Source organism: Luteimonas salinisoli (assembly GCF_013425525.1).
Taxonomy (GTDB): Bacteria; Pseudomonadota; Gammaproteobacteria; order Xanthomonadales; family Xanthomonadaceae; genus Luteimonas; species Luteimonas salinisoli.
This window is the reverse complement of sequence record NZ_JACCKA010000040.1, coordinates 1-43374: the sequence shown is the minus strand read 5'-3', so window position 1 is coordinate 43374 and position 43374 is coordinate 1. Positions and strand designations below refer to the sequence as shown.

General features: G+C 70.6%; 29 protein-coding genes and 2 pseudogenes. 21 read left to right on the top strand and 10 right to left on the bottom strand.

What is annotated here, in order from left to right; all coding sequences use genetic code 11:
* The 4 genes and pseudogenes from H0E84_RS05650 to H0E84_RS05635 form a co-directional block, all read right to left on the bottom strand.
* Positions 1 to 527: pseudogene (locus tag H0E84_RS05650) on the bottom strand (protease); the annotation flags it as partial.
* Between the two features lie 187 nt (positions 528 to 714).
* Positions 715 to 7659 carry a YadA-like family protein gene (locus tag H0E84_RS05645; protein WP_180677662.1) on the bottom strand — a complete coding sequence of 2315 codons (6945 nt, stop codon included), beginning with the start codon at positions 7657 to 7659 and terminating at the stop codon, positions 715 to 717.
* A 347-nt stretch (positions 7660 to 8006) separates the two neighbouring features.
* Complete coding sequence (locus tag H0E84_RS05640) at positions 8007 to 10349, bottom strand: winged helix-turn-helix domain-containing protein (RefSeq protein WP_180677661.1); 2343 nt, start codon at positions 10347 to 10349, stop codon at positions 8007 to 8009.
* Positions 10350 to 10470: 121 nt separating this feature from the next.
* Positions 10471 to 10983 carry a hypothetical protein gene (locus tag H0E84_RS05635; RefSeq protein ID WP_180677660.1) on the bottom strand — a complete coding sequence of 171 codons (513 nt, stop codon included), beginning with the start codon at positions 10981 to 10983 and terminating at the stop codon, positions 10471 to 10473.
* A 728-nt stretch (positions 10984 to 11711) separates the two neighbouring features.
* Here H0E84_RS05635 and H0E84_RS05630 point away from each other — a divergent pair.
* Entirely contained in the window at positions 11712 to 13766 is a 2055-nt protein-coding gene (locus H0E84_RS05630; RefSeq protein WP_180677659.1) for a sodium-translocating pyrophosphatase, read from the top strand.
* A gap of 502 nt (positions 13767 to 14268) precedes the next feature.
* Here H0E84_RS05630 and H0E84_RS05625 read toward each other — a convergent pair.
* Together H0E84_RS05625 and H0E84_RS05620 are read right to left on the bottom strand one after the other, a co-directional pair.
* Positions 14269 to 14811, bottom strand: a complete 543-nt coding sequence (locus H0E84_RS05625; protein WP_180677658.1) for a hypothetical protein — start codon at positions 14809 to 14811, stop codon at positions 14269 to 14271.
* A 244-nt stretch (positions 14812 to 15055) separates the two neighbouring features.
* Positions 15056 to 16588, bottom strand: coding sequence for a M91 family zinc metallopeptidase (locus tag H0E84_RS05620; RefSeq protein ID WP_180677657.1), 1533 nt, complete (start codon positions 16586 to 16588; stop codon positions 15056 to 15058).
* A 260-nt stretch (positions 16589 to 16848) separates the two neighbouring features.
* Between H0E84_RS05620 and ppa the strand changes: the two genes are divergently transcribed.
* The 4 genes from ppa to H0E84_RS05600 all read left to right on the top strand — a co-directional run bounded on the left by ppa (position 16849) and on the right by H0E84_RS05600 (position 19735).
* On the top strand, positions 16849 to 17379 hold the full coding sequence (gene ppa, locus H0E84_RS05615) for an inorganic diphosphatase (RefSeq protein ID WP_180677656.1): 531 nt from the start codon (positions 16849 to 16851) through the stop codon (positions 17377 to 17379).
* Between the two features lie 135 nt (positions 17380 to 17514).
* Entirely contained in the window at positions 17515 to 18621 is a 1107-nt protein-coding gene (locus H0E84_RS05610; protein WP_257644087.1) for an HDOD domain-containing protein, read from the top strand.
* A gap of 134 nt (positions 18622 to 18755) precedes the next feature.
* Positions 18756 to 19235: a DDE-type integrase/transposase/recombinase gene (locus tag H0E84_RS05605; protein ID WP_180677655.1), complete on the top strand. Its 480-nt coding sequence runs from the start codon at positions 18756 to 18758 to the stop codon at positions 19233 to 19235.
* 290 nt (positions 19236 to 19525) lie between these two features.
* Positions 19526 to 19735 (top strand): hypothetical protein, encoded by a 210-nt coding sequence (locus tag H0E84_RS05600; protein ID WP_180677654.1) that lies wholly within the window; start codon positions 19526 to 19528, stop codon positions 19733 to 19735.
* A gap of 72 nt (positions 19736 to 19807) precedes the next feature.
* Here H0E84_RS05600 and H0E84_RS05595 read toward each other — a convergent pair whose 3' ends face one another.
* From H0E84_RS05595 to H0E84_RS05585, 3 genes are all read right to left on the bottom strand, one after another.
* Positions 19808 to 22687, bottom strand: coding sequence for a TonB-dependent receptor plug domain-containing protein (locus H0E84_RS05595; RefSeq protein WP_180677653.1), 2880 nt, complete (start codon positions 22685 to 22687; stop codon positions 19808 to 19810).
* Between the two features lie 134 nt (positions 22688 to 22821).
* Positions 22822 to 23718, bottom strand: a complete 897-nt coding sequence (locus H0E84_RS05590; RefSeq protein ID WP_180677652.1) for a helix-turn-helix transcriptional regulator — start codon at positions 23716 to 23718, stop codon at positions 22822 to 22824.
* A 113-nt stretch (positions 23719 to 23831) separates the two neighbouring features.
* A complete protein-coding gene (locus H0E84_RS05585) occupies positions 23832 to 26105 on the bottom strand; it encodes a winged helix-turn-helix domain-containing protein (protein ID WP_257644086.1) in 2274 nt (757 codons plus the stop codon).
* A gap of 237 nt (positions 26106 to 26342) precedes the next feature.
* Here H0E84_RS05585 and H0E84_RS20740 point away from each other — a divergent pair, with 237 nt between their 5' ends.
* The 4 genes from H0E84_RS20740 (at position 26343) to H0E84_RS05565 (ending at position 29138) form a co-directional block, all read left to right on the top strand.
* On the top strand, positions 26343 to 27089 hold the full coding sequence (locus H0E84_RS20740) for an RNase A-like domain-containing protein (protein WP_180677650.1): 747 nt from the start codon (positions 26343 to 26345) through the stop codon (positions 27087 to 27089).
* 75 nt (positions 27090 to 27164) lie between these two features.
* A complete protein-coding gene (locus tag H0E84_RS05575; protein WP_180677649.1) occupies positions 27165 to 27452 on the top strand; it encodes a contact-dependent growth inhibition system immunity protein in 288 nt (95 codons plus the stop codon).
* A 103-nt stretch (positions 27453 to 27555) separates the two neighbouring features.
* Complete coding sequence (locus H0E84_RS20425; RefSeq protein WP_180677648.1) at positions 27556 to 28800, top strand: DNA/RNA non-specific endonuclease; 1245 nt, start codon at positions 27556 to 27558, stop codon at positions 28798 to 28800.
* Positions 28801 to 28802: 2 nt separating this feature from the next.
* The gene (locus H0E84_RS05565) at positions 28803 to 29138 is read left to right on the top strand and encodes an immunity protein YezG family protein (RefSeq protein WP_180677647.1); all 336 of its coding nucleotides are present in this window, start codon (positions 28803 to 28805) and stop codon (positions 29136 to 29138) included.
* A 138-nt stretch (positions 29139 to 29276) separates the two neighbouring features.
* Here the strand turns inward: H0E84_RS05565 and H0E84_RS05560 are convergent, their stop codons facing one another.
* Positions 29277 to 29870, bottom strand: a complete 594-nt coding sequence (locus H0E84_RS05560) for a DUF4136 domain-containing protein (protein WP_180677646.1) — start codon at positions 29868 to 29870, stop codon at positions 29277 to 29279.
* A gap of 472 nt (positions 29871 to 30342) precedes the next feature.
* On the opposite strand from H0E84_RS05560, the gene H0E84_RS05555 reads away from it, so the two are divergent.
* The 12 genes and pseudogenes from H0E84_RS05555 to H0E84_RS05505 all read left to right on the top strand — a co-directional run.
* Positions 30343 to 30786 carry an arsenate reductase/protein-tyrosine-phosphatase family protein gene (locus tag H0E84_RS05555; RefSeq protein ID WP_180677645.1) on the top strand — a complete coding sequence of 148 codons (444 nt, stop codon included), beginning with the start codon at positions 30343 to 30345 and terminating at the stop codon, positions 30784 to 30786.
* 16 nt (positions 30787 to 30802) lie between these two features.
* On the top strand, positions 30803 to 33019 hold the full coding sequence (locus tag H0E84_RS05550; RefSeq protein WP_219339609.1) for a polysaccharide biosynthesis tyrosine autokinase: 2217 nt from the start codon (positions 30803 to 30805) through the stop codon (positions 33017 to 33019).
* Between the two features lie 114 nt (positions 33020 to 33133).
* Complete coding sequence (locus H0E84_RS05545; protein ID WP_180677643.1) at positions 33134 to 33484, top strand: hypothetical protein; 351 nt, start codon at positions 33134 to 33136, stop codon at positions 33482 to 33484.
* A 135-nt stretch (positions 33485 to 33619) separates the two neighbouring features.
* Positions 33620 to 34300: pseudogene (locus H0E84_RS20805) on the top strand (MraY family glycosyltransferase); the annotation flags it as partial.
* A gap of 519 nt (positions 34301 to 34819) precedes the next feature.
* On the top strand, positions 34820 to 35926 hold the full coding sequence (wecB, locus tag H0E84_RS20800; protein WP_425600465.1) for a non-hydrolyzing UDP-N-acetylglucosamine 2-epimerase: 1107 nt from the start codon (positions 34820 to 34822) through the stop codon (positions 35924 to 35926).
* A gap of 74 nt (positions 35927 to 36000) precedes the next feature.
* The gene (gene wecC, locus H0E84_RS05535; RefSeq protein ID WP_180677641.1) at positions 36001 to 37302 is read left to right on the top strand and encodes a UDP-N-acetyl-D-mannosamine dehydrogenase; all 1302 of its coding nucleotides are present in this window, start codon (positions 36001 to 36003) and stop codon (positions 37300 to 37302) included.
* Positions 37303 to 37330: 28 nt separating this feature from the next.
* A complete protein-coding gene (locus tag H0E84_RS05530; protein WP_180677640.1) occupies positions 37331 to 38623 on the top strand; it encodes an oligosaccharide flippase family protein in 1293 nt (430 codons plus the stop codon).
* The gene (locus H0E84_RS05525; protein WP_180677639.1) at positions 38620 to 39147 is read left to right on the top strand and encodes an acyltransferase; all 528 of its coding nucleotides are present in this window, start codon (positions 38620 to 38622) and stop codon (positions 39145 to 39147) included. Before H0E84_RS05530 ends, H0E84_RS05525 begins: the two co-directional genes overlap by 4 nt.
* Complete coding sequence (locus tag H0E84_RS05520) at positions 39144 to 39692, top strand: acyltransferase (protein ID WP_219339608.1); 549 nt, start codon at positions 39144 to 39146, stop codon at positions 39690 to 39692. Before H0E84_RS05525 ends, H0E84_RS05520 begins: the two co-directional genes overlap by 4 nt.
* 10 nt (positions 39693 to 39702) lie before the next feature.
* On the top strand, positions 39703 to 41049 hold the full coding sequence (locus H0E84_RS05515; protein ID WP_180677638.1) for an oligosaccharide repeat unit polymerase: 1347 nt from the start codon (positions 39703 to 39705) through the stop codon (positions 41047 to 41049).
* Positions 41046 to 42155, top strand: a complete 1110-nt coding sequence (locus tag H0E84_RS05510; protein WP_180677637.1) for a glycosyltransferase family protein — start codon at positions 41046 to 41048, stop codon at positions 42153 to 42155. The genes H0E84_RS05515 and H0E84_RS05510 overlap by 4 nt, the downstream gene beginning before the upstream one ends.
* A gap of 56 nt (positions 42156 to 42211) precedes the next feature.
* On the top strand, positions 42212 to 43374 hold a 1163-nt coding region (locus H0E84_RS05505; RefSeq protein ID WP_180677636.1), incomplete at its 3' end, for a zinc-dependent alcohol dehydrogenase.

Below are 43374 nucleotides of genomic sequence, written 5' to 3'. Positions count from 1 at the left end.
TCGATCCCGCCGGGGTTGTCGGTGCGGAAGTTCCACTGGTACTGGGCGAAGAACGGATCGTCCGGAGTGAACTGCGGCTGCGCGTCCGTGGCCCGGCGCACCGGGCCGAGGGCGTAGTCGCGCTCGTCAATCACCGCGTACTCCACCGCCGGATCCGCGGAGATCTCCCGCACCAGGGTCTCCAGCGCGCTGCGCTCGAGCTTCTGCGACAGGCGCAACAGGTCGGCGCCGACGCCGAGGCGGCGCATGTGGGTGGCCGAGACGGCACCGCCGCGGGCGGACCTGACGCCGGCGCCCGCGCGCGCAGCGGCCGACTCGACCGCGCGGGCCTTGGCCATGTTGCTGGTGCTCTCCAGCGTACCGCTGCGGTACTTGACGATCACGCGGGCGCCGGCCTGGGCCTCGGCCGCGGGCTGCGCGATACGCGACTGGCCGATCCTGGCTTCCTGGCCGGCGGCATGCACCGCCGGGATTCCGATCGCCGCTGCAATCGCGGCACACAACAGGGTCTTACGCTTCATCGACATCCAAGCTTCTCCTCACGATACGAAGAATAAAAAGAACCGCCTGCCGCCGCCCGGGAACGAGCCCGGGCCAGCGGCAGACGGCCGGGAAAGTGGTTCTCGACATCCGACGCGCCCCGCAGGGTCCCGCAACGACCCGCAGCGTCACGCGGGACGCTGCGGATCCCGGCTCGGCGAGGGCCTGCCGTCGTCACCAGCTGAAGCCGGCGCCGGCGGAGACGCTGCTCTCGCCACCGGCCACCGCGCCGCCGAACGAGATGCTGGCGCGGTTGCCGAGCGCGCGCTGGTAACCGATCGCGATCGCCTGCTCGCCGCCCTGGGCGCCGACGCCGACGCCGACGCGGTTCTGCCCGGCCAGTCCGGCGGTATTGAGCGCCATGCCGGCGTAGGCGCCGCTCATGGCGCCCATGCGGTCGATGCGGCGATCCTGGTGGCGGAGGCGCTCGTCGACCTCACCGCGCAGCGAGGTGAAGTTGTCCTCCCAGGCGGCGAACTGCTCGTCGGTGTAGGCCTTGGCCTGGTTCAGGGTGCGCGCATCGCCGGCTTCGACCTGCGCCACGTTGGCCGCATCGTGGTCGTCGACGCCTTCGGCGACGTTGGTGACGCGACGCTGGTTGTCGGCGCTGCCGACCGAGACCGTATTGGCCTGGTCCGCGACCGAGCCCTGCCCCAGCGCCACCGAACCTTCGGCGGTAACGCTGGCGCCCTGGCCGACCGCCGTGCCCGACGCCGCCTCGACATTCGCGTCGGCGCCGACCGCCACCGCGTTGGTCGCCTCCACCGAGACCGACGCCGCGCTGCCAACCGCGGTGCTGTTGTCGGCATCCACGGACGCACCATTGCCGATCGCGGTGTCGTTGCCGTCGGCAGCGACGCTGTCGTTGCCGACCGCGAGACCGTCGCCGCGACCGCTCGGGGCACCATTGCCGTTCCCGTTCCCGTTCCCGTTCCCGTTCCCGTTCCCGGTGCCGTTGCCGTTGCCGTTGCCGTTGCGACCTTGCTCTAGCGCTCCGACCCGGCTGTCGAGACCCGACAGCGCACCATCGAGCGCACCAAGGGCGTCGCCGACGTTGCCGTAGTAGCTGCCCTGGACGGAGAACACCGACCCGATCAGCTTGCCGTTGGCGTCCACCACCGTGCCGCCGCCGAAGGCGGTAGCGACGGAATCCATCGAGGCATGCACCTGGGCACCGTTCACCGCGTCGCGGCTGGAAGCGTTGATCGCACCTGCGGCGACGTTGCTCAGCCGGGTGCCGCCTGCGCCATCCAGGCTGATGCGATCATGACTGTCGTCGTCGTAAGTCACCGCGTTCACGGCCACACCTTCGATGTCGCCAATGCGATCCTCCATGCCGTCCACGCGGCCCTCGACCACACCGATGCGCTCGTTGGTCTCGAACAGCTGGCTGCCGTTGACCGCGTCGGTGCTGTCCTCCGACACCTCACCCGCGGCGACATTGGCCAGGACGGTGCCCTGCGCGCCGTCGAAGGTCACACGATCGTGGCTGTCGTCGTCGTAGGTGATCGCGTTTTCGCTGATATGCCCGATCTCGTCGGCGACGGCGCTCAGCTGATCGAGGTTCACCGCATCGGTGCCCTTGGTGCCGGGGGCGACGTTGACGATCTGGCGCTCGGCGCCTTCGCTGCCGACCGAGACCGTGTTCTCGCGGTCGGCGATGGCGCCACGCCCCAGCGCGACGCTGTTGCCCGCCATCGCCCAGGCGTCCACGCCCAGCGCCATGCTGGACAGGCTGTCGGCCTGGCTGCGGAAACCGAGCGCGACGCTTTCCTCGCCGTAGGCGCGCGCCACCTGCCCGACCGCAGTCGAGCTCTCGCCGAACGCGCCGCTGCCGCTGCCGACGGCGAGCGTGCGGATCGCGGCGGCGGTCGAGCCTTCGCCGAACGCGGTGGCGAACTCCCCTGCCGCCACCGACATCACGCCGACCGCCGTGCTGCGATCGGCGCGCGCGCTGCCGCCGATCGCAACCGCCATCTCGCCGCCGGCGTAGGCGCCGGCGCCGACCGCGGTCGAGGCATACTCCAGCGCGCGGGCACCGGCGCCGACCGCGGTGCTTTCGCGGCCGGAGGCGATGGTGGCGAACTCTTCCATCTCCCAGGTCTCGCCGTTCATCACGTACAGGTGCCCGCCGATCGCGGTCGCGGAATCCGCCGTGGCCTCGCTGCCTGCGCCGTAGGCGCTGGCATAGTCGGCCGAGGCGGTGCTGTTGAAGCCGGTGGCGGTGGTGTGCTTCTCGAACGCGAACGCGCCGCTGCCGTAGGCCGAGGCGCCCAGCTCGCCGGCATAGGCGCCGGAGCCGGCCGCGGTGGCGAAATCGCCATCGACCGTGGCTTCCTGATCGTTGTCCTCGTCGCCGCGGGCGGCGAAGTAGCGGTTGATGGAGGTCGCGTCGCGCAGCTGATCGAGATTCACGGCATCCGTGCCCTCGGTCCCCGCCGCCACGTTGGCGATCTGCCTCTGGACCGGATCGAATCCCATCGGGTTGTCCGCCGAAATGCCCACCGAGATCGTGTTGGCGCGGTCGGCAATCGACCCCGTCCCCAACGCCACGCTGTTGTCGGCGAAGTTCATGCTGAACGCGCCCAAGGCCATGCTGTCGGCCGCCTCGACATGGCTGCCGAAGCCGAGCGCGACGCTATGGTCTCCGCTGGCGTACGCGGCCGTTCCCACGGCGGTGCCGCTGTCCCCAAGCACCGTGCTCGCCGAGCCGAGCGCGAGCCCGCGATCGGCGCCCACACCGGCTCCGGTGCCGAATGCCGACGACCCGAATCCGTGCGCGACGGAGTTGTTGCCAACCACCACGGTCTGCTCGCCGATTGCGCTCCCGCCCACCGAGACCGACATGGCCGAGCCTGCATACGCGCCGGCTCCGACGGCGACGGCCATGTAGTCCAGCGCGCGCGCGCCCGCGCCGACCGCCGTGCTTTCGCGCCCGGAAGCGATGGTGGCGAAAGCGCGCGGCAGGCCGGTCTCGCCGTCGTCGGCATAGTGGTAGCCGCCGATCGCCATCGAGCTTTGTCCCGTGGCCTCGCTGCCGGCGCCGTACGCGGTCGCGTAGTCGGCCGAGGCCGTGCTGTTGAAGCCGGTGGCGGTGGTGTGCTTCTCGAACGCGAACGCGCCGCTGCCGAAGGCCGAGGCGCCCAGCTCGCCGGCATAGGCGCCGGAGCCGGCGGCGGTGGCGAACTCGCCCGCCGCCGTGGCCGGCTGGTCGTTGTCGGCATCGCCCGTGGCTTCGAAGTAACGGCTGTGCGCCGTCGCCTCCTTCAGCTGAGCGAGGTTGACCGCGTCGGTGTCCTCGGTGCCGGCGGCGACGTGGATGATCTGGCGCTCGATCGCCTCGATCTCTACGGGTACCGGCATGCCGCCAAAGTGGGTTCGACCCGGGGAACCGACCGATACGGCGTTGTCGCGATCGACATACGAATTCGCGCCCAGCGCCACCGAGTTGGTGGAACCGAAGGCCACCTGGGAGTTGCGACCCAGCGCGACGCCGCCATCGGCACCCGGCAATACCACGCTGTTCCAGCCCAGGGCTGCGCTCTCGAAACCACCTACGACGCTCCATCCGCCCAGCGCCAGGCTGTTCTCACTCAGCGCCATTGCGCCAAGCCCGAAGGCTGCGCTCCGCGGGCCTGCGGCCGAGGCCCGATGTCCCACGGCAACCGTGGCGAAGTCGAAGGCCGTCGCCCCGGCACCGACGGCGACCGCGAGTTCCCCGGACGCATAGGCTCCGGATCCGAGCGCCGTGGATTCAATGCCGACTGCATGCGTGTGGGCACCCACCGCCACCGCGTAATGCGCGGTCGCCTGGGTACCGGCACCCACGGCCGTACTTGCCATGCCTGACGCGACGGTCGGTACGTCGACCAACTCCCAATCGTACTCGCCCGGGGTACCGAACCACACCGACATCTGGCCGCCGATGGCCACCGAGCTCTCTCCGGTGGCCTCGCTATAGGCCCCGTAGCTCGTGCTCCACTGCTCGGACGCCACGCTGTTGTAACCGCTGGCGGTCGCATATGCGCCAAACGCGAACGCGCCGCTGCCGAAGGCCGAGGCGCCGATTTCTCCGGCATAGGCACCAGAGCCGGCCGCGGTGGCGAAATCGCCGTGCGCGGTCGCCTCCTGGTCGTTGTCGGTGTCGCCGGTAGCCTCGAAGTAGCGGCTGTGCGCGGTCGCCTCCTTCAGTTGAGCGAGGTTGACCGCGTCGGTGGCCTCGGTGCCGGCGGCGACGTTGGCGATCTGGCGATCGAACGCCTCCACCCAGTTGCCGAGGCTGTCGGTGTAGCCGTACGCCGCGCCCACGGACACCGTGCCCGCGCGGTCGGCCACCGAGTAGGCCCCCAGAGCCACGGCATTCGTCGCCAGCACGTCGGTCTCCGCGCCCAGCGCCGTCGCATGCGCCACGCGTGCCTTGGCCTGCCGGCCGAAGGCGCTCGACTGGGCGCCCGCGGCGCCGGAATACTGTCCGACGGCGGTGTTCGATTCGTCGTACGCCACCGCGCTGCTGCCGACCGCGACGCTACGCTCGCCGTAGGCCTTGGCCCGGTTGCCCAGCGCGACCGAGTTGCCACCGTCGGCCCGGGAGTTGGCGCCCAGGGACATGCTCCAGTCGCCCGCGGCGTAGCTCGCCGCGCCGATCGCGATCGCCGACTGGCCCGAGGCCCGGGCGATCACGCCCAGGGCCACGGTGCCGGCTCCGGTGGCCTGCGCTGCCGAACCGACGGCGGTGCTGTCCTGTCCGGAGGCCACGGTCGACCAGATCACGTCCTCGCCGGTTTCCATGTCGAACACGCTCAGCTTGCCGCCCAGCGCGGTGCTGCTGGTGCCAGCGGCCTCGCTGCCGGCGCCGTAGGCCGCGCTGTAATCGCCGGACGCCACGCTGTCGAAACCCGAAGCGGTGGCGTGCCGGCCCAGGGCGAACGCACCGCTGCCGTAGGCCGACGCACCGAGTTCGCCGGCATAGGCGCCGGAGCCGGCGGCGGTGGCGAACTCGCCCGCCGCCATGGCCGGCTGGTCGTTGTCGGCGTCGCCGGTGGCTTCGAAGTAGCGGTTGCTCTCGGTCGCCTGCTCGAGCTGCGACAGGTTCACCGCGTCGGTGGCTTCGGTGCCGGCGGCGACGTGGGTGATCTGGCGATCGATGGCCTCGACGTCGACCGGGATCACGCCGTCATGGATGCGCGCCGGCGTGCCGACCGAAACCGAATTGGGCCGGTCCGCATACGAGTAGCTGCCCAGCGCGACGGCATTGTCGGCGCCGATGGCGACCTGCGAATGCGGCCCGAGCGCCATGCTGGTATCGGTGTCGGGAAAGACGATGCTGTTCCAGCCCAGCGCCACGCTCTGGTATCCGCCGACGGCGGCCTGGCCGCCCAGCGCCAGGCTGCTATCGCCTTCGGCGAACGCTCCCACGCCCAGTGCGGTGCTGCGCGGGCCGCGTGCCTGCGACCAGCTGCCGACGGCGGTGCTGAACACGTCGTAGGCGCGCGCCTGGCCGCCGATGGCGATGCTCTGGTCGCCGCGCGCGGTACTGGCCTGCCCGAGGGCGGTCGCGCTGTCGCCGCTGGCCTCCGACACCACACCCAGCGCGGTGCTGCCATAGCCGGTCGCGCGGGCGGCGGTGCCGATGGCGGTGCTCTCCTGCCCTGATGCCTCGGTCGACCAGAGTTCCTCTTCCCAGGTCTCGCCGTTGATCACCACCATCTGTCCACCCACCGCGACGGCGCTGTCGCCGGTGGCCTGGCTGCCGACCCCGTAGCTGGTGGACCACTTGGCCGACGCCAGGCTGTTGAAGCCACCGGCGGTGGCGTATTCGCCCATCGCGAACGCGCCGCTGCCGAACGCGGAGGTGCCGAGCCCGACCGCATAGGCGGCCGATCCCACCGCGGTGGCATAGTCGCCTTCGACCGCCGCTTCCTGCTCGTTGTCCGGGCCGCCGCTGGCGGCCAGGTAGCGGTTGTCCTCGGTCGCGGCGTTCAGCTGCCCGAGGTTGACCGCGTCGGTGTCCTCGGTGCCCGCCGCCACGTGGACGATCTGGCGGTCGATCGCTTCGATCTGCGCTTGCAGCGGCGAGCCTTCCCTGTGTATCCGGGCAGGCGACCCCACCGACACCGCGTTGGCGCGGTCGACATACGAATTCGCGCCCAGGGCCACCGCATCGGCGATACCGTCCGCCACCGCCGCGTTGCGGCCCAATGCCATGCCGCCATCACTGTTTGGATAGACGATGCTGGCCCAGCCCATGGCCACGCTCTGGAACCCGCCAACTGCACTATGGCCGCCGAGTGCCAGGCTGCCGTCGCCGGATGCGTACGCTCCCAGCCCGAATGCCGCGCTACGTGGGCCATGCGATTCGGCTCGGCTGCCGACCGCGATTGAACCCCAGTCGTAGGCGCGTGCCATGCCGCCGACGGCGACGCTGTCGTCTCCCCAGGCCGTGCTGGCCGCGCCCAGCGCGAGCGCGCCAATGGCACTAGCATCGGCCGTCGAGCCGAGGGCGGTGGCGGAAGCTTCGGTCGCCTGGGCGGCAGCGCCGATGGCGGTACTCCCATAGCCGGAGGCTACCGTGGAGACGTCGACTTCCACCCAGTCCCACTCTCCCGGCGTGCCGATCATCATCTTCAGCTGACCGCCGATCGCCACGGCGCTTTCCCCGATCGCCTCGCTGAAGGCGCCGTAGCTGGTGCTCCATTTATCGGCCGCCACGCTGTTGTAGCCGCTGGCGGTCGCGTGTTCGCCGAACGCGAACGCACCGCTGCCGAAGGCCGAGGCGCCGAGCGCTCCGGCGTAGGCGCCGGAGCCGGCCGCGGTGGCGAAATCGCCTTCGACCGCCGCCGCCTGGTCGTTGTCCGGGCCGCCGCTGGCGGCGAAATAGCGGTTGTGCTCGGTCGCCTGTTCCAGCTGCGACAGGTCCACCGCATCGGTATCGGCCGCATCGGTATCGGCGCTGTCGGCGACGACGAGGTCCGTCGGGCATTCCCCGGCGACGTCCGGGCCGGCGCCCGATTCACATTGGCCGTCGGGGGTTGCGGTCGCGGTCCGCTGCGGGTCCGTCGCCACGGCGGGCGCGGCTGTCATCAGGGCGGCAATGGCGAGCGCCAGGGTCGTACGTTTCATCGTGTGCTCCCTCCTCCAGGTGAATCCGGACCCGGGATGGGAGGCCACGTATGGGATGACGCCAGCCCCGCCCCGGACGATGACCGCGCCCTGTCCGGTCGCGGTCTGCAGGCATCGATGCTTGCCAGCGGGCGGACGCGGAGGCCATTCCAATTCGATGACAACCGCTTTATCTCGACGTTTATCCCTGTCCAATCAGGGGCTTGCTGCGGCCGCCGGTACTCGCGCAGGCGGCGGCGATGTCGTCGATCGGGCACGACGAGCCCGCCCGGGCAGGCTTGCGGCGCGGGTGCAGGGTCGCCGGGGCGGCGAGATCCGGGGGCCTGCCAACGCTTCCCGGGCAGGCCCTACTGCGCGGCGTCCGGCCGTTGCCGCAGCGCCTCGGGAATCCGGCGCTCGCCAGCCAGACGCCCCGCGTCCTCCAGCGCCGCCTCCCGGGATTCGACCTGACCCAAGGCATGGAACAGCTGCGCCTGCAGCAGGGCGAGATCGAAATCGCGGCCCGTCCAGGGCGCGACCCGCCCGACCAGGGCAGTGGCCTCGGCCAGCTCGCCGCGCTCGATCAGCCAGGGCGCGTAGGCGAGCACCGCCTGCGCGATGTCGCCGGGCACGCCCTCCTGCTCGGCCTGCGCCACGGCGGCGCGGTAGCTGCGCTCGGCATCGTCGTTGCGGCCCTGCGCGCGGGCCGCGAGCGCCTCGAGCAGGCGCCCGGTCACGCCGGCGTCGGCGCCGACCAGGATGTCGTCGCGCAGCGGCCGGTCGCTCTGCAGCGCCGCCTGTTGCCGCAGCCATTGCATCCAGCGCAGGCGGGATTCCCAGGCCTCCGGCGACCAGTCCTGCAGGGCGGCATCGACGATCGCGATGGTCCGCGCCGGATCGCCGCTGCGCCAGGCCAGTTCCGCCTGCAGCGCGTCCTTGCGGTGGAAATCGCCCGGCAGTACCGGACCGTCGCCATGCTCCTCCAACAGCGCATGCGCGGCCTCGAACCGGCCCTCGCGGATCATCACCTCGGCGCGGCCGAGTGCGAGACTGGTGACCAGAGTGACGTCGCTGACCTGCTCGCGCAGCGCCCACGCCTGTTCGATGGTTGCGCGTGCCTGTTCCGGCTGCAGCAGCTTCAGACGGTTGACCGCCAGGGCCGCGTGCATCGCCGCCAGTTCGTTGACCGCGCCGAAGCGCTGGAACTCCGCTGCCGCCTTGCCCAGGTATTCGAGCGACTGCGCGGGCCGGCCGCGTTCGCCCTCGAGATGACCAAGGTTGGCATCGACCCGCGCCACCGACAGCAGGTCGCCGGTGCGCGCCAGCAGAATGCGCGCCCGCCCGAGATCCTCCAGCGCACCTGCGAACTTGCCCAGCGCGGACCGGGTCACCCCACGGCCGTTGAGCGCGCCCCCCAGCAGCGACACGTGCTCGTCGGAATCGAGCAGGCGGATCGCCGCCGAATAGTTGCGCTCGCCCTCGACATAGCGGTCCAGGCGCACGCAGATCGCGCCGCGCACCAGCAGCGCGCGCGCCCGGAACACCGGATCGTCGCGCGCAATGGCGGTGGTCAGCAGGCGATCCACCTCGGCCAGCGCCTCGGCATGCTTGCCGGCGCGGAAATCCACCTGCGCCAGCCGCAGCCGCAACTGCGGTTCGTCGCGCTGCAGTTCCGGCGCGTCCTGCAGGATCCGTCGCGCGGTGGCGAGCTCGTTGCCCAGCATCGCCGCCTGCGCGCGCTGCAGGCGCTCTGCAAGGCTGAGGTCGATGCCCGCGCCGCTGTCGCTGCGTCCCAGCGCCGCCAGCAATCGGCCGCTGGCCTGGTCCGCGGCCTGCAGCAGGTCGGCGTGCTCGCCGGTGGCGCGCCGCGAGGCGCCGTCATTGCCGTTGGCGGTGAGCTCGACACGCCAGCCCTGCGCGCGATGCCGGGCGCGGCTGCTGATGATCCAACCCTCGCCCGCGGCGCGGCGCAGCTGGCCGGCCACCACGTCGCGTTCCTTTTCGTGCAGCAGCGAGAGCACGCTTTCGCTCGAGACCACCGGCAGGCCGTTGCGGCGCAGGCGGTCGCCGATGAAGTCCATCAATCCCAGGCGCGCCCAGGCCGCGGCCCGCGGCCCCTCGACCCTGGTCGGCAGCACGATCAGTGCGGCGGCCGGTCGCGCGCCGCCACCGCCATCGGCGGCGGGAGCGGGCCGTTCGCGCTGCGACACTGCCCACCAGGCCCCCGCCGTCAGCGCGATCGCGATCGACGCGAGAACGATCAGGATCCGGCGCTGCCGTCGTGGAGTCGGGTCCGACTCCACGAACACCGGCAAGGCATCGGTTGCCTCCGGCGCATCGCTCCGGGGGGACCCCGCCGGTTCTGGCGCCGCCGCCGGCTCCTCCGCGACCTGCAATGCCTCGACCTCGGCCACCCAGCGGAACCCGTAGCGCGGCACGGTACGGATCAGCCGCTGCTCCTGGCCGTCGTCGCCGACGACGCGCCGCGCGCGCAGCACGATCTGGCTCAGTTGCGCGTCGGACACGTTGTCGCGGGCGAAGATCGCCAGCGCCAGCTCGTCGCGCCCGACCGCGCGGTCGTGGTGCTCGATCAGGTATTGCAGGCACTCGAACACGCGCGCCGGCAGCGCGACCACCTCGCCGCGATGGCGAAGTTCGCGCGCGCGGCAATCGAGAAGGTATTCGCAGAAACGGTAGGCGGCGCTCGACATCGATCATACGGCCGGCGGAAGACGCCCGCCGACGGCATGGCTATCGGGAGACAGCCCCGCCGGCGGTAGCCGGGAGGCGGGCGCCTAGTATGACCGAAGGCGCGCCGTCGCGACCGGGGCCTCAGTCGCAGGCCTCGCCCTCGACCCGCAGCTGCGCCGCATACAGTCCCGGCTGCGGCGCGTTGCCGGATTCGGCCTGCGCGCGCGCCTCGTCCAGGTAGATGCGCACGCGGCCCTGGGCATCGGTCTGCAGGGTTCCCTCCGCGGGCCGGCGCCAGATTCGCGCCACCGCCACCTGCGAGGGACAGGCGGCGGCGGGAATGCGCACCACGTCGTTGAGCACCCAGCCGTCGGCCGGATCGGGCCGCACCCGGTCGGCGTCGACCAGGCGCGCCCGCGGCCGGCAGCCGGGGCTGGTCTGCTTGACCGAGAACCGGTAAGGGGGATCGGCCTGGCCGGTGAACACGCCTTCGATACGGGCGCAGGCCTCGGGGATCTGGCGCAGGGTGTGCGCGGCGCCCACCGCCTGCGGCGGCGCGGTCTCGCGCTCGATCTCGGGCGCCTGGCCGGCGGCGGGCAGGACGGCCGGCGCGCCCAGCAGGGTAGCGACGAGGACAGCGGCGATGCGGCGCATGATGGGGGCTCCATGGATGCAGCGCAGCAGCCTGCCACGTCCCGGCTGAATCGGGCGCCACGGGGTCCCGGACGCGTTCCCGCTCGCCTCGCCGCAGCCGTGTCCACCCGCCTCGCGACCCGAAGGTGCGTGGGGCCATCGGGCGGGGGTGGCGCCTCTCGAAGGGCAAAGGCCCGGAGTTGCCAGGCCCGCCCGCACCCCAAAGCTCTCCGGCCCGTTGCCGCGTCGTCGCCAGGCGGGCCGGGGGATGCGTGACAACCAAGCGAGTATCGGGGAGCGACTTGTCACGTATCCCCCGGCCCGCCCCCCGGCGCACTCCCGACGGTCCCGACCGACCGCCGTCCACAGTTGCTCGAACGACCGGCCCGAAGACACCTGGGGGGCCATCGGGCGGTGGCGGCACCGCAAGTCGCTCCCCGATACTCGCTTGGTTGCGGCGCCGCCCCCACCCGATGGAGCGCCATTCGCTGGCACTTCCAGAAAAGCAGGAGCCGACGCGGCGAGCCTTGCCCGCGACCCACGCTCTCCGGCCCGATCGCCGCGTCGTCTCCCGAATCACCGACCGCGCGGCGCCAGGTTTGGCCTGCCCACGGCCCTGTGCCATAGTCGGCGGGCTCGCGCAACAGGCAGGCCGTCGCGGCTCCGATACGGCCGGCCGGTTGCGGGCGCAGGGGGGATCATCACCGCACCACACTGTTCGTCTGGGCATTCACTCTGGGAGGGGTTTCATGCTGGAGCAATACGGTTTGTGGCTGGCGCTCGCATGCGCGGTCGTCGCGATTCTCTATGGCGTGATTTCCGCGCGCTGGATCAACCGGCAGCCGGCCGGCAACGCGCGCATGCAGGAAATCGCAGGGGCGATCCAGGAAGGCGCGCGCGCCTACCTCAACCGCCAGTACATGACGATCTCGATCGCCGGGGCCGTGCTGTTCCTGCTGGTCGGCGTGTTCCTGAGCTGGGCCACGGCGATCGGCTTCCTGATCGGCGCCGTACTCTCCGGCGCCGCCGGCTACATCGGCATGAACGTCTCGGTACGCGCCAACGTGCGCACCGCCGAGGCCGCGCGCAGCGGCATCGGCCCGGCCATGGACGTCGCCTTCCGCGGCGGCGCCATCACCGGCATGCTGGTGGTCGGCCTCGGCCTGCTCGGCGTGGCCGGCTACTGGGTGGTGCTCAACGGCATGGGCATGTCCGGCGCGGACGCCCTGCACGCGCTGGTCGGGCTGGCCTTCGGCTCCTCGCTGATCTCGATCTTCGCGCGCCTGGGCGGCGGCATCTTCACCAAGGGCGCAGACGTCGGCGCCGACCTGGTCGGCAAGGTCGAGGCCGGCATCCCCGAGGACGACCCGCGCAACCCGGCGGTGATCGCCGACAACGTCGGCGACAACGTCGGCGACTGCGCCGGCATGGCCGCCGACCTGTTCGAGACCTACGCGGTGACGGTGATCGCCACCATGCTGCTCGGCTACCTCATGGTCACCGAGGTCGGCAGCAACGGCCCGCTGTATCCGCTGGTGCTGGGCGGCGCCTCGATCATCGCCTCGATCATCGGCGCGTTCTTCGTCAAGGTGAAACCCGGCGGTTCGATCATGGGCGCGCTGTACAAGGGCGTGATCGTCTCGGGCGTGATCGCCGCGGTCCTGTACTACCCCATCACCACCGAACTGATGGCCGGCAACAGCCACGGCCCGATGAACCTGTACGTCTGCGCGCTGATCGGCCTGGTGCTGACCGGCGCCATCGTCTGGATCACCGAGTACTACACCGGCACCCAGTACAAGCCGGTCCAGCACGTGGCGGCGGCCTCCACCACGGGGCACGGCACCAACATCATCGCCGGCCTCGGCATCTCGATGAAGTCCACCGCGATGCCGGTGATCGCCGTGTGCATCGCGATCTGGGCCTGCCACATGCTGGGCGGCCTGTACGGCATCGCCATCGCCGCCACCGCGATGCTGTCGATGGCCGGCATGATCGTGGCGCTCGACGCCTACGGCCCGATCACCGACAACGCCGGCGGCATCGCCGAGATGGCCGAACTGCCGGCGGAGGTGCGCGAGATCACCGACCCGCTCGACGCGGTGGGCAACACCACCAAGGCGGTGACCAAGGGCTACGCGATCGGCTCGGCGGCGCTGGCCGCGCTGGTCCTGTTCGCCGACTACACCCACAACCTCGACACCGTCGGCGCGGCGCGCGCGCTGGAGACGGGCATTCCCTACGTGGCGCTGACCTTCGACCTGTCCAACCACATGGTGATCATCGGCCTGCTGATCGGCGGCCTGATCCCATACCTGTTCGGGGCGATGGCGATGGAAGCCGTGGGCCGCGCCGCCGGCTCGGTGGTCGAAGAGGTGCGGCGCCAATTCCGCGAGATTCCGGGGATCATGGAAGGGACCGGCAAGCCCGACTACTCGCGTGCCGTCGACATGCTGACGAAGTCGGCGATCAAGGAGATGATCGTGCCGTCGCTGCTGCCGGTGGCGGTGCCGATCGTGGTCGGCCTGCTGCTGGGCCCGCAGGCGCTGGGCGGGCTGCTGATCGGCACCATCGTCACCGGCCTGTTCGTGGCCATCTCGATGACCACCGGCGGCGGCGCCTGGGACAACGCCAAGAAGTACATCGAGGACGGCAACTTCGGCGGCAAGGGATCGGAGGCGCACAAGGCGGCGGTGACCGGCGATACCGTCGGCGATCCCTACAAGGACACCGCGGGCCCGGCGATCAACCCGTTGATCAAGATCATCAATATCGTCGCATTGCTGCTGGTGCCGCTGCTGTAGCGGCCGACTCCGCGTTGCGTTGCGCCCTCTCCCGCTTGCGGGAGAGGGCGCTGATGCGGCTGCTGCCCCGAAAGGCTTCGCGCAGCGAAGCCCTCTCGGCAAGATGCCAGGCCGCGAACCCTGGGCCGTCGATAGCTTCGCTCGTCGGCGCGTTCTTGGAGGCTGGGTGTGGGGGGGGCGGGCCGNGGGGATACGTGACAAGTCGCTCCCCGATACTCGCTTGGTTGTCACGCATCCCCTGCCCGCCTGGTAACGACGCGGCGACCGGGTCGGAGAGCGTGCGCGCGGCGCCCAGCACCGCGTACTGGCACCGTTGCTCTTCGAAAAGCGCCGGCTAGGTCGCTCCATCGGGTGGGGGTGGCGCCGCAACAAAGAGAGTATCGGGGAGCGACTTGCGGTGCCACCCCCGCCCGATGGCCCTCGTGCCTTCGGACCAATCGATCGCGGGGCCGCGACTGCGGAACGATTTCGAGGAGAGCTGCGCGCCGGGGGGCGGGCTGCCTCAGCCCTCGGCCTCGAATGCTCCGGCGACCACGTCGAACCAGGGTGTGCACAACAGCTGTTGGCGCTCGGCGAATGCGAACGACGCCTGCCAGACCTCAACGCCGTCGACGTTTTCCGGCGCGGTGAGCTCGGATTCCTCGAAACGCGCAACGCCCAGGCACCAGCGCATGCGCCGTGCCGGTTCCGCGGTGGGCGGGGCGAACGCGAACTCGCCCTCCAGCTCGGCGCCGGCCGGCAGTCGCGCCGCCAGCGGCATCGGCGGCACCGTCGGGCTGGGGCTCGGCAGCGGCAGCGCGATGTGGCTCAGGGTGACATCTGCGCCATCCTCGCGGAACGCCGGGTCGCCCACCGCGCCCCCCTGCTGACGTCCGCTGAGAACCGCGTGGCGGTTGCCGCGGTCGAACACCGCCAGCTCCTCACCGCCGGTATTGTGCAGCCGGTAGCGGACGCGCAGCGCGCGCTGGCGCGGGTCGTACGCGAAATCGGCCTCTAGGCGCGCGCCATCGCCCTCGACGGTGGTGCTGGTTTCGGAACTCGCCATGGGGGCCTCCGCGGAAGGGGGGGTCGGTTGCGCGTCCGCGCCGGGGTGCGCGCAGGCGGCGATCGGACCCGCGAACAGGAACGCGCAGGCCAGGCGCAAAAGGAGCGGCAGGGGTCGTGGTTGCATGCGGCGTCTATCCTGGATGTTGGCCGTCGCCGGAGCTTAAGGGAAGACGGGCGGCCCGCGCTGAACGCGGGCCGCCCGTGGTTTCCCCTGGCTGTGGCGATCGCCGCTCAGCGCACGCTCAGAGCGCGTAGCTGGGGCGGTCCGGCAGGCCGAGTTCGCGGCGCAGGCCGTTCTCGGTCAGGTGGATCGGATTGTGGGTGGTGGGCGGGGTGGCCGGATCGCCGTCGAAGTCATAGGCCGGCGCCGAGGACTCCAGGCCTACCGCCTGGCGCTCGGCATTGGGCACCCGGCCGGAATCCGGACCCTCACCCACGTAGGTGCCGGGCAGGAAGGTTCCGTTGACACCGTTATAGGCGTGCGACATCTCGTGGTAGAGCACCACGACGGGCGCCGGGAAAGCGTCCATGTGGAAGGACGGGTTGTAGCTGATGTCCACGTCGCCGCCCGCGCCCGGACGGCCGTTGACGATATCGGCGTCGCGGCTGAAGGTCTGGGCGTAGCCGTTCTGCTCGTTGGCCAGCTCCTTGATGGTCACGGTGTTGCCCTTGGCCTCGGCGGCGGCGTCGAACTCGGCCAGCATCTGCTGCCCGTTCGGCGAGGAGCGCAGGAACTCCATGTCGGCCTCGACGCGCTGGCGGAACGCGTCGGAGCCGGTCACGGTGATGCCGCGGTTGCCGACGTCGGCGTCGATCACCACGTTGACCACGGTCGGGCTGGCGCCGGTGGCGGCGTTGATCAGGTCGCTGGCCTGGGCATACACGGTGTCGTCCGAACGGGCGCCCTGCACCGTGTCGCTGCCCTGGCCGGCGTAGATCGCGTTGTTGCCCGCGCCGGAGTGGATCACGTCGTCGCCGAGGCCGCCGGAGATGATGTCGTCGCCGGCGCCGGCGTGGATCTCGTCGTTGCCGGCGCCGCCCTCCAGGTAGTTGTCGCCGCCGCCGCCGCGGATCACGTCGTCGCCGTCGCCGCCGTAGACCACGTTGATGCCGCTGCCGCCCTGGATGGTGTCGTTGCCGGCGCCGCCGAAGATGTCGTTGCGGCCGCCCAGGCTTTCGATGGTGTCGTCCCCGGCGCCGCCGTCGATACGGTCGTCGCCGTTGCCGGTGACGATGCGGTCGTCGCCCTCGCCGCCCTCGACCACCATGTTGACGGTGACGTTGGACGCAGCCTCGATGACATCGTTGCCGCCGCCGGTGCGCAGGGTCAGCTCCTGCTGCTCGGTCAGGCGGACCTCGTAGACCTCGCCGTTGACGTCGATGTCCAGGGTGCCGTCGTCGCGCTGGCTGATCTGCACGTTGTCGTCGCCCTCCCCGGTGGTGAACACCACCTGGTCGCTGCTGACGTAGGTCTGGCCGAGCCCGGCGGAGGCGATCGTCTGCTCGCGGGTGACGGTGGCCTGCTCTCCCTGATGCAGCTCGGCGTTGCGGACGGTCTTGCCGTCGGGCGTCTGGCGGTCGGCCAGGCGCGAGCCTGCGTCGCTGCCGTCGATGGTGACGGCGCCGTCCGTGGCACTGTCGCGGGAATCGACCGCTCCGACCTCGTCGCTGGCCAGGGGTGCTTCGGCGAACCGCTCCTCGTTGTGCGCGGCATTGTCCCAGTAGGTCTGGGTCGGCTGCGATGCGGCGGGGCTGGTGGCGGAATCGAGGCTCATGGACATTGGAGGGACCTGTGCGGAAACAGTACGGTGACGTATAGATACGCACAGGTACGGACTGCGCCAAGCTAGGGCGTACCCGAGGGCGGCGCTGCGCCGCGCCGGCCCGGCCCGTCGCGCCCCCCCCCGGTGAAACCCCGCGCGGCCGCGGCCCCGGTCTTGCTGCGGCGCAGCACGCCAAGCCGTAGAATGGCGTCTCCCTTTCCACCCCGCAGGCGCGCGACCCCGTGCGCCCAGCCCCCTGGAGCCGTACCCGCATGGGCCTGGACAACGTCACCACCGGCAGCAATCCGCCGCATGAAATCAACGTCATCATCGAGATTCCCAAGGACGCGGAGCCGGTCAAGTACGAGGTCGACAAGGCCAGCGGGGCGATCTTCGTCGACCGCGTGCTGTCCACCCCGATGCGCTACCCGTGCAACTACGGCTACGTGCCCGGCACGATGTGCGGCGACGGCGACCCGGCCGACGTGATGGTGATCCTGCCGCTGCCGCTGATTCCGGGCTCGGTGATCCGCTGCCGGCCGGTGGGCGTGTTGAGAATGTCCGACGAGGCGGGCAGCGACGAGAAGCTGCTGGCGGTCCCGGTCGAGCAGGTGTTCGCCGGCTACGCCCACGTCGACGACCTGGACAAGGTGTCTGCGCACTGGCTCGAGCGCATCGGCCACTTCTTCGAGCACTACAAGGACCTCGAGAAGGGCAAATGGGTCAAGCTCGACGGCTGGGGCGACGCGGCCGAGGCGCGCCGGATCCTGAACGAGGCGATCGAGCGCCACGGCAGGGGCTGAACGTACACCGGCGCCACCGGATGGCGATCACAGTTTCGTAGGTCGCGCCGAGACCCGGCGGGGCGGATTCGGTACATTTGCAGGAGCGACACGACCGGACGGCCGCTTGCGCCGCCGGCACCAGGGGACAACATCTTGCGTATTCTCTTCGTTGGCGACGACGCCAGCTTTCCTCCCGATCTGGTCGGACTGGTCTCCGAGATGGACGACGACTGGCAGGTCGTCACCGTCGCCGACGGCAGCGCCGCCACCGAGGCCGCCGCGGGCGGCGCGCTGGACGTCGTGGTGGTGGCGCCGGTGCTGCCCGACATGCCGGCGGCGACGCTGCTCGGGCAGATCCGCACCCTGCGCCCGGAAACCTCGCGCATCGCCCTGATCGCTCCCGGGCAGACCCCGCCGCCGCGCATCATCTCGCTGGCACACCGCTTCCTGCCGCTGCCGCTGGGACCGGAAATGCTGCTCGAGGCGGTGGGCTGCCTGGAGGAATTGCGCGAACTGCTCGACGACCCGCGGCTGCACGCGATCATCGGCCGGGTCGAACACCTGCCCTCGCCGCCCCATGTGTACCTCGGCCTGATGCATGCGTTGGAGGAGAACGAGGACACCGGCTCGGCCGAGATCGCCCAGCTGATCGCCGGCGATCCCGCGATCGCCGCCAAGGTGCTGCAGCTGTGCAACTCGGCCTACTTCTCGAGCGGCCGCGCGATCACCGACCTGCGCGCGGCGGTCACCCGCCTCGGCGTGGCCACCCTGCGCGACCTGGTCCTGGCCAGCGAGGTGTTCTCGGTGGCGCTGGCGGGCGGCACCGACCGCACCACCCTGCAGCAGCGCGCCTTGCTCGCCTCGCGCCTGGCCCGGCGCATGCTGCCCGAATCGAGCGCCGAACTCGGCGCCACTGCGGCGCTGCTGGCCGACATCGGCCTGCTGCTGCCGGGAGTACGCGACGAACATAGCGGGGAAGGCGACCCGGACGCGCCCGGCCATGCCGAGGCCGGCGCCTATCTGCTGGGCCTGTGGGGGCTGCCGATGCCGATCATCGAGGCGGTGGCCTTCCACCGTCGCCCGGCACGCTCGAGCGTGCGCAGCTTCTGGGTCACCGGCGCCGTGCACGTGGCCATGGCCCTGGCCAGCGGCGACCCCGTCGACGAGGAATACCTGCGGCGGGTCGGGGTGATCGACCGCCTCGGCGGCTGGCGCGACCACGCCGAGTCGCTGACCCTGCGGGCCGAAGCAGAGGCCTGAAGAGAACAGACCCCATTTCGAGAAAGAAAAAGGCGGGCCGATGGTCCGCCTTTTTCGTACTGCCTGCTTGAGAAAATGGGGTCAGGTTCATTTTTTTTCGGCAATCGCTCGGCCGCGGTGACTTCCTGCAAAAAATGAACCTGACCCCGTTTTTTCCGTTTTTTGACGTGTGCAGCCGGCGCATCGTCGGATGGGCGATGGCCTCGCAGCAGACCCGGGATCTGGCCGAACACGCTCTGGACATGGCCCTCGTGCAGCGTCAGCCGGGACACGACTTGGTCCTTCATCACGACCGCGGCAGCCAATACACGAGCGCCCGCTACCGGGCGAAAGTGGAGGCAACGAGTATCGTGTTGAGCATGAGCCGACCCGGCACGCCCTCTACGACAGACAATGCGATGGCGGAAAACTTCTTCAGCACGCTTAAACTGGAGCTCGTACCAGAGGCCTTCGCCTCACGCGAAGTTGCCCGCCTCGCGGTGTTCAACTACATCGAGACCTTCTACAACCGAACACGCATGCACTCGGCTCTGGACTGTGCCCTAGGTCCACTGTCCGAAGAATCGGGGCCACTCCAACCTGACCCCGTTTTCTCGAGAAGGGCAAGTGGGTGAAGATCGACGGCTTGGGGGCGCGCGGTGGAGGGCCAAGCGGATCCCGATGGATGCGATCGAGCGATACGGCAAGGATTGATCGCACCGTAACCGCAACCGGGTCGACTCCATCCATCGCGCGGGAGGTCAGTCTCCGGCGCCAGTTCGAATGACGATGAAAGTTTGCCGAAACAGCTATCTCAACAGACACAGCCTGTTATGCCGAAAAGATCACAGTCGTAGGCTCGCTACCGCTATAGCGTGACCCGGCCTATCGAAACGCATAGGCCGATCAACCTAGGAGACCTTCGATGAAAAAGGCAATGAGATCTGCAGCGGTTGCATGCCTGTTTTCGGCACTGACTGTTTTCACGGCAATGGCTGACAAGGGAGACAAGGTCGAGTGCCAGAATTGCTGGAACGCGTACTACTCATGCATTGATCGAGGTATTGATGAGGTTGTATGCCGCGATCTTCGCGACGAATGCATGATCGATTTCGGCTGCGCGGCACCCAACTAGCCGACCTCTCATACAAGAAAGGGGCGGGCTATCGGCCCGCCCCTTTCGTTTTGGCGCCTGTCGCTCGCGCGATCAGAAGCGCTGCTGGTACTTCATGTACGTGAAGCGACCGATGTCGAAACCGCCGTAGTAGGAGTAGCCGCTGCTCGGCCCGGTGTACAGCACCGGCCCTTCGCGATCGAACACGTTGTTCACGCCCACCGAGATCGTGGCGTCCCACGGGGCCTGCCAGCGCACCTGCACGTCATTGAACGTGTTGGAGCCGGTCCTGTTGAGCGGGAACGTGTTGCCTTCGTGATCGATGTAGTCCGGGCGATTGCAGCTTTCCGGATCTTCGGGGAAGTAGCACTCCTCCTGGAGCCCGGAGTAGTAGCGCGCGCTCCAGGTGGCGCCGAAATCGTCGTAACTCCAGTCAAGGCTGGCCACGGAACGGATGCGGAAGTTGGCTCCGTTGCCGTCGGCGAAGCCGACCTGCGGCTGCGGAACGGTGTTCTCCGTATCGTCCGCCTTGATTTCGAAGTTGCTGTAGTAGGTGCTCTGCCAGTTCACGGCGAAACGGCCGAAGCGCGTCTCCGGAACCTGGTAATTGACCTCGAAATCGAAGCCCTCGATGTCCCAATAACCGGCGTTGCGGCCGACGCGTGTCAGCGAATCGACCACGCCGGTGGCTTCGTCGCGCGTGAAGTAGTCGCACTGCGAAGCGATGCCATAGACATAGCAATCGGTCAGGATGCCCGATGCGGTGAATGCCGTGACCACGTTGTCGATCTTGGTGCGCCACCAATCCAGCGACAGCCCCAGACCCTCGACGTAGCTCGGGCTGTAGACCAGGCCGATCGAACGGCTGGTCGCGGTCTCCGGCGTCAGGTCGGGATTCGAGCCGCTCAGGAACGGCGTGCCGGTCTGGCCGCCGTAGGACACGGTCCCGCCCTGGCCGAGCTGCTGGAAGCCTTCGCCGTCCGGACCGACGGACCCGTAGTTGGCGATCGCGGCAGCGCAGCGGTCGTACACTCCCGGGTTGTTCGCCGCGGCGCCGCTGACCGTATCGCAGGGATCCACGTAGTAGTCGAAGGTCTGCCCGACGCCGCCGTACAGGTCGGACACCGCGGGAGCGCGGAAGCCCTGCGCCCAGGTGCCTCGCACCAGCAGGTCGTCGATCGGCTTCCAGCGCAGGCTGAACTTGCTGTTGACGGTGTCGCCGAACACGTCGTAGTCGGAGTAGCGGCTGGCGACGTTGATCGCCAGTTCCTGCGCGCCCGGCACGTCCGTCAGCAGCGGGATGTCGAACTCGAGGTAGACCTCGTCCACCGAATAGCCGCCCGAGGTTTCCTGGGCCGCCAGATTGGTCGAGTTGCCGGTCTGCGCGAAGGCGTCCGGCGAGTAGCGGCCGTCCACCTTGCGGTGCTCGACGCCGGCCGCGAAGCCAAAGTCGCCGGCCGGCAGCGAGGCGATCACGCCGCTGATGTTGGCGAAGTAATCGTGCGTGGTGGTTTCGGAGGTGGCGTTCTCCCACAGGAAGAAGCGATTCTGAATTTCCGGATTGGACAGGGAGTACTGGCCCTCGCTGAGAACAGGGGCCCACGGGGTGCAGGCGGAGAGTTCGATCGGATCGTCCGGCGTGCCGCACTGCACGACGCCCTGGTCGTTCATGAACGACGGCCCGACCGCTTGCGCGACGGCAAGCTTGTTGAAGTCGCCGCGGGCGCGGATCACCGCATCGCCGCGGGTGAACAGGTAGCCGGCATCCCAGTCGAAATAGCGGTCGCCGACGTCGAACGAACCTTCGAAGACGCCGCTGAAGCGATAGGTGTCGAGCCGCCGGTTGGTGACCCGCGGCACTTCCCAGCCGCGGCGGCGGAAGTCCAGTTCCTCACCGGTCGGATTGAAGTAACTATCCTCGCTGATCGGCGTCTGCACGTCGATGGCGCCGCTCTGGTACGGGTAGCCGGCGACCTGCACCTGCGTCTCGCGTCGATTGAAGCTGGCGTCGGCCACGAAGCGGATCGAGTCGGTCAGGTCGAGATCGGCGCTGGTGAAGATGGAGGTGCGCTCCATCCCGGTCTTGACCATCATCTGCTCGGACGGATTGGTGGTATCGCCGTCGTCGCCCGGGGTGGCGCCTTCCTGCGGACGGTAGTCGGCGAGATTGGTCGGATCGCCGCCCTCGCGCAGCACCACCCAGCCGCGATCCGGGTCCCAGATGTTGCCGATCGCGCCGACCGTCGTCCGGTTGTAGGCCGGGTGCTGTCCAGGATAGGACACCTCGGACCACCAGCGATCCTTGGCCCACACCGGCTCTTCCTTGTCGTACTGCACGCCGAAGGTGATCGAGCTGCGTTCGCCGGTCGAGCCGATGATGAAATCGAACGACTGCTGCTCGCCGTCGCCATCGCCGTACTGGCCGTAGTAGGCGTTCGCTTCCGCACCGTCGAAGTTGCGACGAGTGATCACGTTGATCACGCCGGCGATGGCGTCGGAGCCGTACAGCGAGGAAGCGCCGTCCTTCAGCACCTCGATGCGCTCGACCATCGAGGACGGAATCGTCGCCAGGTCCTGCAGGCCATCGTTGTTGATGCCGAGGCGTTTGCCGTTGAGCAGCACCAGGGTGCGCTCTGGCCCGAGGTTGCGCAGATCGACGTAGGTGCCGCCGGGGCTTTCGCCTGCGTTCAGCGGCGAGGAGCGGCTCAGCGCCGGGCTACCCGTGACGGCGATGTTCTGCAGGATGTCGCCGACCGACTGGAAACCCTGGTTCTCGATGTCGGTGCGGGAGATCGTGACGATCGGCTGCGCGGTCTCGACATCGACCTTGCGGATGCGCGAACCGGTGACCTCGATGCGATCCAGCGTGGTCGCGCCGGCCGGTTCCTGCGCCGGCGCGAGCGCCGGGGTCAGCGCCATCACGATGGCCGCGGGCAACAGGCCCCGCCGCATCGCGGGAATGCGAAGTTTCATCAATTCTCTCTCCAAAATGTGCAACGTTAGTGACGCGTTAAGACGCACCGGGCACGTTACGGCCGGCCACGAGTCGCTGCTTTGCGACGGCGGCCCGAAGACTTTGCCGAGTCTGCCGGTACGCCTCCCGGGCCTCAGGGCGCAGCGCGGCCGCCGCGGCGCCGCGTCGCGCCGACGGCCGGCACCCTGCCCGGGCCGCAGGCCGCCTGTTCGCGGTAGCGCGTGGCCGAGGTCCCGAAGCGCGCCCGGAACGCGCGCGCGAAGCTGCAGCAGTTGTCGAATCCGCTCGCCGCGGCGACCTCGCCGATCATCATCGAGGTGCTGCGCAGCAGCTCCGCGGCGCGCTCCAGCCTCAGCCGCGCGGACAGGGCCTGCGGGCTCTCGTCGTACAGGCTCTGGAACGCCTTCGAGAAGTACCAGCTAGAGAAGTTGGTCAGGTCGGCCAGTTCGCCGATGCGCACCACCCGGTCGCTGTTGCCCTCCAGATACAGGCGCGCACGCTGCATGCGGCCGAACACCTGGCGCTTGCGGCTGCGCGAGCGACCGGGGCAGCGGCGCACCCCGGCGGCGAGTTCCCCCTGGATCGCCACCAGGTGCAGCAGCAGCGGACGCACCGCGTCGTGATCGTCGCCTCCCGCGGTGCGCCACAGCCGCAGGGCGATCCGCGCGTCGCGCCTGGACAGCCGGCCGCGGCCGGCGTACAGGGCGCTGTCGGCCAGGCGCTCCAGCGTCGCGAGCGTGCCCTCGGCGATGTCCAGCCCGATGCACAGTCCGTGCGCATCCATCTGCAGCGACGGGGCGGAATCGCGCTCGAACGCCATCCACTCGCCGCGGCCGAGCCGGAACCGGCCCTCGCGCGATTCCAGCCAGCCGCTGCCGCGCAGTTGGATCCAGATCGACAGGCTGCCGGCGGGCGCCTTCGCGCCGCCGAGGCGGGACAGTCCGATGCGGGTGGCCCCGGTCGCCGCCGCGCCGGCGTCCGCCGAGCAGGAGAGAAGTTGGCCGCGGTCGGCCCAGAGGGTCTGATGCATGTCGCATCCATCGTTTGCCGGAAGAGGCGGATGGATGTGCCCGAAACGGGCCGCCGATTCAGGAAGTACGGCCGAGATTGCGGCGAATTCGCCACGACGCCACGACGAAATCGTTACGAAGCGGGTTTTCCCAAGAATTTCAGCCAGTTGGAGAATTCCGACAGCAGCGACCCCGGGGCCTCCGGAAGCTCGTGGAAGGCGATGTCGCTCCCATCGTCCACGGCCAGCGACACGTAGACCGCCCCGGTGCGCGGGTCGGTGCTGAAGCCGTTGGTGCTGCCGAGGCGGGTTGGATCCAGGCAGCTCAGTCGCGTCGACCCCTCGCGGCCCAGCCGCACCAGCCGGGACCGGCACTCGGGCGTACTGTCCAGGTAGTCGATGCCGCCGTCGCCGGCCACCGACCAGGTGCGGTAGCGCCAGCGGGTCGGCACCCCGGTGCCGATCCGGCGGATGCGGGCCGGATCCAGGTCCGGCGCGGCCTCCCACAGGCCGCTGCCGGCCATGCTGGCGAACACCACCCGGCCGAGCGCCGCGTCCCAGCGCGCCTGGGAAACCCCGGTCACCGCCTGCAGCGCACGCCATGGCGTGCTGCTGCGGTCGTACAGGATCAGGCGCGTATGCCCGCTCCCGCTTTCGGCAATGACCAGAATGTGCGCCGGATCGGCGACATAGAGCGCCTGGAGGGGCTGCGCGACAGGCACCGGCAGCCGCAGCGCCTGGCCGGTGGCGGGCGTGACCTCGAAGATCGCCGGACGGCCGGAGGGATCGCGCCCTGCCACCAGCAGCGTCCGGCTGTCCGACGACCACACCGGCGGCTGGCGGGTCTCCGGCCGCAGCCCCAGGATCGGCCGCAGCGAGTCCGGACGCGCCAGCTCCGCGTGCCACACCTCGAACCGGCCGGAGCGGTCCGAGGTGAACACCAGCTGGCGGCCGTCCGGAGACACCATGGGCTGGGTATCGCGGCCGGTGGACTCGAACAGCACGTCCCGGACCACCGGGCCGCCCGGCAGCGCGACCGGGTCGATCCGATGGATGGCGAAGCGCGCGCGCCGGTGCACGAACGCCAGCACCGCGCGGCCCGCAGCCGCGGCCGCCGCCGGCGACTGGGCATCGTCGAACCCGAAATCGTCGACCGCACCGCTCTCGACGTCGAGCCGGTATAGCCGCGCCTGGCTGTCGACGCGCCGCGAGAACACCATCGATCGGCCGTCCGGCAGCCAGCTCCAGCCGCGCAGCTCGGCGCCGAGGGCGGTCAGGCGTTCCGGATTGCCGCCCGCGGCCGGCATTCGCCACAGGTCGCCGAGCTGCGGGTTGCGGATGAAGCCGATCCAGGCGCCATCGGGGGAATAGCGCGGCGCGTAATCGAAGTCGTCGCTTCCGGACGGGTAGCGCAGACTGCGCCACTCGCCGCTCGCCAGGTCGAGTTCGCGCATGCCAGGCTCCCCGGGCAGTCCAGTGCTGCCGAAAAGGAGGCCTCGGCCGTCCGGCGTCCAGTCGAAGCTGAGCAGGTCGATCCCGTCGCACTGCGCGACCTCGCGCGCGGCCCCGGTGCCGCTGGCGGCCACCACCATCACCCGGCAGCGCCCGTCGCTCCAGGTCCGCGAGAAGGCGATCTCGCGCCCGTCCGGCGACCACGCGGGGGATGCGTCGCGGGCACCGGGACCGGGATCGGCCAGCCTCCGCGGCGCGGCGCTGGTCGTCGTCTGCACGAGGATGGCCATTTCCGACCGTTCCCTGCCGACCGCGGCGTAGGCCACCATCGCGCCATCCGGCGACAGGCTCGGCGACAGCTCGAAACCGGGCGCCGAGGTGATGAGGCGATAGGGGCGGTCCGGCACCGTACCCGGCGAATACGCCGCGGCCTGTCCGGGCAGGCCGTCGGGCCGCAGCAGCAGGGCGGCCGACACCACGGCCGCCGCCACGCCCAGCAGCACGGGCACGATCATGCTCCGCCGCGCCGGCGCGCCGCGCGGCACCGCCACGGGCAGGCGCGAGGGCGCGTCGGACCGGGCGGCCGATGCGGTCTGGGGCGGCGCGTCGACATCGGCCTCGGCCGGAGGCGGGTCTCGCAGCCACTCCACGTCCACCAGCAGCCGATACCCGCTCTTGGCGATGGTCTCGATGTAGCGGCGGTCCGCGGCGTCTCCCGCGCCGGCGGCGAACGCCTTGCGCAGCTGCGTCACCGCCTGGGTGAGCACGTCGTCGGTAGGCAGGGTGCCCGGCCACACCCTGGCCAGCAGTTCGGCGCGGCTCACCACCCGCCCCGGCTGTTCGGCGAGCACGCCCAGTACCGCCAGCGCTTTCGGCGCTATGCGGCGCGGGCGACGCGCGCCCGGCATCAGGATCTCGCGAATGGAAAAGGTGACCAGGCCGTCACCGATGCGCATGCGATCCATCGATGCGGGCCCGGAGGGGTCCGGACAATCTGGCATCTGCAGCTCTGTGGGGGAGCCGGAAACGTTTCATTATCCAACACGCGCTCTGAACCGCATCGCAGTCGCCGGCCGGCACCATGCCTTTCGCCACAGGTATCGCGCGCCGGATCCACCTAGGGGCGCCACCAGCTGGTCCGCGCCGTACCGCCTGCCTACTCTCGCCACCTGTCCCGAGCAGGAGCCCACCAGGTGGATGTCGCCGGTCCGACCGCCTTCAACGCCCCGCTGCCTGCCCGGCACCCGTGCGGCATCGACGCCGGCCCCGAGCCGCTCCAGCTCGCCGCCGCCGGCGACCTGCAGCGCGAACTCGAGGGGATCGTGGAGCGCGGAGAACTCGCCGGCTTCCTCGGGCGGACCGGCGATGCCATCGATCTCGCGGCGCAGTCGCCGGTCTTCGCCGAGACCCTGGATCCGCTGCTCGGCCGGCTCCGCGAGGCGCTTGCGCAGCTGCCCGCGCAGGCCCTGGACGCGGTCGAACGCGAGATGCTGGACGGAACGCTCGCCCGCCTGGACGCGCACCTGGGCCCGGTCGAGCCGCCGCCCGCCGCTGAAGTCCCCGGCGGCGGCCTGCAGGCCCACGAAGATGCGGGCGGCCACCTGATCGAGCGCCACGTCGGCAAGAGCGAACAGTCCCTGCTCGAACGCGTGCGCAGCGAGAACATCAGCGCCGCATCCAGTTTCCGCGACCTGCCCGAGGCCGAGCATTTCGTGGCCGAAACCCTGGGCGAGCATGGGGATCGCATCGACGCCTGGCTCGACGGCGCCGGCGGCAACCGCCTGGTGGTCGACGCGCGCTTCGACGCCAGCACCGGGATCTCGGTGGCGCGCGGCGAAAGCGAGGCCGTCGACGTGTTCTCGGTGCGCCTGGTGCTGGAGCGTTCCGAGCGCCTCGACATCGGCTATAGAATCGTCACCGGCTATCCGTCCGCACCCTGAGCCGGGACGGCCCGAAGGCCGCCCGCTCGCGGCGCGCCCCGCTGAACGCCCGCTCCCGAGGAACGCCTGCTCCCGATGAACGATCTCCCTGCGCTGGAAAACTTCTTCGCCGCCTATTTCCACCAGGACTGGGCGCAGGAGCACGCCACGCCCGAGGCGGTGGTGGACACCTACCGCGCAAGCGAAAGCGACGAAACGGTTGCGCGCACCCGCGACGAGCTCGACCGCCTGCTGGCGCGCGATCTCGACGGCCCGGCGCTGGCGGCGCAGCTGCGCGCACTCGGTTGCGAATTCGACCCGACGCGCGAGGGCGGCGAATGGTACGACTGGCTGGTGAAGGTGCGGCAGCGGCTGGCGGGCTGACGCCGCCAGCTCCCGGCGGCGGACCCGCCCTAGGGTCAGCCCCGGTTTTCCTGTCGCCCGGCACGCGGCCACACTTGCCGGCGTCCCCCGCTGGAATGCCGTCATGGTCGATCCCGTGCGCGTCGATCCCCTCCGCAGCGCACCGCCGCCGCCCGAAGTGGTCGGCGCTACCGCGGCGTCGCAGATCCGGCAGCAGCTCGACGAGGCCAGCGCGGCGGCTCGGCCGCAGCTGGCCAGCGATCTGCTCGCCGGCCTCGACGATGCCGCACTGGCGGCGATGGCCGTCGGCGAGGAAGGTCGCGCTGCGCTGCAGGCGCTCGACGCCGCGCTGGCCGAGGCGCCGCCGGCGCAACGGCATGTCGACGGCGACCGCGCCCGGCTGACGGCGGTGCAGGCCGAAGGCGCGCCCGACGGCGACCGCCAGGCGCTGCTGCTCGACCTGGGCCAGACCGCGCTGGACATCGTCGGCATCTTCGAGCCCACTCCCTTCGCCGACCTGACCAACACCGGCATCTCCATTGCCCGCGGCAACTGGCTCGATGCCGGCCTGTCCGTGCTCGGCGTGATTCCCTACGTTGGCGATCTCGGCAAACTCGGCAAACTGCCGCGCCTGGCCGGCACCGTGGACAATGCGATCGCGATCGCGCGCGCCGACCCGGGATTCGCGCAGCAGGTGCGGCCGCTGCTGCAGCGGATCGACGGCGCCCTCGACGGCGTGCCGCTCGACTCGCTGCCCGCCTCCGCGCGAGAAACCGTCGAGTCGATGAAGGGCAAGCTGGACGAATTCTTCGGGGGCGCCGGGCGCTTCCCCGAGTTCGTCGACGGCGCGCGCCACCTCGACCCGGTCACCGGGCGCACCGTGATCGACGCGAAGCCCGGCGCAACCGGCGGCTGGAACCCCACCCTCAACGCCGACCGCCTCGAGCCCGATGCGCTCTACCGCACCGACACCGGCTACCTGTACCACACCGACGGCCAGGGCCGGGTCTCGCGCGTGGAGGGCGACCTGCAGCTCGGCGACGGCCCCCGCAATACCTACCAGCAACAGGTCTCTGGCCGCGAGGACCGCCTGCCGGACGACCAGGGCGGGCACCTGATCGCCTCGATCTTCCACGGCCCGGGCGAGCAGATGAACCTGGTGCCGCAGAACGGCAACCTCAACATGGGCGCCTGGAAGCGAATGGAGAACGCCTGGGCCGAGGCGCTGAAGGCGGACCTCGACGTGCAGGTTAGAATCGACCCCGTCTACGGCGGCGACAGCCTGCGGCCGACGCGATTCGACGTCAGCTACCAGATCGAAGGCCAGCCGCCCGCCACCCGAACGTTCCAGAACCGCCCCGGAGGCTGAGCATGATTCCAGGACAGGACACCGATCTCTACCAACGCATCGGTGAAATCCTGGCCTCGGTGATGCCGGCGCGGGCGCAGCGGATCAGCGCGCTGGCCACGGTGGGCGACGACTGGTCGGAAGTGTCGTTCGAGTTCGCGGGCGACGACGGCAAGCCGGCGCATTTCGGCTTCGACCAGCACCCGGCGCAGGCCGCTGGCGACATCGGCGAGGCGCTGATCGAGTTGCGCAAGCGAATGTCCGCGGACGGCAGCGAGCCTTGGAGCCACTGCCGGTTCGACATGGACCGCGGCGGCAAGTTCGACCTCGATTTCGACTACGCACCTCTCGACGTCTGAGGCTTTGCACGCCTGAGGCCAGTCGGCGTCCGGCCTGCCGACACCCGGCGGGCACTGCGCAGACGGGCATCCCGCGTCCGGCGGCATCCGCCGATACCGGGCGAGCGCCCGCTGCGCGGCCGATCCTGCCGGCGCCGGTCACATCGGCGGCGCGGCGGCTCCGGCGCGGTGCGGATAGCGCGCGAAGATCTCGGAAACGGCGGACTCGATGCGCTCGGCGCGCTGCTCCGGCCCGACGTTGGAGACGCGGCCGACGGCCACGCCCTCCCACACCAGACGGTTCTCCTCAACATCGACCAGGTCGACGTTCATCGTGCCTTCGGTGTAGCGGTACACGTGGGTGCGGTCGCCCCAGTACGGCACCGCGAAATACGCCCGCGAGCGGTAGCTGTAGTAATAGGCGTAGTCGACGGTCGGCACGCTGCTCACGTCGGTGCGCCGCTCGATGTAGGCATTGATGTTGACCCAGAGATCCGGGTTCTCGGCATCGTAGGCGTAACCGCGCGATTCCATCTGCCGGCGCACCGCAGCCTTTGCGGCATCGCTGGCGGCGGTGGCGTAGCCGTGCTTCTCGATCGCCAGCGGCGAATAGAAGGCGAAGCTGCGGTAGGCCGAAAAGTCGGCGCGCGGATCGGCCTCGGTGGTGATACGCGGCGTACTGGCGCAGCCGGCCAGCAGCGCCAGCACGACCAGGCCAGAGAACCAGGCGGCCGGGCGACGGTAGCTGCTCATGGGTGATCTCCTGGCGGATGAATGCGACGCTAGCATGCGGTCCGTTACGGCGAGTGAACGCCGCGCCCGAGGAAGGCGCCGCGCCAGCGCGGCCCCGGGCACCGGTGCCGGACGCTCCGCGGACTGCGCCCTTGGGCGCCCGTGCGCCGGCAGCGTCTCCGGCGCCGGTCGCGCTCACATTCCGTTCATTTGCGGCCGCGCGTGTGCGTCGGCGTGCGCGGAACGCGCATGCGCGCGGTCACGGATTCGGTTTTTCGTCGGATCGCTTCTGCTTGACGCTCTCGCGGCAATGTCCATACATTCCACGGGCCGTCAACGCTCCTCCCCCGACATCCTGCGTCCGGCTGTGCCCCTGCCGCTTCGACCGTGCCGCGCCGACCGCTTCGGATCGGGCGCGCGTGCCCGACCGCCAACCGCACACGGAACGCTCACCGGGCCAGCCAGCGCAGGCCCTCCGCGAGGCCGCCTGCACGTGTTCAACCGAGTCCTGATGGTCTGCGTCGGCAACATCTGCCGCAGCCCCACCGCCGAAGCGGTGCTGCGCGACCGGCTGGACGGAACCGGCATCGCCGTCGAATCGGCCGGGCTGGCGGCCCTGTCCGGCAAACCCATCCACCCGCTCGCCGAAGCGGTGCTGGGCGAGCACGGCGGCAGCGGCGCCTCGCACGTCGCGCGGCAGATCGACCGCCGGCTGATCGACGAGGCCGGCCTGATCCTGGTCATGGAACGCAAGCACCTCCAGGCCATCGACCGGATCGCCCCGCACGCGCGCGGCAAGACCTTCCTGCTCGGCAAGTGGCAGGGAGACGTCGAGATCCCCGATCCCTACCGTCGCGAGCGTCACGCCTACGAGCATGCCTTCCGGCTGATCGACGAATCGATCGCGCGCTGGCGTCCCCATCTCAGCCCCCGGTGACCCAATGAGCCAACCCATGCCGACCAGGCCTCCGGTCGTCACCCCCCCGCAATCGGACAACGGCGACCTCGACCTGCTCCCGCTGCTGGGCACCCTGGTCGACCACAAGTGGCTGATCGCCGCGGTGGTGGCGCTCGCCTTCATGCTCAGCGCCGGCTATGCGCTGCTGGCGCGGCCGGTCTACGAGGCCAACGCCCTCGTCCAGGTGGAACCGAAGACCGCCCCGCTACCCGGGCTGAATGCGGTTTCGGAACTGCTGGCCGAATCAACCCCGCAAGCGGTGACCGAGATCGCGCTGATCCGCTCGCGCTCGATCCTCGGCGCGGCAGTGGCGGAACTCAGGCTCGACATCCAGGCCAGGCCGGCGCGGTTCCCGCTGTTGGGCAACCTGCTCGCGCGGCGCTACGTCCCGGCGGCGCCGGGCGCCGTGGCCTCCGCACCGCTGGGGCTGAGCCGCTACGGCTGGGGCGGCGAGCGGCTGGACATCGAGTCGCTGGAACTGCCCGACGCGCTGCTCGGCAAGCCGCTGCAGCTGATCGCCGGCGACGATGGCAGCTATGCGCTGCGCTCGCCCGAGGGCGAGCCGCTGCTCGAAGGGAAGACCGGCGCGCCCGCCGAGGGCGCCGGCGCGTCGATCGAGGTCGCCGCGCTGCATGCCAACCCCGGGACCCGCTTCGAGCTGGTCAAGCAGCCCCGGCTGAGCGCGATCTCGACCCTGCAGGCCGGTCTCGCGGTGGCCGAACAGGCCAAGGACTCGGGGATCATCTCGCTGAGCTATCAGCTGGAGGAGCCCGCCCGCGCCGTCGCCATCCTGGACACCATCGTCGATCTGTACGCGCGCCAGAACGTCGAGCGCAACTCGGCCGAGGCCGCTACCAGCCTCGCGTTCGTCAACCGCCAGCTGCCGCAGGTGCGCCGCGATCTGGAGGCGGCGGAAGAGGCGCTCAACGCCTACCGCAGCCGTACGCAGTCGGTGGACATCGGCCTGGAGACCCAGGCGATCCTCGACCAGCTGGTCGCCACCGAGGCCAATCTCTCCAACCTGCGCCTGCAGCAGGCCGAGGTGGACCGGCGGTTCACCCGCGAGCACCCGGCACGGCGCGCGCTGATGCGGCAGATCGGCGAACTCGAAGGAACCCGGGACGAGCTGACCCGCAAGATCGAGGGCCTGCCCGAGACCCACCAGGAGCTGCTGCGCCTGACCCGCGACGTCGAGGTCGGCACCCTCACCTACACCAACCTGCTCAACCAGGCGCAGCAGCTCGACATCGCGCGCGCGGGCACCGTCGGCAATGCGCGCGTCATCGACGCGGCCGCGGTCGACACCGCGCGTCCGGTGAAACCGAGGAAGGCGCGGATCGTGATGCTGGGCACCTTCCTCGGCGGGTTCGCGGTGGTGGCCTGGGTGCTCCTGCGGCATCTGCTCAACCGCGGCGTGGAGGACCCGCAGGCGATCGAGCAGCTCGGACTGCCGGTCTACGCCTCGATCCCGCTCAGTCCGTTTCAGCGCGATCACGAGAGCATCGGCAGGCATCGCCCGAAGGGCGCGCGCGAGCCGCACCTGCTGGCCCTGGACGCCCCGGCCGATCTCGCCATCGAGGCCCTGCGCAGTCTGCGCACCAGTCTGCACTTCGGCATGCTCGAAGCGCGCAACAACGTGCTGATGATCGCCGGGTCCAGCCCCGATGCCGGCAAGACCTTCGTCGCCACCAACCTGGCCGCGGTGCTGGCCCAGGCCGGGCAGCGGGTGCTGCTGATCGACGGCGACCTGCGGCGCGGCACCCTGCACCGGGTGATGGGGTTCGAGCCCGGCAACGGCCTTTCGGACGTGCTCGCCGGCCGGCTCGACGCCGCCGGCGCGATTCGCCACTCCGCGGTCGAGGGCCTCCACTTCGTCTCGCGCGGACAGGTCCCGCCGAACCCCTCCGAACTGCTGATGCACCCGGGCTTCGGCGCGCTGCTCGAGCAGGTGAGCACTGGGTACGACCTGGTGGTGATGGACACGCCCCCGATCCTGGCCGTCACCGATGCGGCGATCATCGGCCGCCATGCCGGCACCAGCCTTCTGGTCGCACGCTTCGGGTTCAACCGCCCAAGGGAGCTGGAGCTGGCGAGACAGCGGCTGGAGCAGAACGGCATCGAGCTCAAGGGGGCGATCTTCAACGCGGTGGAGAAGCGCACCGAAGGCTACTACGCCTATGCCTACTACGACTACCGGCCGGAGCGGACATGAGGCGCGCCACAGGAGCGCGCGGCCGGCGCCGCGATTTCGGCGGGCACGGCCCGTCGCCGTTCGGGGCCGGCGCACCGATGCGAACGCGCCGTGAAGCACGCCTAAATTCGAAGTTTGCGCGAGGTCAAGGTTTACGAATGCTGCGATTGGCGCGGCGTGATTTTGCCGCTACGGTTCATCGCCGGATCGCGCGGCGCACGGTTCCGGCAGCGCGAAAGGTGGTTGCACGAGCAACAGATGAACGGTCGCGGCGTCTCTTCACTCCGGACCGGCGCGACTCGCGAACTGCAAACGACGTCACTCCCGCAACCTGACTGCAAGACCGATGACATCAATGTTCTCCACTGCGCTCCCGATACTCCGTCCGGCTCGCCGCTAGCGGTCCGGGAGCGGGCGCCGTCCGGACCGGATGGCGCCGCCGCAGGCGCCGTGCGGCGTGACACGGCGCAACAGCAACACAAGTGATCGACCCACAGGGGGTTCATCGCTGCCAGACGTGGTAGGCAATGCGCCGCGGCATGCCGCGGCGGGGACGGACCGGCAGGTCCGCACCGCCACCACGTCCGTCGGCGGATCTGTCCAACTCCCCGAGGGACGCGCATGCAAGGCCTGCAACTCGCGACGGCGAACGCCACTGCACTGGGTGTGACGCTGCTCGCCATCGTCGCGTTGCGTCCGCTGGCCATCCGCATCGGTCTGGTCGACCGTCCCGACGAGCGCAAGCGCCACGACGGCCACGTGCCGCTGATCGGCGGGGTGTGCTTCTATCTCGGAACGGTGGCGGGCGTCGCGCTGCTCGGCGCCGGCGATCCCTTCATCCTCGCGCTGCTCGCCGGCTCGGCGCTGGTCGTGGCGATCGGCGCGATCGACGACGCGATCGGCCTGAGCGTGCGCTCGCGGCTGGCGGTGCAGGTGTCCGTGGCGGGGGCGGTCATCGCCTTCACCGGGCTCTACGTGAGCGATCTGGGCGCGGTCGGCACGCTCGCCGTCGCCAGCGGCGTGGTGTTCACCGTGTTCGCGGTGGTCGGCCTGATCAACGCGTTCAACATGCTCGACGGCATCGACGGGCTGGCAGGCAGTCTGGCCATGGTGTCCATCGCCTCGATGCTGCTGTTCGATCGCGGCGGCGCCGCCGCCGCGGCCGGCGTGCTGCCGCTGCTGTCGGTGCTGTTCTTCGCCCTGATCCCCTACCTCGCCGCCAACCTGGGAGCAGGCGGCGCGCGCCGGATCTTCATGGGCGATGCCGGCAGTATGCTGCTGGGGTTCGTGGTGGCCTGGAGTCTGATCGCGCTGAGCCAGCCACCGGCGTCGGGACTCGCGCCGGCCGATGTACTGTGGTGCGTGGCGTTGCCGGTGATGGACACGGCGGCCACGGTCTACCGCCGCCTGCGCAGGGGAAGGTCGCCGTTCCATCCCGACCGCCAGCACCTGCACCACATCCTCATCGGGCTTGGCGCGACGCCGCGCCAAGCCCTGGCGATCATCGTCGCCGCGGCCTGCCTGTTCGCCGCCGCCGGCTTCCTGCTGCGCCAGGCTCCGGAGAGCCTCAACCTGGTCCTGTTCGGCGCATCCCTGCTGGCGTACACGGCGCTGAGCAGCCATGCCGGCCGCCTCGCCGAGGCGCGCGCCGTGACCGCCGAAGGCGTGCTGCTGCAGGCGCCGGCGCGCGGCAACGGCGTGATCCGGCTCAACGACCATCGCCCGCAACGGAACCACGACATGCACGCCATGCACGCCCCTTCGCCCGGCCGCAGGATCCGCACGCTCTGCGTGTTCGGCACGCGACCCGAAGCCATCAAGATGGCCCCCCTAGCGCTGCGGCTCGCGCGGGACGAGCGCTTCGACGCCCGGATCTGCGTCACCGCGCAGCACCGGCAGATGCTCGACCAGGTGCTGGACCTGTTCGGCATACGCCCCGACGTCGACCTCGACATCATGCGGCCCGGCCAGGACCTGACCGACGTCACCACCGCGATCCTCGGCGACATGAAGCGCGTGCTGGCGGAAGAGAACCCGGACGTGGTGCTGGTGCATGGCGATACCTCGACCACCCTCGCCACCACGCTGGCGTCCTACTACCAGCAGATCCCGGTCGCGCACGTCGAGGCGGGCCTGCGCACCGGCAACCTCTACTCGCCCTGGCCGGAGGAAGCCAACCGCAAGCTGACCGCCGCGCTGGCGGCCCTGCACTTCGCCCCGACCGCGCTGTCCGCGGCCAACCTGCGCGGCGAAGGGGTGCCGCCCGACCGCATCGCGGTCACCGGCAACACCGTCATCGACGCCCTGGAAGAGGTCACCGGCCGGATCCGCAGCACGCCCGCGCTGCGCGACGAGCTGCAGCGGCAGTTCGGCTTCCTCCGCCCCGACCGGCGCATCGTGCTGGTGACCGGACACCGCCGCGAGAGCTTCGGCGGCGGGTTCGAGCGCATCTGCCGGGCGCTGCGCGAGACCGCCACCCGCCATCCGGACGTCGACATCGTCTATCCGGTGCACCTCAACCCCAACGTGCGCGAGCCGGTGAACCGGCTGCTCCGCGGCATCGAGAGCGTGCACCTGATCGAGCCGCTCGAGTACCTGCCGTTCGTCTACCTGATGGACGCCTCGTACATCATCCTCACCGACTCGGGCGGCATCCAGGAAGAAGCGCCTTCGCTCGGCAAGCCGGTGCTGGTGATGCGCGACACCACCGAGCGGCCGGAGGCGGTGGAAGCCGGCACGGTCCGGCTGGTCGGCACCAGCGAGCGCTCCATCGCCGACGGCCTGACCCTGCTGCTCACCGACCGCGCCGCCTACGAGGCGATGAGCTTCGCCCACAACCCCTACGGCGACGGCAAGGCGTGCCAGCGCATCGTCGACGCACTGGCGCAGTTCGACAGGCGGGCGGCGCCGCTGGCCGCCGCCTGCTAGTCCGCGCCGCTTCCCGGCGCCATCCCCCCGAGCAACCCGCGTCCCCCGCGCGAGCCCCAAGGAGTCCCCCCCCCATGAATCCCGAAGCCATCGCCGCCAAAGCCCCCGTCCGCGCGCAGGCCCGCTTCGAAACTGTCTGCGTCGTCGGGCTCGGCTACATCGGGCTGCCCACCGCCACCGCGTTCGCGCTGTCGCGCCGACAGGTGATCGGCGTGGACATCAACCGCAATGCCGTCGACACGATCAACCGCGGCGGCGTCCACATCGTCGAACCCAGCCTGGATGTCGCGGTGCGTACCGCGGTCGGCGGCGGCTACCTGCGCGCAACCACGGTGCCGGAACCGGCCGACGCGTTCCTGATCGCGGTGCCCACGCCTTTCGGCGAAGGCCACAAGCCCGACCTGCGCCACGTTGAAGCGGCGGCACGCGCGATCGCCCCCGTGCTCAAGCGCGGCGACCTGGTGGTGCTGGAGTCGACCTCGCCGGTGGGCAGCACCGAACGGCTGTCGCGGTGGCTCGCCGAGGAACGTGGCGACCTGCGCTTCCCGCACCAGGCCGGCGAAGCCCCCGACGTCAACATCGCCTACTGCCCGGAACGGGTGCTGCCCGGGCACGTGATGCGCGAGCTGTTCGAGAACGACCGCATCATCGGTGGCCTGACGCCGGCGTGCTCCGAGCGTGCGTGCGAGCTGTACGGGATCTTCGTCAAGGGCGATTGCATCGTCAGCAACGCCCGCGTCGCCGAGATGTGCAAGCTGACCGAGAACGCGTTCCGCGACGTCAACATCGCCTTCGCCAACGAACTGTCGATGATCTGCGAAACACTGCAGATCGACGTCTGGGAACTGATCGCCCTGGCCAACCGCCACCCGCGGGTCAACATCCTGCAACCCGGGCCCGGGGTCGGCGGGCACTGCATCGCCGTGGACCCGTGGTTCATCGTCGACGGCGCGCCGGAGCAGGCCAGGCTGATCCGCACCGCGCGCGAGGTGAACGACAGCAAGCCCGGCTGGGTGCTCGAGCGCATCGAGGAGGCCGTGCAACAGGCCGAGCGCGACGGCCGCCGCCGCGAACAGCTCACCATCGCCGTGTTCGGCCTGTCCTTCAAGCCGGACATCGACGACCTGCGCGAGAGCCCCGCCCTGCACATCGCCTGCGAGCTCGCCGCCCGCCATCCCGGCCCGATGCTGGCGGTCGAGCCGCATATCTCCAACCTGCCCGGCCAGCTCGATCGCGCCGAGGTGAGCCTGGTGGATCCGGCCACCGCCCTGGACCGGGCCGACATCGCGGTGCTGCTGGTCGACCACAGGGCCTTCGCCGAGCAGGCGCCGCCGGCGCGCCTGAAGATCGTCGACACCCGCGGCCTGTGGACCTGAGCAGGCCCGCGGCGCTGGGGCAGTACCGATGATCCGCAGCCTGCTCGCCACCGCCAGCCTGTCCGGGATCAGCGCCATCGCCTCGCGCGGCGCGGTGTTCGCCGGCGTGCTGACGGTGGCCTGGTATCTCGGGCCGGCCGGCTTCGGTCAGTTCACGCTGATCCAGACCACGGCGCTGCTGTTCACCACCTTCTGCGCGCTGAGCCTCGGGCAGATGGCCAGCAAGATCGTGGCCGAGGCGGTGGCCGCCGCCCCGGAACGCGTCGCCGTGACGCTCTCGGTGGCCTACGGCTCGGCGCTGCTGCTGTCGCTGGCGCTGGCAGGGCTGGTCGTGGCGCTTTCGCGGCCGCTCGCCGTCGCGGTGGGGGGATCGGACGATCTCGCCGCGGTATACGCCAGCGCCGGCCTGCTGGTGTTCACCGGGTTCATGACCGCGATCCAGAACGGCGTGGCGCTGGCGCTGCAGCGGGTCAGGCAGCAGGCGCTGGCCAACCTCGCCTGCGCGCCGCTGGTGTTCCTGATCATGCTGCTGGCCGCCACGCGCCGCGACCTGGCGTGGGCGGTGTACGGCTACGTCGCCGCGCAGGCGGTCATCGTCGTCGCCCAGGAGCGGGTGCTGCTGCGCTACCGGCGCGAACACGGCCTGCGGTTGCGGTTCGCCGCCGCGGCGCGCGAGGACTGGGCGGTGGTGTGGCGGCTCGGCCTGCCCTCGTCGCTGGCCGGGCTGCTGACGGTGCCGGCGATGTGGCTGGCGATGGTGATGCTGGCGCGCGGCCCCGGCGGCGAGACCGAGCTCGGCCAGTTCGCGCTCGGCAACCAGGCGCGGACGATCCTGCTGTTCGGCGTCGGCGTGGTCGCCAACGCGGCGCTGCCGATGCTGTCCTCGGCGATGGCGCGCGGCGATGCGCATCGCGCGGCCGCCACCTTTCACCAGTCGATCGCGCTGTCGCTGGCGGCCACCGCGACGATCGCCGTGGCGGCGCTGCTAGCTGCCCCGCCGCTCATCGCCGCCTTCGCGCCTGCGTACGCGGACGCGACCGGGCCGTTGGCATGGCTGCTGCTGTCGGTCGTGGTGGCCGCGCCCACCACGATCATGATGCGCAGGGCCACCGCCGAAGGCCGCCCCGGCGTGCTGCTGGTCGGCAACGCAGTGTTCTCCGCAGTCCTGCTCGGGGCGGCGTTCGCGGCGCTGCGGCTGCAGGCCGGCGCCGGCGGCGTGGCCGCGGCGGTATTCGCGGCCACGCTCGCGCAACTGCTCGCGTTCTGGCTGCTCGGACGCGACGGCGCGCGCCTGAAGGCGCCCGCCGGGAGCCGCCCATGAAGCCGCTGCGTCTGCTGAAGAAGGCCGTTGTGCTGGCGACCATCCGGATCGGCTGGCTGCTCAAGCCGGGCCTGGTCACCCGCCTCTATGCCTGGTACCTGCGCTCGGAGGGCGCGCGCATCGAAGGCATGCCCAACTACCTGTCGGCGCGGATCTGGTTCGACGGCACCGACTATTCGCTGATCACCCTCGGCGAGGGCTGCACGATCTCCAGCAACGTGCGCATCCTCACCCACGATGCCGCGATCAACACAGTGGCCAAGGAGCTGGGCCTGTTCTTCGACCCGCCGCGGATCCGCATCCGCCCGGTGCGCATCGGCCGCTACAGCTTCGTCGGCACCGGGTCGGTGATCATGCCCGGCGCCGACATCGGCCCCGGCTGCATCATCGGTGCCGGGAGCGTGGTGCGCGGCACGATTCCGCCGCTGAGCATCGTGGTCGGCAGCCCCGGGCGCGTGGTCGGCTCGGTGGAGGAGTACCTGGGAAAGACCGGCGCGACGAAGCCCGGGACGGCGGACGCATGAGCACGTCGGGCCCGCCGCGCCTCTCCAAGCTCTGTTACATGGTCGCCAGGACGCTGTCGGCATTCGGGCTGCCCGGCCTGCGCGCGCTGCGCACCCGGATCTACCGCTGGCATTTCCGCGCTCCGGCGATGCACGTCTCCGACCGGGTCATGGTGGTCGCCGCGCATCGCAGCGCCAGCGCCGCGATCGCCTTCGGCCGCGGCGTCGAGCTGGGCGCGGACAGCTACATCGACTATTCCGGCGGCGTCGAGATCGGCGACCGCGTCGCCGTGTCCGAGGGTGCGAAGGTCTTCACCCACAACCACGTGGTCCGCAGCGGGCACTCCGACTGGCACCGCAACCCGATCGAATTCAGCCCGCTGCGGATCGAGCGCGAGGCCTGGATCGGCGCCTGCGCCGTGGTGCTGCCGCGGGTACGGCGGATCGGCCGCGGCGCGGTGGTCGGCGCCGGCGCGGTGCTGGCCGAGGACGTGGCCGACTACGCGGTCTACGCCGGCAACCCGGCGCGCGAGGTGTACCGCCGCACAGTCGACGATGCGGGTTGAGGCGGGACCGATGACGGCCTTCCTCTACCTCCTGTTCTTCTGCGCGCTGTCGCTGCTGGCGTTCGCGCGCCTCGGCGCCCGCCTGGACCGCATGTTCGCCAGCCCGATCCTCGCCTTCCTGCTGGGCATGGCGTTCGTCTACGGCTTCATGCCCTGGCTCAAGGAGCTGCAGGGACTGCAGACCTATCCGTTCCACTACGCCGCCGACGCCAAGCTCGCCGCGCTGCTGTTCTCGCTGGTGTTCGCGCTCGCCGCGCTCGCCGGTTACTGGGCCTGTGGCGGCCTGGCCCGGCGCACCCTGCCCGACATCCGCTGCCTCACCGCGCGCGAGCGGCGCCGCGCGCTGCTGCTGGTGGGAATCCCCTCGCTGCTGGCGCTGCTGTACCTGGCCCGGACCGTGACCGGCTACGACCTGGCCGACTACATGAAGGACCGCATCGTCATCCGCCGCGGCATGGGCCCGGCGGTGATCCTGTCGTTCGCGGCGATCTGCTACGGCGCCATCCTCGTCGCCAACCTCCTCACCGAACACCGGCTGCGGCTGCGCCCGGCGCGCTGGCGGCTGCTGGCGACCGCAGCGACGCTGCTGCTCATCGCCGCCGCCTTCGTGGCGATGGGCAACCGCAACTTCGTCTTCATCCTGATCGCGATCGTGCTGCTGGCCGCGCTCTCGGTGCGGCCGGGGCGGCTGCGCGGCGTGCTGGTGCTGGCGCCGGCGCTGCTGGCGGTCGCGGTCGGCTTCTCGGCCTGGGCCAAGGTCCGTACCACGCTCGACAGCGCCAGTTCCGCAGCGATCGCTGGCGAGAACCCGGTCGAGCTGCTGGTGTACGGACTCAACGGCGCCTTCGGCAACGCCGAAAATCTGGTCTGGCTGGCGCAGCACGAGGGCGACTGGAAACCGCTGTACGGCCAGACCGTCTACGCCGCGCTGGTCAACCCGGTGCCGCGTTCGCTGTGGCCCGACAAGCCCTTCGGCGGCGGCCCGGCGCTGCGCAACATGATCTACCCGGGCAGCTACACACTCGACGGCGAGAAGCTGACCTCCTACACCACCGGTCTGCCCGCCGAGGGCTACATGAACTTCGGCGTCGCCGGACTGCTGCTGTTCGGCGCCGGCAACGGCGCCTGCCTGGCGCTGGCCCGCAACCTGTACGCGCGCCGGCGCCTGGTCACGCCGCTGGCGGTGGTGATCTACAGCTTCTCCATCTTCATGTTCTCGTTCGGATTCCTCTACATGGAACTGCTCGGCGGCTGGAGCCGCTACTTCATTACCGTGCTGTTGCTGCTCGGCGTCGCCTGGCTGGGCGACCGCAGCCTCGGGCTCGGCGCGGCCCATGCGCAGACGAGGCGAGCATGAACGCGATCGTCCTCGGCCAGGGCAACCCGTACCTGAAGAACCCCTACCTGAGCAAGCTCGCGCGCGTCCTCGAGGACGGCGGCATCGGCTACGAGTTCTGGGTCTGGAGCCGCGACGGCGGCGATACGGCGCTGCCGCGGGTCAGGGTGCTGCTGCGCTTCGGTTCCTGGGGCGGCGGCGCGGTCAATGCGTTGGGCTATGCGCTGTGGGTGGGCCTGCTGACGCTGCGGATCCTGCTGCGACCGCGTGCGGGGACGTTCTTCTGCTCGCGACTGGACGCCGCCCTGCCCTGCGCGCTGGTCTCGCTGCTCAGGCGCTGCGACTACGTGTTCCTCGACCGCGACAAGCTCTCCAAGAGCCACCCCTGGCCGGCCGCGGCCAAGCGCGTCATCGAATGGGTCGAGGGGTTCGTCGGCAGGCGCGCGCTGCTGCACGTGTTGCCCGGTGCCTCGCGGGAGAGCGCCGGAGACGGCGCCGGCAACGTGCGGATCGTCCGCAACACGCCGCACAGCGCGGCCATCGCGCTCGCGAGACGGGCCGCGGCGGCGAATGCGCCCCGGACACGGCTGCGGGTGCTGATCAGCGGGCTGATCTCGCCCGAACGCGGCGCGCGGATGATGCGCGCCGCGGTCGAGCGGCTGACCGGCGGCGACGAGGTCGAGTTCATCGCCGCCGGACGCCTGCTCGGCGCCGACGCGCAGGCCCTGGCCGCCAGGCTCGGCCCCGGCTACCGCGGCATCGTCGGCAACGAGGACGCGCTGGCGCTGCTGCTCGGCGCCGACCTGGTGCTCGCTTTCTACGATCCGGCGCTGGAGATCAACCGCCTGGCCGAGCCCAACAAGTGGTTCGACTGCGCCGCGCTGCAGGTCCCGTTCGTCACCAACCAGGGCCTGCAGACCAGCGATCCCTTCGAACGCGCCGGCGCCTGTTTCGTCTGCCCGTACGACGATGCCGATGCGCTGGTGGCGCTGCTGCGGCGCCTGGCCGCCGAGCGTGGCCCGCTGGAACGGCGCCGCGAAGGGCTGCGCGCGCTCAGCTACGAGCCCTGGGATGCGGCCATGGCGCGGATCGTCGACGAATGCGCGGCCCTGCGCCGCGCCGCCTGAAGCCTGCTCCCAGACCACGGACCACTCCCGATCCACTCCCGGAAAACGACAGACCCATGCAGCAGATCCTCCAGAACCTGCGCGACGGCAGCACCGCCCTCGCCGACGTGCCCGCTCCCGCACTGCGCCGCGGCCAACTGCTGATCCGCACCCACGCCACCCTGGTCTCGGCCGGCACCGAGCGCATGCTGGTGGAGTTCGGCAAGGCCAACCTGCTGCAGAAGGCGCGCCAGCAGCCCGACAAGGTGCGCATGGTGCTGGAGAAGGTCCGCACCGACGGACTCGCCTCCACCGTCGATGCGGTGCGCAGCAAGCTCGACCAGCCGCTGGCGCTGGGCTACTGCAACGTCGGCACGGTGATCGCGATCGGCGAAGGCGTCGAGGGATTCGGCGTCGGCGATCGCGTCGCGTCCAACGGCAAGCATGCGGAGATCGTCGCGGTGCCGGCCAATCTCTGCGCCAGGGTCCCGGACGGGGTCGAGGACGCGCATGCCGCGTTCACCGTGGTCGGGGCGATCGCGCTCCAGGGCATCCGCCTGGCGGCGCCCACCCTCGGCGAGGCGGTGGTGGTCACCGGCCTCGGGCTGATCGGCCTGATCGCGGTGCAGCTGCTGCGGGCGCAGGGCTGCCGGGTGCTGGGCATCGACTTCGGTCCGGACAAGCTGGCGCTTGCGCGCGGCTTCGGCGCCGAGACGGTGGACCTGGCGGCCGGCGAGGACCCGGTGGCGGCGGCGCAGCGCTTCTCGCGCGGCCGCGGCGTCGATGCGGTGCTGATCACCGCCTCCACCCGCAGCAGCGAGCCGGTGGCGCAGGCCGCGCACATGTGCCGCAAGCGCGCCCGCATCGTGCTGGTGGGGGTGACCGGCCTGGAACTGTCGCGCGCCGACTTCTACGAAAAGGAGCTGAGCTTCCAGGTGTCGTGCTCGTACGGGCCGGGCCGCTACGATCCCGCCTACGAGGAAGGCGGCCACGATTATCCCGTGGGCTTCGTGCGCTGGACCGAGCAGCGCAATTTCGAGGCGGTGCTGGACATGCTGGGCGCCGGCGCGCTGCGCATGGCGCCGCTGGTGAGCCACCGCTTCGGGATCGGCGAGGCCGAGGCCGCCTACGCGCTGCTGGCCGGCGGCGAGCCCTCGCTGGGGATCGTGCTGGACTACGCGGGCGACGCCGCGCGCGCGGAAGCCGCGACCGCGCGCACCGTGGCGCTGGCCGGCGCGCC

What these genes read in the sequence shown, in the direction of transcription:
- H0E84_RS05560 (WP_180677646.1), bottom strand. Translation starts at nt 29,870, where the DNA reads ATGAGCAGCTACCGTCGCCCGGCCGCCTGGTTCTCTGGCCTGGTCGTG.
- H0E84_RS05645 (WP_180677662.1), bottom strand. Translation starts at nt 7,659, where the DNA reads ATGAAACGTACGACCCTGGCGCTCGCCATTGCCGCCCTGATGACAGCC.
- H0E84_RS05585 (WP_257644086.1), bottom strand. Translation starts at nt 26,105, where the DNA reads ATGCGCATCGGTGACGGCCTGGTCACCTTTTCCATTCGCGAGATCCTG.
- wecC (WP_180677641.1), top strand. Translation starts at nt 36,001, where the DNA reads ATGAATCCCGAAGCCATCGCCGCCAAAGCCCCCGTCCGCGCGCAGGCC.
- H0E84_RS05605 (WP_180677655.1), top strand. Translation starts at nt 18,756, where the DNA reads ATGAACCTGACCCCGTTTTTTCCGTTTTTTGACGTGTGCAGCCGGCGC.
- ppa (WP_180677656.1), top strand. Translation starts at nt 16,849, where the DNA reads ATGGGCCTGGACAACGTCACCACCGGCAGCAATCCGCCGCATGAAATC.
- H0E84_RS05550 (WP_219339609.1), top strand. Translation starts at nt 30,803, where the DNA reads ATGCCGACCAGGCCTCCGGTCGTCACCCCCCCGCAATCGGACAACGGC.
- H0E84_RS05620 (WP_180677657.1), bottom strand. Translation starts at nt 16,588, where the DNA reads ATGAGCCTCGATTCCGCCACCAGCCCCGCCGCATCGCAGCCGACCCAG.
- H0E84_RS05600 (WP_180677654.1), top strand. Translation starts at nt 19,526, where the DNA reads ATGAAAAAGGCAATGAGATCTGCAGCGGTTGCATGCCTGTTTTCGGCA.
- H0E84_RS05635 (WP_180677660.1), bottom strand. Translation starts at nt 10,983, where the DNA reads ATGCGCCGCATCGCCGCTGTCCTCGTCGCTACCCTGCTGGGCGCGCCG.
- H0E84_RS05510 (WP_180677637.1), top strand. Translation starts at nt 41,046, where the DNA reads ATGAACGCGATCGTCCTCGGCCAGGGCAACCCGTACCTGAAGAACCCC.
- H0E84_RS05625 (WP_180677658.1), bottom strand. Translation starts at nt 14,811, where the DNA reads ATGGCGAGTTCCGAAACCAGCACCACCGTCGAGGGCGATGGCGCGCGC.
- H0E84_RS05515 (WP_180677638.1), top strand. Translation starts at nt 39,703, where the DNA reads ATGACGGCCTTCCTCTACCTCCTGTTCTTCTGCGCGCTGTCGCTGCTG.
- H0E84_RS05530 (WP_180677640.1), top strand. Translation starts at nt 37,331, where the DNA reads ATGATCCGCAGCCTGCTCGCCACCGCCAGCCTGTCCGGGATCAGCGCC.
- H0E84_RS20425 (WP_180677648.1), top strand. Translation starts at nt 27,556, where the DNA reads ATGGTCGATCCCGTGCGCGTCGATCCCCTCCGCAGCGCACCGCCGCCG.
- H0E84_RS05640 (WP_180677661.1), bottom strand. Translation starts at nt 10,349, where the DNA reads ATGTCGAGCGCCGCCTACCGTTTCTGCGAATACCTTCTCGATTGCCGC.
- H0E84_RS05630 (WP_180677659.1), top strand. Translation starts at nt 11,712, where the DNA reads ATGCTGGAGCAATACGGTTTGTGGCTGGCGCTCGCATGCGCGGTCGTC.
- H0E84_RS05590 (WP_180677652.1), bottom strand. Translation starts at nt 23,718, where the DNA reads ATGCATCAGACCCTCTGGGCCGACCGCGGCCAACTTCTCTCCTGCTCG.
- H0E84_RS05595 (WP_180677653.1), bottom strand. Translation starts at nt 22,687, where the DNA reads ATGAAACTTCGCATTCCCGCGATGCGGCGGGGCCTGTTGCCCGCGGCC.
- H0E84_RS05520 (WP_219339608.1), top strand. Translation starts at nt 39,144, where the DNA reads ATGAGCACGTCGGGCCCGCCGCGCCTCTCCAAGCTCTGTTACATGGTC.
- H0E84_RS05525 (WP_180677639.1), top strand. Translation starts at nt 38,620, where the DNA reads ATGAAGCCGCTGCGTCTGCTGAAGAAGGCCGTTGTGCTGGCGACCATC.
- H0E84_RS05565 (WP_180677647.1), top strand. Translation starts at nt 28,803, where the DNA reads ATGATTCCAGGACAGGACACCGATCTCTACCAACGCATCGGTGAAATC.
- H0E84_RS05575 (WP_180677649.1), top strand. Translation starts at nt 27,165, where the DNA reads ATGAACGATCTCCCTGCGCTGGAAAACTTCTTCGCCGCCTATTTCCAC.
- wecB (WP_425600465.1), top strand. Translation starts at nt 34,820, where the DNA reads ATGGCCCCCCTAGCGCTGCGGCTCGCGCGGGACGAGCGCTTCGACGCC.